The sequence below is a fragment of the Ruegeria sp. BE3 genome (assembly GCF_056538865.1).
Window position 1 is genome coordinate 1 of the sequence record NZ_JBQFTW010000013.1, and the last position, 57,671, is coordinate 57,671.

General features: G+C 58.5%; 50 protein-coding genes and 1 tRNA gene (1 of these 51 running past the window's edge). 33 read left to right on the forward strand and 18 right to left on the reverse strand.

Translation table 11 applies throughout. From position 1 onward, the window contains the following. The coding region (locus ACR0AZ_RS19565; protein ID WP_480668096.1) for a hypothetical protein at positions 1-201 on the forward strand (201 nt) is incomplete at its 5' end. Between the two features lie 84 nt (positions 202-285). Here ACR0AZ_RS19565 and msrQ read toward each other — a convergent pair. Then, a complete protein-coding gene (gene msrQ / locus ACR0AZ_RS19570) occupies positions 286-900 on the reverse strand; it encodes a protein-methionine-sulfoxide reductase heme-binding subunit MsrQ (RefSeq protein WP_480668116.1) in 615 nt (204 codons plus the stop codon). Positions 901-904: 4 nt separating this feature from the next. Next, positions 905-1,807: a protein-methionine-sulfoxide reductase catalytic subunit MsrP gene (msrP, locus tag ACR0AZ_RS19575; RefSeq protein WP_480660580.1), complete on the reverse strand. Its 903-nt coding sequence runs from the start codon at positions 1,805-1,807 to the stop codon at positions 905-907. A 337-nt stretch (positions 1,808-2,144) separates the two neighbouring features. Here msrP and ACR0AZ_RS19580 point away from each other — a divergent pair, with 337 nt between their 5' ends. Both ACR0AZ_RS19580 and ACR0AZ_RS19585 read left to right on the forward strand, forming a co-directional pair. Then, positions 2,145-2,669: a DUF4142 domain-containing protein gene (locus ACR0AZ_RS19580; protein ID WP_480668097.1), complete on the forward strand. Its 525-nt coding sequence runs from the start codon at positions 2,145-2,147 to the stop codon at positions 2,667-2,669. A 14-nt stretch (positions 2,670-2,683) separates the two neighbouring features. Then, complete coding sequence (locus ACR0AZ_RS19585; RefSeq protein WP_480668098.1) at positions 2,684-3,010, forward strand: cupredoxin domain-containing protein; 327 nt, start codon at positions 2,684-2,686, stop codon at positions 3,008-3,010. A 52-nt stretch (positions 3,011-3,062) separates the two neighbouring features. On the opposite strand, the gene clpB is transcribed toward ACR0AZ_RS19585, so the two are convergent. After that, complete coding sequence (clpB, locus tag ACR0AZ_RS19590) at positions 3,063-5,681, reverse strand: ATP-dependent chaperone ClpB (protein WP_480668099.1); 2,619 nt, start codon at positions 5,679-5,681, stop codon at positions 3,063-3,065. A 205-nt stretch (positions 5,682-5,886) separates the two neighbouring features. On the opposite strand from clpB, the gene ACR0AZ_RS19595 reads away from it, so the two are divergent. Beyond that, positions 5,887-6,462 (forward strand): isopropylmalate isomerase, encoded by a 576-nt coding sequence (locus tag ACR0AZ_RS19595; protein WP_480668100.1) that lies wholly within the window; start codon positions 5,887-5,889, stop codon positions 6,460-6,462. Here the strand turns inward: ACR0AZ_RS19595 and ACR0AZ_RS19600 are convergent. After that, complete coding sequence (locus ACR0AZ_RS19600) at positions 6,441-6,761, reverse strand: hypothetical protein (protein ID WP_480470598.1); 321 nt, start codon at positions 6,759-6,761, stop codon at positions 6,441-6,443. The two genes, ACR0AZ_RS19595 and ACR0AZ_RS19600, sit on opposite strands and share 22 nt — an antisense overlap. Before the next feature lie 141 nt (positions 6,762-6,902). On the opposite strand from ACR0AZ_RS19600, the gene pyrF reads away from it, so the two are divergent. After that, entirely contained in the window at positions 6,903-7,607 is a 705-nt protein-coding gene (gene pyrF, locus ACR0AZ_RS19605) for an orotidine-5'-phosphate decarboxylase (protein ID WP_480470599.1), read from the forward strand. 358 nt (positions 7,608-7,965) lie between these two features. Beyond that, on the forward strand, positions 7,966-9,219 hold the full coding sequence (locus tag ACR0AZ_RS19610) for a DNA polymerase IV (RefSeq protein ID WP_480470600.1): 1,254 nt from the start codon (positions 7,966-7,968) through the stop codon (positions 9,217-9,219). Between the two features lies 1 nt (position 9,220). Here ACR0AZ_RS19610 and ACR0AZ_RS19615 read toward each other — a convergent pair whose 3' ends face one another. Continuing rightward, positions 9,221-10,093: an N-formylglutamate amidohydrolase gene (locus ACR0AZ_RS19615; RefSeq protein ID WP_480470601.1), complete on the reverse strand. Its 873-nt coding sequence runs from the start codon at positions 10,091-10,093 to the stop codon at positions 9,221-9,223. A gap of 149 nt (positions 10,094-10,242) precedes the next feature. Here ACR0AZ_RS19615 and ACR0AZ_RS19620 point away from each other — a divergent pair. The 5 genes from ACR0AZ_RS19620 (at position 10,243) to ACR0AZ_RS19640 (ending at position 13,037) form a co-directional block, all read left to right on the forward strand. Further along, positions 10,243-10,317: transfer RNA gene (locus ACR0AZ_RS19620), tRNA-Val, on the forward strand. A gap of 90 nt (positions 10,318-10,407) precedes the next feature. Continuing rightward, positions 10,408-10,533, forward strand: a complete 126-nt coding sequence (ykgO, locus tag ACR0AZ_RS19625; RefSeq protein ID WP_005648635.1) for a type B 50S ribosomal protein L36 — start codon at positions 10,408-10,410, stop codon at positions 10,531-10,533. Between the two features lie 298 nt (positions 10,534-10,831). After that, positions 10,832-11,848 (forward strand): Fe(3+) ABC transporter substrate-binding protein, encoded by a 1,017-nt coding sequence (locus ACR0AZ_RS19630; protein WP_480668101.1) that lies wholly within the window; start codon positions 10,832-10,834, stop codon positions 11,846-11,848. Positions 11,849-11,967: 119 nt separating this feature from the next. Further along, a complete protein-coding gene (locus ACR0AZ_RS19635) occupies positions 11,968-12,522 on the forward strand; it encodes a helix-turn-helix domain-containing protein (protein ID WP_480470603.1) in 555 nt (184 codons plus the stop codon). Then, complete coding sequence (locus tag ACR0AZ_RS19640) at positions 12,519-13,037, forward strand: N-acetyltransferase family protein (RefSeq protein ID WP_480470604.1); 519 nt, start codon at positions 12,519-12,521, stop codon at positions 13,035-13,037. The genes ACR0AZ_RS19635 and ACR0AZ_RS19640 overlap by 4 nt, the downstream gene beginning before the upstream one ends. 192 nt (positions 13,038-13,229) lie before the next feature. Here the strand turns inward: ACR0AZ_RS19640 and ACR0AZ_RS19645 are convergent, their stop codons facing one another. Continuing rightward, positions 13,230-13,484 carry a BolA family protein gene (locus ACR0AZ_RS19645; RefSeq protein WP_480470605.1) on the reverse strand — a complete coding sequence of 85 codons (255 nt, stop codon included), beginning with the start codon at positions 13,482-13,484 and terminating at the stop codon, positions 13,230-13,232. Positions 13,485-13,591: 107 nt separating this feature from the next. Between ACR0AZ_RS19645 and ACR0AZ_RS19650 the strand changes: the two genes are divergently transcribed. Beyond that, entirely contained in the window at positions 13,592-14,215 is a 624-nt protein-coding gene (locus ACR0AZ_RS19650) for a DnaJ domain-containing protein (RefSeq protein ID WP_170716335.1), read from the forward strand. Between the two features lie 115 nt (positions 14,216-14,330). Here ACR0AZ_RS19650 and ACR0AZ_RS19655 read toward each other — a convergent pair whose 3' ends face one another. Then, entirely contained in the window at positions 14,331-15,188 is an 858-nt protein-coding gene (locus tag ACR0AZ_RS19655) for an NAD(P)-dependent oxidoreductase (protein ID WP_480470606.1), read from the reverse strand. Between the two features lie 288 nt (positions 15,189-15,476). Here ACR0AZ_RS19655 and cobS point away from each other — a divergent pair, with 288 nt between their 5' ends. The 6 genes from cobS to ACR0AZ_RS19685 all read left to right on the forward strand — a co-directional run bounded on the left by cobS (position 15,477) and on the right by ACR0AZ_RS19685 (position 22,449). Further along, positions 15,477-16,463, forward strand: coding sequence for a cobaltochelatase subunit CobS (gene cobS / locus ACR0AZ_RS19660; protein WP_480668102.1), 987 nt, complete (start codon positions 15,477-15,479; stop codon positions 16,461-16,463). A gap of 121 nt (positions 16,464-16,584) precedes the next feature. After that, the gene (cobT, locus tag ACR0AZ_RS19665) at positions 16,585-18,462 is read left to right on the forward strand and encodes a cobaltochelatase subunit CobT (protein ID WP_480470608.1); all 1,878 of its coding nucleotides are present in this window, start codon (positions 16,585-16,587) and stop codon (positions 18,460-18,462) included. Between the two features lie 129 nt (positions 18,463-18,591). Beyond that, the gene (locus tag ACR0AZ_RS19670; RefSeq protein WP_480470609.1) at positions 18,592-20,382 is read left to right on the forward strand and encodes an aminopeptidase P family protein; all 1,791 of its coding nucleotides are present in this window, start codon (positions 18,592-18,594) and stop codon (positions 20,380-20,382) included. Between the two features lie 63 nt (positions 20,383-20,445). Further along, positions 20,446-20,790, forward strand: a complete 345-nt coding sequence (locus ACR0AZ_RS19675; RefSeq protein WP_480470610.1) for a DUF427 domain-containing protein — start codon at positions 20,446-20,448, stop codon at positions 20,788-20,790. A 91-nt stretch (positions 20,791-20,881) separates the two neighbouring features. Then, on the forward strand, positions 20,882-22,060 hold the full coding sequence (locus ACR0AZ_RS19680; RefSeq protein WP_480470611.1) for a DUF2235 domain-containing protein: 1,179 nt from the start codon (positions 20,882-20,884) through the stop codon (positions 22,058-22,060). After that, positions 22,057-22,449, forward strand: a complete 393-nt coding sequence (locus ACR0AZ_RS19685; RefSeq protein WP_480668103.1) for a DUF333 domain-containing protein — start codon at positions 22,057-22,059, stop codon at positions 22,447-22,449. The genes ACR0AZ_RS19680 and ACR0AZ_RS19685 overlap by 4 nt, the downstream gene beginning before the upstream one ends. Before the next feature lie 19 nt (positions 22,450-22,468). Here ACR0AZ_RS19685 and ACR0AZ_RS19690 read toward each other — a convergent pair whose 3' ends face one another. Continuing rightward, positions 22,469-23,242, reverse strand: coding sequence for a FadR/GntR family transcriptional regulator (locus ACR0AZ_RS19690; RefSeq protein WP_480470613.1), 774 nt, complete (start codon positions 23,240-23,242; stop codon positions 22,469-22,471). A 336-nt stretch (positions 23,243-23,578) separates the two neighbouring features. Between ACR0AZ_RS19690 and ACR0AZ_RS19695 the strand changes: the two genes are divergently transcribed. The 5 genes from ACR0AZ_RS19695 (at position 23,579) to ACR0AZ_RS19715 (ending at position 33,458) form a co-directional block, all read left to right on the forward strand. Continuing rightward, entirely contained in the window at positions 23,579-24,631 is a 1,053-nt protein-coding gene (locus ACR0AZ_RS19695) for a TRAP transporter substrate-binding protein (protein ID WP_480470614.1), read from the forward strand. Positions 24,632-24,758: 127 nt separating this feature from the next. Further along, positions 24,759-26,825: a TRAP transporter large permease subunit gene (locus ACR0AZ_RS19700; RefSeq protein WP_480470615.1), complete on the forward strand. Its 2,067-nt coding sequence runs from the start codon at positions 24,759-24,761 to the stop codon at positions 26,823-26,825. A 13-nt stretch (positions 26,826-26,838) separates the two neighbouring features. Beyond that, complete coding sequence (gene dld, locus ACR0AZ_RS19705; RefSeq protein WP_480470616.1) at positions 26,839-28,521, forward strand: D-lactate dehydrogenase; 1,683 nt, start codon at positions 26,839-26,841, stop codon at positions 28,519-28,521. A gap of 81 nt (positions 28,522-28,602) precedes the next feature. Next, positions 28,603-30,078 (forward strand): Y-family DNA polymerase, encoded by a 1,476-nt coding sequence (locus ACR0AZ_RS19710; RefSeq protein WP_480470617.1) that lies wholly within the window; start codon positions 28,603-28,605, stop codon positions 30,076-30,078. Then, a complete protein-coding gene (locus ACR0AZ_RS19715) occupies positions 30,075-33,458 on the forward strand; it encodes an error-prone DNA polymerase (protein ID WP_480470618.1) in 3,384 nt (1,127 codons plus the stop codon). Before ACR0AZ_RS19710 ends, ACR0AZ_RS19715 begins: the two co-directional genes overlap by 4 nt. Before the next feature lie 5 nt (positions 33,459-33,463). Here ACR0AZ_RS19715 and ACR0AZ_RS19720 read toward each other — a convergent pair whose 3' ends face one another. Genes ACR0AZ_RS19720 through ACR0AZ_RS19730 form a run of 3 tightly spaced genes read right to left on the reverse strand, consistent with a single transcriptional unit; the run spans position 33,464 to position 35,826 of the window. After that, the gene (locus tag ACR0AZ_RS19720) at positions 33,464-33,841 is read right to left on the reverse strand and encodes a carboxymuconolactone decarboxylase family protein (RefSeq protein WP_480470619.1); all 378 of its coding nucleotides are present in this window, start codon (positions 33,839-33,841) and stop codon (positions 33,464-33,466) included. Between the two features lie 12 nt (positions 33,842-33,853). After that, positions 33,854-34,942: an aromatic ring-hydroxylating oxygenase subunit alpha gene (locus ACR0AZ_RS19725; protein WP_480470620.1), complete on the reverse strand. Its 1,089-nt coding sequence runs from the start codon at positions 34,940-34,942 to the stop codon at positions 33,854-33,856. Further along, entirely contained in the window at positions 34,939-35,826 is an 888-nt protein-coding gene (locus tag ACR0AZ_RS19730; protein WP_480660536.1) for a MurR/RpiR family transcriptional regulator, read from the reverse strand. The genes ACR0AZ_RS19725 and ACR0AZ_RS19730 overlap by 4 nt, the downstream gene beginning before the upstream one ends. 65 nt (positions 35,827-35,891) lie before the next feature. Here ACR0AZ_RS19730 and ACR0AZ_RS19735 point away from each other — a divergent pair, with 65 nt between their 5' ends. The 8 genes from ACR0AZ_RS19735 (at position 35,892) to ACR0AZ_RS19770 (ending at position 45,898) form a co-directional block, all read left to right on the forward strand. Next, on the forward strand, positions 35,892-38,345 hold the full coding sequence (locus ACR0AZ_RS19735; RefSeq protein ID WP_480471917.1) for an FAD-dependent oxidoreductase: 2,454 nt from the start codon (positions 35,892-35,894) through the stop codon (positions 38,343-38,345). Then, a complete protein-coding gene (locus tag ACR0AZ_RS19740; RefSeq protein ID WP_480470622.1) occupies positions 38,342-39,424 on the forward strand; it encodes an alcohol dehydrogenase family protein in 1,083 nt (360 codons plus the stop codon). The genes ACR0AZ_RS19735 and ACR0AZ_RS19740 overlap by 4 nt, the downstream gene beginning before the upstream one ends. After that, on the forward strand, positions 39,421-39,999 hold the full coding sequence (locus ACR0AZ_RS19745) for a dimethylsulfonioproprionate lyase family protein (protein WP_480668104.1): 579 nt from the start codon (positions 39,421-39,423) through the stop codon (positions 39,997-39,999). Before ACR0AZ_RS19740 ends, ACR0AZ_RS19745 begins: the two co-directional genes overlap by 4 nt. Continuing rightward, a complete protein-coding gene (locus ACR0AZ_RS19750; protein WP_480668105.1) occupies positions 39,996-41,102 on the forward strand; it encodes a mandelate racemase/muconate lactonizing enzyme family protein in 1,107 nt (368 codons plus the stop codon). Before ACR0AZ_RS19745 ends, ACR0AZ_RS19750 begins: the two co-directional genes overlap by 4 nt. Next, positions 41,099-42,214, forward strand: a complete 1,116-nt coding sequence (locus ACR0AZ_RS19755; RefSeq protein ID WP_480668106.1) for a mandelate racemase/muconate lactonizing enzyme family protein — start codon at positions 41,099-41,101, stop codon at positions 42,212-42,214. The genes ACR0AZ_RS19750 and ACR0AZ_RS19755 overlap by 4 nt, the downstream gene beginning before the upstream one ends. A gap of 109 nt (positions 42,215-42,323) precedes the next feature. After that, the gene (locus ACR0AZ_RS19760; protein WP_480470626.1) at positions 42,324-43,427 is read left to right on the forward strand and encodes a mandelate racemase/muconate lactonizing enzyme family protein; all 1,104 of its coding nucleotides are present in this window, start codon (positions 42,324-42,326) and stop codon (positions 43,425-43,427) included. Between the two features lie 3 nt (positions 43,428-43,430). Then, positions 43,431-44,708 carry an aspartate aminotransferase family protein gene (locus ACR0AZ_RS19765; protein WP_480668107.1) on the forward strand — a complete coding sequence of 426 codons (1,278 nt, stop codon included), beginning with the start codon at positions 43,431-43,433 and terminating at the stop codon, positions 44,706-44,708. A 68-nt stretch (positions 44,709-44,776) separates the two neighbouring features. After that, positions 44,777-45,898, forward strand: coding sequence for an aminotransferase (locus tag ACR0AZ_RS19770; RefSeq protein WP_480470628.1), 1,122 nt, complete (start codon positions 44,777-44,779; stop codon positions 45,896-45,898). Here the strand turns inward: ACR0AZ_RS19770 and ACR0AZ_RS19775 are convergent. From ACR0AZ_RS19775 to ACR0AZ_RS19795, 5 genes are all read right to left on the reverse strand, one after another. Continuing rightward, a complete protein-coding gene (locus ACR0AZ_RS19775) occupies positions 45,895-46,977 on the reverse strand; it encodes an ABC transporter ATP-binding protein (RefSeq protein WP_480470629.1) in 1,083 nt (360 codons plus the stop codon). The two genes, ACR0AZ_RS19770 and ACR0AZ_RS19775, sit on opposite strands and share 4 nt — an antisense overlap. Before the next feature lie 3 nt (positions 46,978-46,980). Continuing rightward, positions 46,981-48,636, reverse strand: a complete 1,656-nt coding sequence (locus ACR0AZ_RS19780) for an alpha-glucosidase (protein ID WP_480470630.1) — start codon at positions 48,634-48,636, stop codon at positions 46,981-46,983. Between the two features lie 9 nt (positions 48,637-48,645). Continuing rightward, positions 48,646-49,794: a carbohydrate ABC transporter permease gene (locus ACR0AZ_RS19785; protein ID WP_480470631.1), complete on the reverse strand. Its 1,149-nt coding sequence runs from the start codon at positions 49,792-49,794 to the stop codon at positions 48,646-48,648. 9 nt (positions 49,795-49,803) lie between these two features. Beyond that, positions 49,804-50,811, reverse strand: coding sequence for a carbohydrate ABC transporter permease (locus tag ACR0AZ_RS19790; RefSeq protein WP_480470632.1), 1,008 nt, complete (start codon positions 50,809-50,811; stop codon positions 49,804-49,806). A gap of 67 nt (positions 50,812-50,878) precedes the next feature. Continuing rightward, positions 50,879-52,147, reverse strand: coding sequence for an ABC transporter substrate-binding protein (locus tag ACR0AZ_RS19795; protein ID WP_480470633.1), 1,269 nt, complete (start codon positions 52,145-52,147; stop codon positions 50,879-50,881). A gap of 215 nt (positions 52,148-52,362) precedes the next feature. Here ACR0AZ_RS19795 and ACR0AZ_RS19800 point away from each other — a divergent pair, with 215 nt between their 5' ends. Both ACR0AZ_RS19800 and ACR0AZ_RS19805 read left to right on the forward strand, forming a co-directional pair. Further along, positions 52,363-53,394, forward strand: coding sequence for a LacI family DNA-binding transcriptional regulator (locus tag ACR0AZ_RS19800; protein ID WP_480470634.1), 1,032 nt, complete (start codon positions 52,363-52,365; stop codon positions 53,392-53,394). A 1-nt stretch (position 53,395) separates the two neighbouring features. Then, positions 53,396-54,706 carry a GH1 family beta-glucosidase gene (locus tag ACR0AZ_RS19805; RefSeq protein WP_480660509.1) on the forward strand — a complete coding sequence of 437 codons (1,311 nt, stop codon included), beginning with the start codon at positions 53,396-53,398 and terminating at the stop codon, positions 54,704-54,706. Positions 54,707-54,741: 35 nt separating this feature from the next. On the opposite strand, the gene ACR0AZ_RS19810 is transcribed toward ACR0AZ_RS19805, so the two are convergent. Together ACR0AZ_RS19810 and ACR0AZ_RS19815 are read right to left on the reverse strand one after the other, a co-directional pair. Next, positions 54,742-56,112 (reverse strand): HlyD family type I secretion periplasmic adaptor subunit, encoded by a 1,371-nt coding sequence (locus tag ACR0AZ_RS19810; RefSeq protein ID WP_480660507.1) that lies wholly within the window; start codon positions 56,110-56,112, stop codon positions 54,742-54,744. After that, positions 56,109-57,671: the 3' portion of a type I secretion system permease/ATPase gene (locus ACR0AZ_RS19815; RefSeq protein ID WP_480668108.1), read on the reverse strand. 186 nt of this gene lie beyond the right edge of the window; the window shows 1,563 of its 1,749 coding nt (coding positions 187-1,749); its start codon lies beyond the right edge, outside the window — the gene reads right to left on this strand; the stop codon is at positions 56,109-56,111. The genes ACR0AZ_RS19810 and ACR0AZ_RS19815 overlap by 4 nt, the downstream gene beginning before the upstream one ends.

Below are 57,671 nucleotides of genomic sequence, written 5' to 3' on the forward strand. Positions count from 1 at the left end.
TCTCCCGAGCGTCCAACCGTCTCTCCGGCCCGTCTCCGCCGTTCCCAGCGTCCCAACAACCACCTCAGCAGCGCCGGTGAAGGGCGTTCTAAGTATATCACCGAGAAGCCGCAAGTAGAAAAATCGAAAATCGGCAAAAAATCTTCGAATTTCTATTTTTACATTAAAAAGCATATAGTTAATTCCCGCCCCTCCAGATGAGTTGCGCGATCAATGGCGTCATCCGTAAACAAATCGCGCGGCAGATCACTTATTCACGCAGTTACCCACAGACTCGCCTTCGAGTCAGGTGGAATCGACCTGCCGCAACCGAACAAGAAAAGCGGAAACAGGCAGACGCAGGCTCAGCAGACCCAAAACGATCACGAGATAGACCAGCGGTTCGATCTGGAAGCCCTTCGCCAACATCACGTAATGCAACGCGCCCAGAATCGCGGCCGGATAAACCAGACGATGCAACTTGCGCCATCGCGGGCCAAGACGGCGGACCGACCAGTTGTTGGACGTGAGCGCAAGCGGCAGCAACAGGACAAAAGCAGCCATCCCAACCGTGATATACGGACGCTTAACGATGTCCGCCCAGATCTGACTGGGGATCTGAACATCCAGAACCAGCCAGACCAAGAGGTGCAGCGAGACATATGAGAATGTCAGAACGCCAATAGCACGACGGAACTTCATCAGATTTATTCGGGCGAGTCGTCGCAATGGCGAAATCGCGAGGCCTAGAATCAAGAGCTGTAACGCAAGTTCCCCGAAGCGATGCTCCAACGCCTCAATTGGTTCTATACCAAGACCCCCTGTCATGCCTTGATAAAACAACCATGGCGCAGGAAGCGCGCCCACCAGGTACACTACCCAAACAGGGATACGACGCAGAATATCGTTGAGGCGTTGCATGATCTCAGTAGTATTTCGCCAAATCCATACCTTCGTAAAGGCTGGCAACGTCTTCTTCATACCCATTGAACATCAGGGTCGGGATACGTTTGGCGAATAAACCACCGCCGATTTGTCGTTCCGAGGCCTGAGACCAACGCGGGTGATCCACGTTTGGGTTCACGTTGCTGTAGAATCCATACTCGCGCGGGCCAGCCATGTTCCAGCTGGTCAGAGGCTGGGTATCCGTCAGAGTGATACGTACTATGGATTTGATCGACTTGAAGCCATATTTCCACGGCACAACCAGACGAAGGGGCGCGCCATTCTGGTTCGGGATCGGTTTGTCGTAGATTCCCGTGGCCATGATGGTCAGCGGATGCATCGCTTCGTCCAGTCGCAGTCCTTCGCGATAAGGCCACTCCAGCACCGGATATGCGACACCAGGCATTTCGTCCGGACGATAGGCGGTCTCGAACGCGACATATTTCGCGCCCTCCTGAACACCCGCCATATTCAGCAGATCAGCCAGTTCGAAACCATTCCACGGAATGACCATCGACCACGCCTCGACACAACGGAATCGATAGATACGCTCCTCAACCGTCATTTCGGACATGATGTCGTTGAAGTCATATTCGCCGGGGCGGTCGACCAAGCCATCAATCTGCACGCTCCAGGGCTCGGTTACCAGCGTGTGGGCATATTTTGCCGGGTCATCCTTGCGGGTGCCGAACTCATAATAATTGTTGTACGAGGTGACCTCTTCCCAAGTGTTCGGCTCAAGCGTTTCAGCCGCTGCCGCCGGTCGCGCCAGACCTGCCAGCCCCACACCCGCCAGTCCGGCCATCACTTGCCGCCGGTTCAGAAACGCCGCCCGGGGGGTGACGTCGGCATGTGTCAAAGTATTGGTCCAGCGGTGCGCCATGTAAGTCTCCGTTAACAGTCTGCCTCAGGAACGAGGTAGTCTGCTCATAGCACAGTGCCAAGGAAACAAGCGTAACGATTGAGAGACGAGATTGTAACGTAGAGAACGGGCAATTGAGCGCACATGCCCCCGCTGGCGTGAGTTCGGTGGATTTGCGCCCCTTGAAACCGCCTGAACTCTTTTGGATAGCAACGAGCCCTGAAAGAGATCCGCTGACTGCTTCTTCGTTCTGCTTTCCGGACGATCTGAGTCCTGTTGTGAACGCTCCGGTCTGTGACAGCACAGAGGATCGGAAAATACTGGGCGGGCAAAAAATATCTCTCGAGGAGTTTCTCAAATGCACAAACTAGTTTCCGTTCTCGCCGTTGCAATTGCCATGACAGGCGCGCAGGCTTCGGCACAGGAAATCGCGGATATGAACGATCTGGAATATGCCCATATCGCCTATACCGCCGACAATATCGATATCCGTTATGCGCATCTGGCGCTCGCCCTGTCGGAAAATCCCGATATCCATGAATTCGCAAATACCATGATCCGCGACCACACCGCTGTGAATGCCGCCGCACTCGGATTACTTGATAAGCTGGGGGCTACCGCACAGGATAACGCATTCAGCCAGACACTGAATGCCAATGCCGAGAAGATCATCGACAATCTTTCGCAACTGCGCGGGGCCGAGTTCGATGCGGCATATGCCGCCAATGAGCTGGCCTATCATCAGGCAGTGAACGAGCTGGTTGAAGGCACCATGATCCCCAATATCGACAACGCCGAGGTCAAGGCGCTGTTCGAACAAGGGCTTGAGATATTCAAGGCCCATGAAGGTCATGCCGAAGTGATGGTCGAGTCGCTGAATTAATGCCACGCACCATCATGCGGCGCACGTTTCTTGGAGGGGCGGTGGCTTCAGCAACCGCCCTGACATTCTCGGCGCGCGCGGAGCAAGCCGCCAAGGTGCATGAAGTGACGATCAAGCGTTTCACCTATGAGCCAGAGCAAATCGAGGTTCGAGTCGGAGACATCATCCGCTGGACCAATCTTGACATCGCTCCTCACACTGCTTCGGCCGACGACCTGAGTTGGGAGACCGCGGAACTGAAGCGGAATGAAAGCGCCGAGATCACCGTCGAAGACGGGATGGTGTTGACCTATTTCTGCGTGTTCCACCCGCATATGAAGGGAACGGTCAGAGTTGTTTGATCTGACTTTAAAAAAGGCCCGCCATATCGGCGGGCCTTTCAGGTTCTGTCAGTTAATGCACCACGGCATCATCCGGGCGTGGACGATCAGACGTTCCCAACCGATCGCCGATGATCAGGCCGTCAGAACCAGCTGACACAGGAACAGTCTCTCCGTCCTTGATCTCACCGGCCAGCAATGCTTCGGCCAATGGGTTCTGCAACGCACGCTGGATCACACGTTTCAGCGGGCGCGCACCGAAGACCGGATCATAGCCTTCGTTCGCCAGCCATTCCTTGGCACCATCATCCAATGCCAGCTCGATCTTGCGGGCGGCAAGACGTTTCTGCAGACGCGCCATCTGGATATCGACGATGCCATCCATATCGGCGCGCTTGAGCCGGTCGAATATAATAGTCTCGTCCAGACGGTTCAGGAATTCGGGCCGGAAATGCGCCCGGACCGCGTCCATCACGTCGCGCCGCGCCTGCGCGCTGTCTGCCCCTTCGGGCAACTGGCTGAGCGCCTGTGAGCCGAGGTTCGACGTCAAGATGATCAGCGTCTGCTTGAAATCCACGGTGCGGCCCTGACCATCGGTCAGCACGCCGTCATCGAGAACCTGCAACAGCACATTGAACACATCCGGGTGCGCCTTTTCGACCTCATCGAACAGCACAACCTGATAGGGCCGGCGCCGCACGGCTTCGGTCAGCACGCCACCTTCGTCATAACCGACATAGCCCGGAGGGGCACCGATCAGACGGGCGACCGCGTGTTTCTCCATGAACTCGGACATATCGATGCGCACCATCGCGTTGTCGTCGTCGAACAGGAAGTTCGCCACGGCTTTGGTCAGTTCAGTTTTACCCACGCCGGTTGGCCCGAGGAACAGGAACGAACCCAACGGGCGGCCTTCGTCATTCAGACCCGCACGCGCGCGGCGCACAGCGTTGGCCACGGCAGTCACCGCCGCATCCTGACCGATCACGCGTGAATGCAGATCGTCTTCCATCCTCAGCAGTTTCTCGCGCTCACCTTCCAACATTTTCGAGGTCGGGATACCGGTCCAACGCTCCACGACGGAAGCGATCTGTTCCGGGCGCACGGTCTCCTCGGCCATCATGGCGTTGCTTTCGGCGTTCTCGGCCTCGGTCAGCTTTTTCTCAAGCTCGGGGATGACGCCATAAGACAGCTCACCCGCTTTCGCCAGATTGCCTTCGCGCTTGGCGATCTCCAGATCAGCCCGCGCTTTGTCGAGCTGTTCTTTCAGGTCGCGCGCGCCCGCAAGCTTGTCACGTTCGGCCTGCCACTGGGCGGTCATCTCGGCGGATTTCTCCTGCAGATCAGCCAGATCCTTTTGCAAGGTTTCCAGACGATCCTTCGAGGCCGCGTCGTCCTCAAGCTTCAGCGCCTCTTCCTCGATCTGCATCTGCAGGATCTGACGATCCAGCTGATCCAGCTCTTCGGGCTTGGAATCCACCTCCATCCGCAGACGCGACGCCGCCTCATCGACCAAATCGATGGCTTTGTCGGGCAGGAACCGGTCGGTGATATAGCGATGCGACAGAGTCGCCGCCGATACCAGCGCCGAGTCCGAAATGCGCACGCCGTGGTGCAACTCGTACTTTTCCTTGATGCCGCGCAGGATGCTGATCGTGTCCTCTACCGTCGGTTCGGTGACCATCACAGGCTGGAACCGACGCGCAAGGGCCGCGTCTTTTTCGACGTATTTGCGGTACTCATCCAGCGTGGTCGCACCGATACAATGCAACTCACCCCGGGCAAGCGCAGGCTTGATCAGGTTTGCGGCATCCATCGCGCCGTCAGACTTCCCCGCCCCGACCAGAGTGTGCATCTCGTCGATGAACAGAATGATCTCGCCAGCGGCCTCAGTGACCTCGGTCAGAACGGCCTTGAGGCGTTCTTCGAACTCACCGCGATATTTCGCACCGGCGATGAGCGCACCCATATCGAGCGCCAGCAGCTTTTTGTCCTTCAGCGATTCCGGCACGTCGCCGTTGACGATGCGTAGGGCCATACCCTCGGCAATCGCGGTTTTACCGACGCCGGGCTCCCCGATTAGAACCGGGTTGTTTTTGGTGCGGCGCGACAGCACCTGCATCGAGCGGCGGATTTCCTCATCCCGCCCGATGATCGGGTCAATTTTGCCCTCAGCCGCAGCCTCGGTCAGATCGCGCGCGTATTTCTTGAGCGCATCATAGCCCTCTTCCGCCGACGCGGTGTCAGCGGTGCGACCTTTACGGATGTCATTGATCGCCTCGTTCAGCTTCTGGGCGGATACGGCACCGGCCTCTAAGGCCTCTTTGGCTTTGGATTTCACCATACATAGCGCCATCAACACGCGTTCGACCGGAACAAAGCTATCACCCGCCTTGGTGGCGATCTTAGTGGCCTCGTCCAAAACCTTGGCGGTCTGACCATCCATATAAATCTGGCTTGCGTCACCGCTGACCTTCGGGATCTTGCCCATCGCAGCATCCAGAGCCTCAACCACACGGTTCGGCGCGCCGCCTGCGCGGGTGATCAGATTGCTCGCCAGCCCCTGATCGTCATCCATCAGTGCTTTAAGAATATGTGTGGGTTCCAGCCTCTGGTGCCCCTCGCGCAGCGCAATGGTCTGCGCCGCCTGCACGAAACCCCGTGCCCGCTCGGTGAACTTGTTCAAGTCCATGTTATTCTCCTTTTTATAAGCGCCCGAAAGTGTTGCGCCCGCTTGGCGGCACGCGTCGGTCTGGGCCTCAGATTCAATTTGGGAAATATTGGCGTGTATTCAAGACCGTTTCCCTACAATAACACAGTCAACTTTCTGCGCTTGCAAAACCATGGGGATTTGCCACAAACCAATGATACCGAACCGGTTTTGGGAACACCTCGCGATGATTTCACTCAACGACCTCGGCAACTGCATTGCAGAACATTGGTCAACCGTTATCGGCGACCCGAGCCCGGTCGGATGGCTGACAGTTGCGGTTTATGGCGTCACCGCTCTTTTATGCCTGCGCGCGGCATGCAGCCCCAGCGTTCGATGGTTCTGGCTGCTTCTGTCTTTGCTGTTGTTCGCCCTGATGATCAACAAGCAGCTTGACCTGCAATCCGCTCTGACCGCCAGCGCCCGCTGCCTCTCACACATGCAGGGCTGGTATCAGGATCGCCGCTCGGTCCAGGTCGGCTTTATACTGGCGGTGATCTTCTGCGGTTTCTGGGGCGCGCTGGTCAGCCTTTGGTTTCTCCGCAAGCATCTGCGCCAGGTCGGCGTGGCCCTGATAGGGTTCATTGCCCTGATCTGTTTCGTGTTGATCCGCGCAGCAGGGTTTCACAAATTCGACTCCCTGCTGAACGCAGACTTCCTGTTCATCCGTGTCAATTGGCTGTTGGAGCTGTCAGGTATCGGCCTGATCGCCCTCAATGCCTATTGGGTGGCAAGACGCCGTCAACCCCGCGGGATTGAATAGACGGAGTAACCGCCCGTTTCCGCCATCTTCTGGGCATTATACATCTCAAGCAGCGATTGCTCGGCACTACTGCCTGTGGGGCATGAAACCAGATCCGCGGTGTGATCCAGAAACTCGCCGGTAAAGGGGCTTTCTCCTGTGAGCTGGCACCAGTCATCCTCGGACCGATAGCCGCCCACCAGGGGAAGGTTGTCATTGGTCGGAGCCGGGGCCACGCCGGTATCTGAAGGATCGTTTTGCGGGGTGTCATCACAGGCGGCCAGCATCAGCGCTGCGCCAATCGCTACTATCTTCTGCATCATTCTGTCCCTTGCTTTGAATTGCCGCAACATAGCACAGCAAGGAAATTTATGCGTGAACTGCGTCACCCAACCTTCCTGCATGGACAGAACGCCCCGAACCCGTTACGACGCAGAAGTTTGCCAAAAAGGAGCCCACCTATGTCCGATGACCGCCTGATCGTTGCCCTTGATGTTCCTAACGCTTTGCAGGGACTGGCCATGGCCGAACGGCTGGGGGACGCCGTGTCCTTCTACAAAATCGGGTTGGGTATGCTGACAGGTGGCGGGCTGGCGCTGGCCAATGAGCTGAAGCAGGATCACGGAAAGCGTATTTTCCTGGACATGAAACTGTTCGATATCGGCAATACGGTTGAGAACGCAGTACGCGGATTGGCACAGTTTGATCTGGATTTCCTGACCGTGCATGGCGATCCGCATGTGGTGCGGGCGGCCAAAGAAGGCGCCTCGGGCAAAGACCTGAAGATTTTGGCTGTGACCATTCTGACCTCATTGAACCGTGACGATCTGGATGCCAGCCTGCTGAAGGCCGGTGATGTGCAAGAACTGGTCGTCGAGCGCGCCGCACGCGCGCTGGAGGCCGGGGCCGACGGCGTCATTGCCAGCCCGCAAGAGGCCGCCTTGATCCGCGCCCTGCCCCAGGCGGACGGCCGCTTGATCGTCACTCCAGGCGTTCGGCCTGCGGGCGCTGCTCTGGGCGATCAGAAACGTGTGGCGACCCCAGCGAGTGCAATCGGAGATGGTGCGGATCATATCGTCGTCGGAAGACCGATCTATCAGGCCGACGATCCCAAAGCGGCAGCAGAAGCTGTTCTGAACGAGTTAAATTCTTTGACGCGGCATTGAATTCCGCACGGAATCGCCCGGCATTTACGATAGCAACTGCAGGCAACCAGTTGACCTTAGGTCAATTTTTACCCTTTCTGCGCCAAATCGCCCCTGTGCCCGAAAACACACATCAAATATGCGAGTTTTTCGATCCGACGCTTACAGCTATCGAAAACAGCAGTTTTAAGCGATTCTAAATGCAAGACACTCCCCAACGGACTGTGACTTCCTGAGGTCCGTTACCTTCTCCCCCCGCTACCGCGGGGGGTTTTCTTGTCAGTAGACACTCCCCCACCCCGACCCAATCCTTTGAACCGGGACCTGAGCTGTTATAAGACTGGTCCTGACCTGAACCGCGTGAAAAACGGGAAACCGAATGCCCGGTCTTTGCCGAGATTGCCTGACCACACTGACCGACGAGCGGCGCTGTCCGTCCTGCGGCAGCCCGCGTGTGAAATCCCATCCCGAACTGTTTGACCTGACCATCGCGCATATGGATTGCGATGCATTTTATGCCTCGGTCGAGAAACGTGAAAATCCCGATCTGGCGGACAAGCCGGTGATCATCGGTGGCGGTAAGCGCGGCGTGGTCTCCACCGCCTGTTACGTGGCCCGCATTCGCGGCGTACGCTCGGCCATGCCGATGTTCAAGGCGCTGACGCTCTGCCCTGATGCGGTGGTGATTAAACCTCGCATGTCGCTTTATGCCAGCGTCTCACGCGAAATTCGGGCGATGATGGACGATCTGACGCCGGATGTGGAACCCCTATCGCTGGATGAAGCCTTTATGGATCTCTCCGGTACCGCGCGGCTGCATGGCGCGCCGCCTGCTGTGATGCTCGCCCGGCTCGTCAAGCGGATGAAGGACGAACAGGGACTGACCGGCTCGATCGGGCTGAGTCATAACAAATTTCTGGCCAAGGTGGCCTCGGACCTCGACAAGCCGCGCGGGTTTTCGGTGATCGGCAAGGCAGAGACTGCCGAGTTCCTGCATGACCGACCCGTGCGCCTGATCTGGGGCATTGGCCCGGCGGCGCAGGAGACGCTGGAACGGGCGGGTATTCGCACCTTCAGCGACCTGTTGCGCTGGGATCAGGAGGCGTTGACGGCGCGGTTTGGATCAATGGGATATCGTCTGTGGCATCTCGCCCGAGGGCAGGACAAACGTCGGGTCTCGGCACATACACCGATGAAGTCGATCAGCAACGAGACTACGTTTTTCGAGGATACCGCTAGCACGGACATTCTGGACGGGCATATCTGGCGCATGTCCGAGAAGGTAGCCGACCGGGCCAAGGCCAGAGGGCTGGCCGGGCGAGTGGTGACGCTCAAGCTGAAACAGGCCAATCACAAGATCATAACGCGGAGGGTCTCTCTGCGCGATGCGACCCAGATCGCAGACCGAATCTATCGTATTGCGCGCAACCTTTTTGATCAGGTGGGTGATCAGGGGCCCTATCGCCTGTTGGGATGTGGCCTGTCCGATCTGTGCCCAGAGGATCAGGCGGATATCTCGGGTGATTTGCTGGACCCCGGTGCGGCACAACGCTCGCAGGCCGAACGGGCCACCGATGAAATCCGGCGACGGTTCGGAACGGATGCGATCGTGAAGGGGCGCGCGCTGCGTTAGCCTATTCGGCCGCCAGCTGTTGTGTTTCAGATCCGATGGCAGCAATATCCGCCGTCACCTGCCGCAACAGGTCGCGGAAGGCCTGGAAATTACCATTGGGCTGGATCGTGCCTTCATTCATATAGAGCGACCGGTCGATCTCGATCTGAATGGCGTGTTGATGACGCGCCGGGCGGCCATAGGTCTGGGTGACATAGGCCCCCGCGAAGGGCGTATTGCGCACCACATTCAGCCCGACCGAGGCAAAGGCCGCTTCGATCTGATCCACGATCACGCCCGAGGCAGAGGCTCCGAACCGATCCCCCAACACAATCTCGGGCCGCGAACTGCGTCCGCTGTTGGCCATGGCGACCGCCTCATGTGGCATCGAGTGGCAATCGATCAGGATCGCCTGCCCGAAGGTCGCATGCGATTCGGCCAGAAGTGACTTGAGGCGCTGGTGGTAAGGCCGCCAATAGGTATCGATGCGCAGCCGCGCCTCGTCCATCGTCAGCTTGCCATTGTAGATCGCGCGCCCGTTCGCCACGACGCGCGGAATCACGCCCAGCCCCGAAGCGACGCGAGGGTTATGCCCATGGCGGCGGGCGCCTTGGATCAAGGCAGGGTCCAGCTCATCCGCGCTGCGGTTCAAGTCGAGATATGCGCGCGGCATAGCTGCAGCCAGCAAAGGCGCACCAAAGGTGGCGGCAGAATCGAACAGTTGATCGACATAAGCATCTTCGGACGACCGAATCGCATGCCGGTTCAGCACCGACCGCTTCAAAAGCGAGCCCGGATAGGTCCTGCCGCTATGCGGAGAGGCAAATACCACGCAAGACGTGCGCTTGGCGGGCATATCCAGTAGGTAGGCGGCATTGGACGAAGGTTTGGTCATGGGCTCTCCGTTATTCGCATTGAACATAGACCGGAAAATAGTTCTTCCAAACCCCTTGATCCCCCCAACGACTCCTTTTATAGACCCCGCTACCGGCGCGGGGTTCCGCGCCCCATTTCGTTATGGGGTAGGTCACGCGACGGTTTCATGGGCGGTTAGCTCAGCGGTAGAGCACTTCGTTGACATCGAAGGGGTCACAAGTTCGATCCTTGTACCGCCCACCATGATTCACTGTTCCGGGCTTCCGGGGCACCCGACTAACCCAGGCGCTGGCCACGTCTTTGATGAAGGCGCCGCAGATTGGAGACAGACCCATGAAGGTCAAGAACTCGCTCCGCTCGCTCAAGAACCGGCACCGTGACTGCCGGGTTGTGCGTCGCAAAGGCCGCGTCTACGTGATCAACAAGACGCAGCGCAAGTTCAAAGCTCGCCAGGGCTAAGAACTGCACATTCCGAATAGAAAAAGCCGCGCCTTCGGGCGCGGTTTTTTTTTGTGCCTGTACCAGCGATGCGAAATGGCAGACCACGCGAATGCCATCAATCCATTCGGCTCTGGCCAGCAAGGTAATAGGTGGCCCAATGCCCAAGCACCTGACCTCAGCCCCGAAACATAAAAATATGGCGTGACCATTTGACCGACCAATTTTGTCGGAATTCCTTGCATCCCGCTCAGAATCGTTTAATTGACCAAATCAGTCGGGTTATAACCCGCAGCGTATTCTAATGTTGGGACACATCATGCTGAAATCTTCCACCTGTATCGCCACCGCCCTAACGGCACTGATTGCGACATCTGCTGTCGCCGAAGGCGAACTGAACCTCTATTCGTCGCGTCACTATGATACGGATGAGAGGCTGTATTCCGATTTCGAAGAAGCAACCGGCATCACCATCAACCGCATCGAAGGCAAGGCCGATGAGTTGATCGCGCGCATGGAGGCTGAAGGCGCAAACTCGCCCGCCGACATCCTGCTGACCGTCGATACCTCGCGTCTGGCGCGCGCCAAGAATGCCGACCTACTGCAGACGATCGACAGCGCCATTCTGGAAGAGCGTATTCCGGCCAACCTGCAGGACGAAGATAACCAATGGTATGGCTTCTCGCAGCGCGCCCGGATCATCTTCTTTGACAAGAATGAGGTCGCCAATCCACCCGCAAGCTATCTGGATCTGGCCAAGCCTGAATACAAAGGCCTGGTCTGCATCCGCTCTTCCAGCAACACCTATAACCAGACCCTGCTGGCTGCGATCATCACCAACCACGGTGCTGAGGCCGCAAAAACCTGGGCTGAAGGCATCGTCGCCAACATGGCGCGTGAACCTCAGGGCGGTGATACTGACCAACTGCGCGGCATCGTATCCGGTGAATGCGAGATTGCCGTTTCGAATTCCTACTACTTTGCGCGCGCTATCCGCAGGGACGTCAAAGGTCTGAGCGCTGATATGGACATGATTGGCGTGCAATTTCCGGCACAGGATGCCGAGGGTGCACACATGAACTTGTCGGGCGCAGGGGTTGCGGCGAACGCTCCGAACAAGGAAAACGCGATCAAGTTCCTTGAGTATCTGGCCAGCGACCAGGCTCAGGTCTACTTCTCGAACGGCAACGACGAATTCCCGGCGGTTAAAGGCGTGGCCCTGGCCGAGAACGTGGCCTCGTTGGGCGATTTCAAGGCGGATGAAGTAAACCTGTCTGAAGTGGCCAAGAACATCCCTGAGGCGCAGAAAATTTTCAATGAAGTTGGCTGGAAGTAAGCCTTCGGTTCACCCGAGAAATTGAAAGAGCGTAGCGCCTTCTGCGCTCTTTTTTATTGTGTTCATGATATCTGTTAGCCAATAATCCCAAATATGAACATGATTCTCGTATTTGAACAATGCTAGATGAACTCTCCTTCCGGCTCGCTACAAGGCTGAAAGAGCTGCGCCAGGGACGCGGCTGGTCGCTTGACCAGCTTGCCGAACATAGCGGCATAAGCCGCGCGACGCTGTCTCGGATGGAAAAGGGGGATGTCAGCCCGACGGCGGAAACGCTGGGCCGATTGTGTGCCGCCTATGGCTTGCCCATGTCGCGCCTGCTGATGATGGTCGAAGACAGTTTCGACCCTCGCATCCCCCTTGAGCGCCAACCCGAATGGCGCGATCCCGAGACCGGTTTCACTCGCCGGTCCGTCTCACCACCCGCTGCCGGGTTGAGCGGCGAAGTCATGGAAGGTCAGCTGCCCCCAAACACTGTAATCAGCTATGACACCCCCCCAAAGCCCGGGCAGGAGCATCACCTGATCATGCGGGACGGGGAACTGACGCTCACGGTCGATGGCGTCGATCACATGCTCAATGACGGGGATTGTCTACGCTATCATTTATCCGGAGCAACACGGTTCCAAACCGGGCCTGCACGCGGCGCGCGTTATCTGTTGGTACTGATATGATCACACGATTAACTGCTGCCTATTTTGACGAAGCGCTCGAGGATCTGACGGATATCCTTCATAGCTGCGTCCACACTGGCGCCAGCATAGGCTTTATCCTGCCATTCTCAAAGGAGGATGCCCGCAGCTACTGGCTGGGTCGGGTAAGGCCGGATTTGCAGATCGAAGCGTTAGATTTATTCGTCGCTCATGATGGGGGTGGCATACTTGGAACAGTGCAGCTGATCCCCGCCTCCATGCCAAACCAGCCGCATCGCGCTGATGTCGCCAAGCTATTGGTCCACCCTCAGGCCCGCCGACGCGGATTAGGTCGGGCACTGATGGAAGCATTAGAGGACCGGGCGCGCGATTTAGGGCGAACGACGCTGGTGCTGGATACCCGCAGCAGCGACCCTTCGCGTCTGCTCTACCAATCGCAGGGCTTTCATATTGCCGGAGAGATTCCGAACTATTGCCGCAACCCCTTCGAGGATCGGTTGGAGCCGACCACCTATATGTATAAGCAACTGACATAACTGCCGGTTTTGCGTGTATTGGCGGCAAAGCAATATCCAATCCCCTACACGGCCTTGATGAATGTTGGGGCCGAAGGAGCAGGTTCAATCTTTTTCGCAACCGCGCAACGTACACGTCGATCATCCGGCCACTTACGATTATATCTCCCACGCGCCTTATCCAGTAAACTGATCGCGCAGATCGAAAGCAACTTAGCCGTCGATATCAAGCGCCAGCGCATGAATGCGTGGCACGATATCGCCCAGCGCTTTGTGCACCGCGCGATGGCGCGCAACACGGGATTGCCCCTGAAAAGCTTCCGCCCGGATACGGACGTTGAAATGGCTTTCTCCGCCCTCTTGGTACCCTGCGTGACCGCGATGGCTTTCGCTGTCGTCTACAACGTCCAGCTCACGCGGATCAAATGCTGCCTGCAGGCGGTCACGGATTTCGTCGGTCACGCTCATTTTTATGCTCATCGGCAAATTAATTGCCGTCCCCCTCTTCTACTTTCGGCTGCTTAGATTAAACTGCTGCCTCCGAGTCGAAAAGATGCGTTCGTGAGGTTGAGCAGATGGTGAAGTCAGATCCCTTCGGATTCGATATGTCCGTGTCCAGCGCGAAGAAAAAGAAGCCGCGCGGGCGTCGGGGCATGTCGGGCGCGTCCGAGACCTCGACGCGTATTTGCGATCATGAGGGCTGTGAGGAGGCAGGCAAGTTCCGCGCGCCCAAAGCGCCGGATGTGCTGGACGACTTCTTCTGGTTCTGCCAGCAGCACGTGCGCGAATATAACCAGAAATGGAATTTCTTCGACGGCACCACCGAGGCCGAGCTGAACGCGCAGCGTTCCAAGGACAAGGTCTGGGAGCGTGAGACCAAACCCATGGGCGACCCAGAGGCCCGCGCCTGGGCACGCCTGGGCATCGAAGACCCGCATCAAGTACTGGGTGAGAACGCCACGAAGAACCCCGGTCGCGCCAATTCCGGCGGTCGCCGCTTGCCCCCGACCGAGCGCCGGGCGATTGAAATTCTGGAGGCGCAGGACAGCTGGTCGAAGGCCGAGATCCGCAAAGCCTACAAGAAGCTGATCAAGGTGCTGCACCCGGACATGAACGGCGGCGACCGGTCGCAGGAAGAACAGCTGCAAGAGGTCGTCTGGGCCTGGGATCAGATCAAGGACAGCCGCAGCTTCAAGTAGGGTCGGCCTTTTGGCGGCCCTTTATTAGCGGTAGAGTAGTGAGCTGGTGTTTTCATGAAAACTGTGTGCCGCAAGGTGCATTGGGCGGTTTTGAGCCCTGAGAGGCTCGTTCTGATCACCTGTCTTTCTGCAAGGCTTTGAAAAGCGCCATAACATGCTCTTCCCCATAGCCGGCTTCGATTGCTTTCTCGAATAACCTGCCGAAGTAGTCCGGAAACTCCGAGTTCATACCAGCGTCAAGTGATTGCCGCCTCAGCAATTCAAGTGAGCCCTGCCAAACTGAAAGCATGGCGGTTCGTTGGTCATATGTACCATCGCGTATTGTTCCGACATGATGCTGAATTCTTGGGTTATCTGGGAACATCGAGATAAATTTCTGAAGTTCGATCCCCTCTGCACGGCAAACGTTTGCAGCGTGAAGCATTCCGGCAAACTCACCGAAACGGGTTGATAACCAGGCCAGATCAAGTGTGGACGCCGCTGCTATGTCGTCCCCAAGGAAGTCTATTCTTTCGCCCAGGCAGTCAAAGAGTGATGCAACTTGTTCAAATGTGGTCGACGAGCCAGAGATAAGTATCCTGCCATCTTTGGTTCCTATGTTTTGGGGGCCGCAGTGAATTTCTCCATCCAAATAGTCCGCGTTTTTTTCTGCCAACCAATCTCTGGCCTCTCTGGCCTGTTTCGGCAGACACGTGCTGAGCTGGACTATCGTCCGATTATCGAGCAGCGGTTGCACACGGCTGTCTCCAAAAAGAGAAAAAATAGACGTGGGATCATCCACGCATATGATCGTTGTGGGGCTTGCGGCTACGGCGTTAGAGATAGATTGAGCGACGGCGACGTTTTCACCTTCAAGCGCCGTGGCTTTTTCGATTGAACGGTTCCAAACAGTGAGGGAAATACCTGACTTCCGATAGGTCTTGGCTATCGCCGAACCCATCATCCCTAACCCAATAACCCTAACTTTGCTCATGACAAAACCTCTAGGAAAATGGCGTTATGGACAGGTTGATAGTATTGGCAACGGGCACGTCGGCCAAGGTCAGCCCCGTCGCGCCTACGGGCGTCAGCGATACCAAACGCTCAGAGTGCGCTAAGCGCCGCCTGCGTTGACGCTCCATCAACTCCGATAAGGCCAGTTTCAAAGAAAAATCCCCTCAGCTTTTGACAGGCGCGGCTTTCCCTTGCCCTTGCTTGCAATATGTTGCACCACACACGGGTTCAAACCCGGTGAGCGGGCCATAGGATAAGGACAAGGCGCATGGCTGACGGATCGATCGACATCAACGCAAAACCTACCGAGGATATCTCGGTCCGTGAGGTGTTCGGCATTGACAGCGATATGGCAGTCAAGGGCTTTGCCGAGCGCAGTGACCGGGTACCGGTGATCGACCATACCTATAAGTTCGACCCAGAGACCACACTCGCGATTTTGGCGGGCTTTGTTCACAATCGTCGGGTGATGATCCAGGGCTATCACGGCACCGGGAAGTCGACCCATATCGAACAGGTTGCGGCGCGTCTGAACTGGCCCGCCGTTCGCGTGAACCTGGACAGCCACATCAGCCGGATCGACCTGATCGGCAAGGACGCGATCAAACTGCGTGACGGCAAACAGGTCACCGAATTCCATGAAGGCATCTTGCCCTGGGCGCTGCGCAACCCGGTTGCCATCGTGTTCGACGAATATGATGCGGGTCGGGCGGATGTGATGTTTGTCATCCAGCGCGTGCTGGAGCATGACGGCAAGCTGACCCTGCTTGACCAGAACGAGATTATTACGCCGAACCCCAACTTCCGCCTGTTTGCGACCGCCAACACCGTGGGTCTGGGTGATACCACTGGCCTCTATCACGGTACACAGCAGATCAACCAGGCGCAGATGGACCGCTGGTCGCTGGTCTCGACGCTGAACTATCTCAGCCATGATGCCGAGACGATGATCGTGCTATCCAAGGCTCCTCACTACAACACCGAGAAAGGCCGCAAGACCGTCAGCCAGATGGTGACGGTCGCTGACCTAACCCGGACAGCTTTCATGAACGGTGATCTGTCGACTGTGATGAGCCCGCGGACCGTGATCAACTGGGCCCAGAATGCCGAAATCTTCCGCGATGTAGGCTACGCCTTCCGTCTGTCTTTCCTGAACAAATGCGATGAGCTTGAGCGCCAGACAGTGGCCGAGTTCTATCAGCGCTGTTTTGACGAGGAGTTGCCTGAAAGCGCCGCCTCTGCGAGCTTGGGCTAAGGACCTGAATTGTGCCCTTGCCGGGCGCAATGCCTCCGGCGGGGATATTTTTGGCCAGATGAAGGGGGATCCGGTTTCGCTTTGAGATACCGGATCGCTGCAGCACAAAGGGCGTTTGATCATGGTGCAGAAGAACGACAATCCTGCTGATCCGTTCAAGAAGGCTCTGGCCGAAGCCACTAAGGTTATGGCCGACGACCCCGAATTGTCGGTGACCTATACGGTTGATCCATCGGGCATGACGGGCGAGTCGATGCGACTGCCACAGGTGTCGCGGCGGATGACACGGGAAGAGGTATTGCTGGCCCGTGGCACGGCGGATGCATTGGCGTTGCAGCGTAAGTATCATGACGACGCAACCCATGCGCGTTATGCGCCCCCGGGCGATATGGCCCGCGATTTGTACGAGGCCATGGAAGTCGCGCGCTGCGAGGCGATGGGCGCGCGGGATATGCCCGGGACGGCGTCCAATATCGACGTCAAGATCGGGCATGAGGCGATCCGGCGTGGTTATGATCAATGCAAGCAGCCTGCGGATGCGCCTTTGGCCGTCGCGGCGGGTTATCTGATCCGGCATCTGGCAACGGGACGCGACATGCCTCCGGCGGCGGAAAATGTCATGAACCTGTGGCGCGGGTTTATTGAGGAACAGGCTGGCGGCGTTTTAGAGAACCTTGATGAGGTGCTTTCGGATCAGGCCGAATTTGCCAGGTTCGCGCGCCAGATGATCAAAGATCTGGGCTATGGCGACCAGTTGGGGGACGACCCCGATGAGCTGGATGACGAGCAGGAAGATCAGGCCGAGGAAGACGCCGAGGAACAGCCCGATCCCGACAGCACCGGACAAGACGATCAGGAAGAACAGGACGCCGACGCCAACCCGGAACAGTCGCAGGAAGAGCAGCAGGACCAATCTCAGGCTCAGGTCTCGATGGATGAGATGGCCGAGGATGAGATGGGCGATGAGGCCGAGATGCCCGAAGGCGAGGCCCCGCTGGAGCCACCTGCACCGCCGCCCGCGTCCGAAGCAGATCCGGACTACAAGGTCTATCTGAACAGCTATGATGAAGAGATTGCGGCCGAAGATCTTGCGGAACCGGCAGAGCTGGAACGTCTGCGGGCTTATCTTGACCAACAGCTTGAACCCCTGAAAGGCGCGGTGAGCCGCCTGGCCAACAAGCTGCAGCGTCGCTTGCAGGCGCAGCAGAACCGGTCTTGGGAGTTCGACCGCGAGGAAGGCATTCTGGATGCTGGGCGTCTGGCACGTGTCGTCGCGAACCCCACGACTCCGCTGAGTTTCAAGGTCGAAAAAGATACGGAATTCCGCGATACCGTGGTGACGCTGCTGCTGGACAATTCGGGTTCGATGCGCGGGCGTCCTATCTCCATCGCAGCAATCTGCGCCGATGTTCTGGCGCGGACGCTGGAGCGCTGCAATGTGAAGGTCGAGATTCTGGGCTTTACCACTCGCGCTTGGAAAGGTGGACAGGCACGCGAAGCTTGGCTCAACGATGGCCGACCGCAGCAGCCCGGGCGTCTGAACGATCTGCGCCACATCATCTATAAGGGTGCGGATGCGCCATGGCGTCGGGCGCGGCCCAATCTGGGCCTGATGATGAAAGAGGGCCTGCTGAAGGAAAACATCGACGGTGAGGCGCTGGAATGGGCACATCGCCGGATGCTCGCGCGGCGTGAGGCGCGCAAGATCCTGATGGTGATTTCAGATGGCGCACCGGTCGATGATTCAACGCTCAGCGTCAATCCAGCCAACTATCTTGAAAAACATCTGCGTGACGTGATCGCCATGGTGGAAAAGCGCAAGATGGTGGAATTGTTGGCCATCGGGATCGGGCATGACGTGACGCGGTACTATGACCGCGCGGTGACGATCACCGATGTCGAGCAGCTGGCCGGTGCCATGACCGAACAGTTGGCCGCCCTGTTCGACAGTGATCCACGCGCTCGGGCGCGAGTTATGGGGATGAAACGGGCCGGTTAGCGGAGCGCGGGTCTACGCTACCTTCCTGAATGCGCTGCGGAACTTCCTGAACCGAGCAGAGCAAGCGGCTGGACATTTTCCGCCGCAGGCCGCAGGTTTGCGCCGATCAAACCGACGAATGAGGCCCCGATGTTCCAGAGTTTCGAAGTGACCGCGCGCCCCGAACAGGGTCCTCCTCGACTGGCCGCGTTGCGGGCCGAAATGGCAAAAGACGGGCTGGACGGTTTCCTCATCCCGCGCTCGGATGCACATCAGGGTGAATATGTGGCACCCCATGACGAGAGGCTGGCTTGGCTGACCGGGTTCACAGGTTCTGCCGGTTTCTGCGTTGCATTGACTAGCGTGGCAGGCGTATTCATCGACGGGCGCTATCGCACGCAGGTGAAGGCACAGGTGGCCGAGGAGTACACTCCGGTGCCGTGGCCGGATGTCAGCCTTAGCACTTGGCTGAAGGAACAACTGCCAGATGGCGGTAAAGTCGGGTTCGATCCGTGGCTCCATGCGGCTGGTCAGATCGCCGGCGCTCAAAAGGAACTGAAAGGCAGCGGCGTCGAATTGGTGCGCTGTGACAATCTGGTGGATCGGGTCTGGGATGACCAGCCTGAGCCACCGATGAACTCGGTCAAAGCGCATCCGATTGAGTTCGCCGGGGAAACTGCGGAAAGCAAGATCAAGCGCCTCGCCGAAGAGTTGCGGAGGTCCGGGCGCACGGCGGCAGTGATTACGCTTCCAGATTCGATCATGTGGCTGCTGAACATTCGCGGTTCGGACATTGCCTATAACCCAGTGGCGCACGGGTTTGCCATACTGCACAGTGATGGGCGTGTTGATCTGTTCATGGCCGCTGCGAAGCTGACGGAGGTGATGGATCATTTGGGCGCTCAGGTCACTGTGAATGAGCCGGAAAACTTCCTTACCACCATCGGGGCCCTTGAGGGGGCGGTGCAAGTCGACCCGAACACCGTACCGCAGATCGTGGCGGATGCGCTCGGGGATCGGATGGTCGAGGGTGGTGATCCCTGTGCATTGCCAAAGGCCTGTAAAAACCCTGCCGAGATCGCAGGCAGCGCCGAGGCGCATCTGCGTGACGCTGCGGCAGTGGTGGAATTGCTCTGTTGGTTGGACGCACAGGCCCCGGACAGCCTATCCGAAACACAAGTGGTGACCAGACTGGAAGAATGCCGCCGCCGAGACAATGCGTTGCAGGATATCTCATTTGACACCATCGCAGGCACCGGTCCGAACGGGGCCATTATGCATTATCGGGTGACCGAGGAAACGGACAGCCGGTTAGAGAATGGTCATCTGCTGGTGCTCGATAGTGGCGGGCAGTATCTGGATGGCACCACCGATATCACCCGGACCATCGCAATCGGTGACGTAGGGGATGAGGAAAAGCTATGCTTCACCCGCGTGCTAAAGGGCATGATCGCCATGTCGATGCTGCGCTGGCCGGTTGGGTTGGCAGGACGTGATATCGAATGCGTCGCACGCCTGCCGTTGTGGCTCGCGGGGCAGGATTTCAACCACGGGGTTGGACATGGCGTGGGCACCTACCTGAGCGTGCATGAAGGCCCTCAGCGTCTGTCACGGGTCAGCCATGTGCCGCTGGAGCCCGGCATGATCCTGTCCAACGAGCCGGGATATTACCGCGAAGGCGCGTTTGGCATCCGGTTGGAGAATCTTGTGGTGGTGGAAGAGGCCCCCGCCCTGCCCGGCGGCGATGACGAACGGGCTATGTTGCAATGGCGTACATTGACCTATGTGCCCATCGACCGGCGACTGATTGTCGTCGACATGATGACACGCGAAGAACGTGCCTGGTTGAACGCATATCACCGCGATGTTGCAGAAAAGATCCGACCAAGGCTGGGCGAGGACGCTCAACTGTGGTTGGATGCCGCAACTGCACCGGTCTGACACCGGATTGTTACATAGAATAGGCAATGGGGAAGCCCGTACACGACGAGGGAAGGAGTAAACATGACCAATCAGATCACGATCCGCAAAGCACCGGGTAAATGGAGCGTCCGTTCAGGCGGTGCCATTCTGGGTGAAACCAACAACGCTTTGGAGTTGTTGGAAAGCAATAAGGATCCGGTGATCTACTTCCCGCGCGCTGACATCGCCATGGCCTTTCTGGACCGGACCGACAAGGTGACCCACTGCCCGGGCAAAGGGGACGCCACGCATTTCTCGATCGTGAACAAGTCCTCGGTCACTGAAAACGCCGCCTGGAGCTACGAGAGCCCGATCGAGACCGTGGCCGAGATCAAGGATCATCTGGCGTTCTACCCCGAAGACTCCATCAAAGTAGAGCAGCTCTGACACGCAAGCTTCGCTTTAGACCGGTTAACAGCTTTGAGAAGTTCCGATAAGCTGCAGGCATTGCTTTGAATGTATTGCCTGAGGTCCTGCTGTGAAGAAAATCGTTATCTGCTGTGATGGCACCGGCAACGAGATCAAGGAAAATCAATCCAACGTTCTCAAGTTCTATCGCGTCCTGAAAGAGAGCAAAGATCAGATCGGGTTTTACGATCCGGGGGTCGGGACGATCTCGAACAGCGGTGCCTGGGATCGATTCAAGCATCAGATGAAGGGTGTCTTCGGGCTGGCGACCGGCTATGGGCTGGATGCCAATGTGCTGGATGCCTACAGGTTCCTGCTGCGCCATTATGAAGATGGGGATGAGATCTATCTGTTCGGCTTCTCGCGCGGGGCGCACACGGTGCGCGTCCTGGCCGGATTTATTAACATGGTCGGCCTGCTGCACGCGCATCAGGATCATCTGTGTTCTTACGCATTGACCGCCTATAAGCAATCCGGCGCTCAGGACAGGTTTGATTTGGCCTGGCGTGTGCAAGAGGTGCTGGATACTCGGCGCGTGACAATCCGCTTCATGGGATGCTGGGATACCGTCGCCTCGGTCATCGTACCGCGCCCGGACAGAATGTATCTGCCTTCGCTCGAGTCCCTGCCCTATACCCATACTAATCCTTGCGTGCGCGTCTTTCGCCAGTCCTGCGCCATTGATGAGCGTCGCCGCATGTTCCGACTGTCGCGCTGGACCGAGCCGCAGCTGTTCAAAACCCACCCTTTCGTCAATGATGAAGATGCCGAAAATCAGGATATTCAGCAGGTCTGGTTCGCTGGCGTGCATGGCGACAATGGCAGCGGCTACCCCGAACAGGACAGTGGAGCAGCGAAATATCCGTTGGGCTGGATGGTCGATGAGGCAAGGGCACATGGCTTGGAGTTCCGCGAGACCATGGTCAAACGTCTGGTGCAGGGAGAGACACCAAAGAATATCGCGCCCGGAAGCAAACGCGACTATGCCGCGCCCAGTGCAGATGCCAAATTGCATGATTCAATGACGTTCTGGTGGAAAATTCTTGAATATCTGCCCAAACGTAAAAAATGGCATGATGATCCTGAGATACGCAAAGAAGGTGGCTTTTATTTTCCGATGAAAGAGCCACGCTTTATCCCCGAAGGTGCATTGATCCATACTTCGGTACAGGAAAGAATGGAACTGAATCCGGGCTATGCCCCGGAGAATCTTCCTAAGAGCGAACCAACCCCGGCGAGGAGCGAATGATAAAGCTGAACCCGATGATCATGGCACTTGCACTGCTGAGCCCTGCAGGCGCGCTGGCCAATACTGGTCTGGCCAATCCGGCGGCAACCTATTGCATCGCTCAGGGCGGGCTCTACGGCATACAAGACGGAACTGATGGCCAAACCGGAATATGCCAGCTACCGGACGGCACCAAGGTCGACGCTTGGACCTATTTTCGCGAAAATAATGCAGATCACAAAAGTGACAGCTTTACCCGGCTTGCAAACCCGGCGGCAACGTATTGCATCGAAATCGGCGGCAGCTATCGGATTGAGGACACCGACCGAGGTCAGGTCGGAATTTGCACAAAACCCGATGGCACATCGCTGGACGCTTGGGATCTGTTTCGGGCCGATCATCCAGAATAGCCCTGCAGAGTCGCAGATTTCAGACCGAATATAACCGTCGTTTCGAGGCGCGTATTTCACGCGCCTGTTGCTCTTGCCCTTTTCGGAATGAGCTCTCGACGAAATCCATGTGATCGCGGGCCGCAGTTTCGGCCCGCTCTGGATCCCCCTCCAGAATGGACTGCGCGATTTCCTTGTGTTGCGCCAGCAACAACTCGCCCGAGCCGTCCATCGTTCTCAGAAATCGGCGGTTATAAAAGACACCCTGACGCGTCAGATCATAAACCGAAGCCATCATGTGGATCAGCGTCGTGTTCTGACTGGCATCCACCACCGCCGAATGCAGACGAAAATCCGCTTCCTCACTGGCATCCGCATCATCATCTTCCCACGCCTTTTGCATCTCGCCTATGATCTCAGAGATGCGCTCCTTGTCGGATTGCGTCGCCCGCTGTGCAGCCAGACGGCTGGCAAAGATCTCCTGCTCACGTCGATATTCCAGATAATCATAGAACGCCCCGCCATGCCGGGCGTAAAGCGACAGGAGTGCCGGCGACATTGCCCGGCCGGTCAGCGCGGCGATGAACGTCCCCTCACCATGACGCACTGAAACCAGGCCGCGCTGTTCGAGAATCTGCAACGCCTCGCGCAGCTTGGGGCGCGAGACAGACATGGCCTCGGCCAGATCCCGTTCCGAGGGCAATCTGCGGCCTTCTTTCAGGATGCCATCGACGATCATCGTCTCGATCTGCTCGACCACCGCATCAGCAATTGATTCGTGGCCGACAGGCTCAAATGGGCTGTTGTTGCTCATGTCTGCTCCGCGGCCTACCAGAAATCACAAAATATAAGTTGTTCACAAAATTTACCAATTGACTGAATTTATGCAAGTAAAAATACCCAAAAATACGGATATACCCGACAGATATATCTATCTGGTGATTAACGATAAATCCGTAATATCACTCCATTTGGCTAAAATTTCTCCTTGTTCGACACAGTCGCGAAACGCCACTGATCGAATCAGAAGTGGTAAATAAAATTGTTGACTAACCTTCATGGTAAAAAATATTTACCTCTTCATATCACCGCCACGGCGGGAATTCCGTCAGCCGATCCCACAGCTGGCACATACCCTGGAGGAGAACCCATGAAGACCACCCTGACATCGCTTGCCGTTGCTGCCTCGCTGTTGGCCGCTCCGGTTGCCCACGCGGCGGACAAGATGCTGCTGAAAACACCGATCGCGTTTTCGACCGCTTTGCCCGGTCTCGGCTCGCCGATCCCGCGCGTGGCTGAACAGCTGGACCTGATGTCCGGCGGCACGCTGAAGATGAAGGTTTATGAGCCCGGCAAGCTGGTCCCGCCGTTTGAAATTCTGGATGCGGTGTCTTCGGGCAAGATCAACTCGGGCTACACCACTGCCGGATACTGGGCGGGTAAGATTCCGGCTGCACCGTTGTTCTCGGCCGTTCCGTTTGGCCCCGAGGCGGGCGAATACATGGCGTGGCTGTACTATGGCAACGGCATGAATCTGTATCAGGAGATGTATGATCAGGCGGGCTTCAACGTCCATGTCATCCCCTGCGCGATCATTGCCCCCGAAACCTCGGGCTGGTTCGCGAATGAGATCAACAGTCCCGAAGATCTGAACGGCCTGAAAATGCGCTTTTTCGGTTTGGGCGGTGAAGTGATGCAGAAACTGGGCGTGGCGACCTCTCTGCTGCCCGGTGGCGAAATCTTCCCGGCACTGGAAAAAGGCGCGATTGACGCGACCGAATTCTCGATGCCTGCCATCGACGCGCGGCTCGGTTTCCACAAGCTGGTCAAGTACAACTATTTCCCCGGCTGGCACCAGCAGGCGACTGTGTTTGAGTTGATGATCAACAAAGACGTCTGGAACGAAGCCAGCGATCAGCACAAGGCGATCATCGAAAACGCCTGTAAGGCATCGATGGCCGACAGTTTTGCCGAAGGTGAAGCGATCCAGCACGCGGCCCTGTTGGACAACGTCGAAAACAACGGCGTCCAGATCAAGCAGTGGAATGATGAAATGCTGTCGACCTTCCGCGCGACCTGGGATGAGGTTGCTGCCGAACAGGCCGCGAACGATGAGTTCTTTGCCAAGGTTTTGGCCGACATGACCGAGTTCCGCGACGGCTACGCCGTCTGGAAAGAGAACGCGTTCCTCCCCCGCAAGTAAAATAATCGCTTGCGATCGTCTGAGGGCGGCCTCTCCCGCCGCCCTTGGACAATGCTGATTTTCTTTATTTTCCCAAGCATCCCGGGCGCATTCACGTCCCCATCGCCGAAATCTCGAGGAGGAGACCATGGCCGAGACACAGCGTCAGCACGACGATCCGATTGAAGTCTATGAAAGCATCCTTGAGCATGGTGAACCCGACCGTCAGAGGTTGGCGGTGGCAATCGACAACGGCGTCAAGGCGGTAGGCCATGTGGTCATGTGGGCCAACCTGCTGCTGGTTGCGGCCATCGTCTCGCAAGTGGCGCTGCGCTATTTGCTCAATCAGAATTATCCCAAGCTGGACGAGATCCAGTGGCATTTCTACGGGTTGGTGACGATGGTCGGCATCTCGTATGCCTTGGTCACCGACAGTCATGTGCGGGTCGACCTGCTGCATATGCAGCTCAGCCAGCGCGCGCGCCGGATCATTGAGATCATCGGAATCTTCACCCTGCTTGTGCCGTTCATCTATCTGATGATCGATCAGGGGTATGACTATTTTTACGAAAGCTGGCGCGTCAATGAATCCTCGGACAGCCCTACCGGTCTGCCCGCTCGTTGGGCTTTGAAAGGTATCATCCCAGCCAGTTTCATTTTGTTGGCTCTGGCAGCAGGGGCGCGACTGATCCATGACATCCATGCTCTGTTCATGAACCTGGATGAAGAGCGTCAGGGCAAGGGCCTGCGCCTGATCATCTGGGCCCTTCTGGGCTTTGCTGTTGTGGCGACTGCGCTAACCTTCCTGGTTGAGACAACCGAAGAAAAACTGGTCATCGCCATGTTCCTGACCTTCATCGCGTTGCTGTTCACTGGCTTCCCGGTGGCGTGGACACTTGCGGGAGTCGGTGTTGCCTATTGCGGTCTGGCCTATCTGTTCGACAACGGCTTGATGAACTGGACCGGGCTTGAGGAAACGCTGACCGGGCTGGATTATCTGACGCTGGGTGCGGTGGTGAACCGGGTTTATGCCACCATGTCAAACGCCGTTTTGGTCGCCTTGCCGATGTTCATTTTCATGGGCCTGATGTTGGATGAATCCGGTGTGGCCGAGCGTCTGATGTCTTCGATGCAGCGTCTGTTTGGTACGGTGCGCGGCGGGCTGGCGATCACGGTGACGATGATCGGGATCATTCTGGCTGCTTCGACCGGCATCATCGGAGCCTCGGTCGTTCTGCTGGGCGTGTTGTCTCTGCCCTCGATGATGGAGCAGAAATACAGTCCTTCGCTGGCCGCCGGTGTGGTCAGTGCGTCAGGCACACTGGGCATCCTGATCCCGCCGTCGATCATGTTGGTAATCATGGCGGATCAGATGGCACTGTCGGTTGGTGATCTGTTCATGGCTGCGGTCTTCCCTGGCGTGATCATCGGCGCGCTGTATCTGACCTATATCTTCGTCATCGCCCTGATCAAACGCGACGTGGCCCCGGTGCCCGAGGGTGCTAAGCGGCCCGACTGGGCTGCCGTCAAAGATGTGCTGATCGCCGTGCTGCCGACGCTGGCGCTGATCCTTGCTGTGCTTGGCTCAATCTTTGCGGGCCTGACAACGCCGACCGAAGCCTCAGGCGTAGGCGCGCTGGGTGCCACACTGCTGGCGCTTGGCTATCGCAAACTGACGCTGGCGAAACTGGTGAATGTGCTGAAGGCCACGTTTAACACCACCGCCTACATCTTTGCGATCTTCCTTGGCGCAACCGTTTTCTCATACGTCCTGCGCGAACTGGGCGGCGATGCGCTGATCGAGGACATGATCCATGGTACTGGGCTTGGTCCCAACGGCACCGTCTTCATGATCCTCTTCATCGTCTTCTTGTTGGGCTTCGTGCTGGACTGGATCGAAATCACACTCATCGTGCTGCCCTTGATGCGCCCCATCGTAAATGGACTAGGTCTGGATATCGACGGCTTTGGCGTCATTGATGAGCCCGCGCTGGTGTGGTTCGTGATCCTCGTCGCGGTGACCCTGCAAACCTCATTCCTGACACCGCCTGTTGGTTTTGCGCTATTCTACCTAAAAGGGGTCTGCCCGCCCGAGATCAAGCTGACCGATATCTACAAAGGCATCATCCCGTTCGTGATCCTGCAGTTGACCGGTCTGTTCTTCGTTTTCCTTTGGCCTCAACTGGCCACGTGGCTGCCCTCGGTCGCGTATTAAGGAGGGCTGTGGGATGACCGAAGCCGATCTGATCAAGCGTCTTCAGGCCATTTGCGGGCGGCGGCATGTGTTGACCTCGGCCCGCAGCACCCGTCGCTTTCGCCGAGGGTTCAGGTCGGGTGAAGGTGATGCGCTGGCGGTGGCTCAGCCCGCTACGCTGCTGGAGCAATGGCAGGTGCTGCAGGCCTGTGTCGCAGCCGACAAGATCGTCATCATGCAAGCGGCCAATACTGGCTTGACCGAAGGCTCTACCCCCAAAGGCAGCTATGATCGCGATGTGGTTTTGATCAACACGCGGCGGATTGACGACCTGCATCTGATCAATGATGGCAAGCAGGTTATCAGCTTTCCGGGCAGCACCTTGTTTGCACTGGAGAAGCTGCTGGACCCGATCGGGCGGCAGCCGCATTCAGTGATCGGATCGTCTTGCATCGGTGCTTCGGTCGTGGGCGGGGTGTGTAACAACTCGGGTGGTTCGCTGGTCGAACGCGGCCCCTCCTATACCGAGCTGTCTCTGCACGCCCGCATCACGCGGGATGGTGAGCTGGAGTTGGTCAACCATCTGGGTATGAACTTAGGTGACACGCCCGAAGAAATCCTGACCCGACTGCAAAACGGCTATTTCAGCACAACAGATATCGAGACTGACAATCGCAAGGCTTCCGACACCGACTATGCCCGCCGGGTGCGCAACGTGGATGCGGACACGCCGGCCCGGTTCAATGCCGACAAATCCCGTCTGTATGAGGCCGCTGGATGCGCCGGAAAACTGGCTGTTTTTGCTGTCCGGCTGGACACATACCCCAAGAATGACAGCGAACGCACCTTCTATATCGGCGCCGAGGACACCAGCTCCCTGACCGAACTACGCCGTCGCATCTTGTCAGGCTTCAAGACCCTGCCGGTCAGCGCCGAGTATATGCATGAAGAGGTCTTCGACATCTCGGATCGCTACGGCAAGGACACCATGGTGATGATCGACAAGCTAGGTACCGACCGTTTGCCCACTTTCTTTGCGCTGAAAGGTGCGGTGGATGCCCGGTTAGAGGGTATTCCGGGCCTGTCGAACTTCACCGACCGTTTCATGCAGTTCGCCATGCGGTTCTGGCCCGATATTCTACCTCAGCGGATGCGCGCGTATCACGAACGCTATCCCCATCATTTGATCCTGAAAATGCGCGACGGCGGCATTGATGAAGCCCGCGCATTACTGCGCGATATGGTGGACGACAACCAACTGGATTTCTTCGAATGCGACCCGCGCGAGGCTAAGATTGCTGGCCTGCACCGCTTTGCTGCCGCCGGGGCCGCGATCCGCTATATGAAAGTGCACGCACATGAGGTCGAAGACATCATCGCGCTGGACATCGCCCTGCGCCGCAATGATGTGGACTGGTTCGAGGAGTTGCCCCCCGAGTTAGCGGATCAACTGGTCAGCAAGCTCTATTACGGGCACTTCATGTGCCACGTTCTGCATCAGGATTACATCGTGAAGAAGGGGGCCAACCCCAAGGCGCTAAAATCTGCGATGCTAGAGATACTGGATCAGCGCGGGGCCGAATACCCGGCCGAACACAATGTCGGGCACCTTTATACGGCCAAGCCGGATCTGGCGGCATTCTACAAATCGGTCGACCCGACCAACAGCATGAACCCCGGTATCGGGAAAATGTCGCGGAACAAGCACTATAGCTGACGGGCTTTTTGACCACGAAAGACTCGACTCTGCATCCAAGGAAACCTAAAAAGAACAAATATAGAACATTTGGTTTCCGGCATGCTCGATGGCACTCGACGGCGTATCGTATCACTGTGGTTTCCCCGGCTGGCAAGTGACCGGGCTCTGCGCCTGCGCCCAGTCGACGGGCCGTTTGTTCTGACGCTGAAACAGAACAATGCAAACCGGGTGTATTGCCTGAATGTGCAGGCCCAGCGGCAAGGGCTGGATCGCGGCATGCCCTATTCCGATGCCCGCGCCTTTTGCCCCGATCTGCAAAGCCACCCGGCCGACCCGCAGGGGGATCAGCGGTTTCTGCACGCCCTGCGCCGCTGGGCCACGCGCTATTGCCCCTGGGTCGGGCTCGAGGGTGAGGATGGGCTGGTTCTGGACATCACCGGATCGGCGCACCTTGCGGGCGGGGAAGAGATGATGCTGACCGATATGCGCAGGCGTCTGGCCCGCGCCGGGTTGGCGGTACAGATCGGCCTTGCCCCAACGCGCGGCGCGGCCTGGGCCTTGGCACATTATGGCGAAGGGATCGCGGGTGAGGACACGCTGAAAGCGATCCGCGCTCTGCCGGTGGCAGCGCTGCGGCTGGATGAGGATACCTCGATCGCGCTGCAACGGCTGGGCCTGCGCCGGATTGGCGAGCTGGCGCAAACCCCGCGCGCGCCATTAACGCGCCGATTTGGCCCCGCGGTTTTGATGCGGCTGGATCAGGCGCTGGGGGATCAACCCGAACAGATCACGCCGCTGGCCGATCCGCCCCATTATGGCGTGCGCATGACCCTGCCCGAACCCATTGGCTTGCTGTCCGATATGATGGCCGGGGCCGAACGGCTACTGGAACGGCTCTGCGACAAGCTGAAAACGCAGGAGATGGGCGCGCGCAAGCTGTGCATGACCCTGCGTCGGGTGGATCAGGATCACCAGCAGGTCGAGCTGCGCCTTGCCCGCCCCCTGCGTGACCCGCATCGCATCCTGCCCCTGTTCGAACGCGGGCTGGCCGAGGTGGATGCGGGCTTCGGGATCGATCAGTTCCGGCTGCAGGCCACGCAGGTGGAACCCCTGCCGGTGCGTCAGGTCAGCCGCGCCGTAAGCCGGGACAAGGATCAGCTGGACGACCTGATCACCCGCATCGGCACCCGGATCGGGCTGGAACAAATCCACCGCCTGCTGCCTGTGCAAAGCCATATCCCCGAGCGCAGCTTCATCATCTCGCCCGCCGCTTATTCCGATCCCGCAGGCGGTTGGTGCGCTCTGCGCCCCCGCCCCCTGCAGCTGTTCCCCCCGGAACCCATCGCAGGGTCAGGGGCCCACCCGCCGCGCCGCTTTCGCTGGCGGCACATGTCGCTGACCACAGGCCGTTCAACCGGCCCCGAGCGCATCTGTCCCGAATGGTGGCTGGAGGATGAGAACTGGCGCAGCGGTCTGCGCGACTACTGGCAGGTCGAGACGCAGCAGGGGCGGCGGTTATGGCTGTTTCACACCCCTCAAAATCCGGGATGGTTCGTGCATGGAGAATTCGCATGATCGAGGTGAACCGTACTCATCGTCCCGTTGAAGCGTTTCGCCGAGACCTGCTGGGGTCTCACATTAATGGCCCCGGCTATGCCGAGTTGGGCGTGACCACCAATTTCACCTTCCTGACCGGGGCCTCGCATCCCGAAGAACTGGTGACCCGCGCGGCTGAGCTGGGCCTGAAGGCCATCGCGATCACCGACCGGAATTCTCTGGCCGGGGTTGTTCGGGCCTGGACCGCATTGAAAGAGCTGCGGCGTGAAGCCGAGAAAGAGGTGCAGATACGGTCTCAGCACCGGGTCGATTCCTGTTCGCGGCAGGAAATTGGCCACCCACAGCCGATTGCCAAACCCGATGCGCCCGGGCTGCCGCAACTGATCGTCGGCTGCCGTCTGGTATTGCGCGACAGCTCCGTGCACTGGCTGGCCCTGCCCCGCGACCGTGCCGCCTATCAGCGGCTGACCCGCCTGCTGACCCTCGGCAAGCGGCGGGCTGAGAAAGGGGAGTGCCATCTGGATATGAAGGACATGCTGAGGGCCTGTCAGGGGATGATCCTGATCGCGTTGCCGCAGGCGGGGGTGCGGCAGGCCATCCCGGATATCCAAAGGATCAGAAGGCAGTTTCCCAACGCTGTCTTTCTGGGGGCCGCGCCGCGCTATGACGGTAGCGACCGGACCTATCTGGCGGCTTGCGCGCGGGCCTCGCAAAAGGCCTCGGCCCCTATGGTTGCGGTGGGGGATGTGCTGATGCACCGCGCCAGCCGCCGCCAGCTGGCCGACGTGCTGACCTGCATGCGCGAGCACGTCACGATTGACCAGATCGGCACACGCGCCCTGCCCAACGCCGAACGGCGATTAAAAGGCTATGCCGACATGGCCCGGCTGTTTCAGGACCACCCCGGCGCGCTGCGCCGCACGCTGGAAATCGCCGACCGCTGTAGTTTTGATCTGAGCGAGCTGTCGTATGAATATCCCGACGAGATCGCCAGCAGCGAGACCCCGCAAGCGCGGCTGGAGCGTCTGGCACGAGAAGGGTTGAAGCGGCGTTATCCCGATGGCCCCTCTGAAAAAGCCATCAGCCTGATGAAAAAGGAACTGGCACTGATCGCGGAACTGGATTTCCCGGCCTATTTCTTGACCGTGCATGACATTGTGCAATTCGCCCGCTCGCAAGGCATTCTGTGTCAGGGGCGCGGATCAGCCGCCAATTCGATCCTGTGCTATCTGCTGGGCATCACCGATGTCAGCCCCGACATGATCGCCATGGTGTTCGAGCGTTTTGTGTCAAAACACCGGGGCGAGCCGCCGGATATCGACGTGGATTTTGAACACGAGCGGCGCGAAGAGGTGATCCAGTGGATTTACGAGCAGTATGGCCGACACCGCGCGGGCCTCTGTGCCACGGTCATCCATTTCCGATCCCGCGCGGCAATCCGCGAGGTGGGCAAGGTGATGGGCCTGTCTCAGGACGTCACCGCGGGCCTGTCCGGCCAGATCTGGGGAATGAGCAATGGCGGCGTTGATGCCGAGAGGTTGCAGGAACTGGGCCTCGACCTCAAAGACCGGCGCCTGATGCAGACGGTTCGACTGATTGGCGAGATCATCGGCTTCCCCCGCCATCTGTCGCAGCATGTAGGCGGGTTTGTCATCACCAAAGGGCGGCTGGATGAGCTGTGCCCGATTGAAAACGCCGCGATGGAAGATCGCACCGTGATCGAGTGGGACAAGGACGACATCGATGCGCTTGGCATTCTGAAGGTGGATATATTGGGGCTGGGGATGCTCAGCTGCATCCGCAAGGCGTTTGACCTGATGCAGCAACACAACAGCGAAACCCTCAGCATCGCCACCGTCCCGCAAGAGGATACGGCGACCTATGACATGCTGTGTGCCGCTGATGCGGTGGGCGTGTTTCAGGTCGAAAGCCGGGCACAGATGAATTTCCTGCCCCGGATGCGGCCGCGCGAGTTCTATGATCTGGTGATCGAGGTCGCCATCGTCCGCCCCGGCCCCATTCAGGGCGATATGGTGCAGCCCTATATCCGGCGGCGCAACGGGCTGGAAAAGTCCGAACCCTTCGGCCCCGCCTTGGAAGAGGTGACACGACGCACGCTGGGCGTGCCGCTGTTTCAGGAACAGGCCCTGCAAATCGCGGTGGTAGGCGCTGGGTTTTCGGCGGAAGAGGCTGATCACCTGCGCCGCTCGCTGGCCTCGTTCCGGCGCATGGGGACGATTGGCACCTATCGCGACAAGTTCATCGCAGGGATGCTGAACAATGGCTATACACCCGAGGTCGCCGACCGCTGCTTTGGCCAGATCGAAGGGTTTGCCGATTACGGCTTTCCCGAAAGCCATGCCGCAGCTTTTGCCATGCTGGCCTATGTCTCGGCCTGGATGAAATGCCACCACCCGGCAATCTTTGCCTGCGCGCTGCTGAATTCGCAGCCCATGGGGTTTTACGCGCCTGCCCAAATCGTGCGCGACGCGCGCGAGCATGGGGTCGAGATTCGTCCGGTCTGCGTCAATGCCTCGACCTGGGATAACCTGCTGGAACGCCGCGCCGACGGGGCGCTGGCCCTGCGGCTGGGTTTTCGCCAGATCAAAGGGTTCAAGCAGGAGGATGCGGATTGGATCGTGGCTGCGCGGGGCAATGGGTATCCGGACCCCGAAACGCTGTGGCTGCGGGCCGGATTGCGCCCGGATGTGCTGACCCGTCTGGCCGAGGCGGATGCGTTTTCCGGCATGGACCTGACCCGGCGCGACGCCCTGTGGCATGTCAAAGCCATCCGCAGCCGGACCGCCCTGCCGCTGTTCAATGACCCCATCGATGGTGAGAGCATCAATGAGCCGCAGGTCAACCTGCCGGTGATGCATCTGGGCGAGGAGGTGGTCGAGGATTATGTCTCGACCCGCCTGACCCTGCGTTCACACCCGATGGAGCTGTTGCGCCCCTCCATCCCCAGCCTTGTGCCGCATGCCACGCTGCAGGACATCCCGCTGGGCCGCTACAGCGTGTGTGGGCTGGTGATCACACGCCAACGGCCGGGAACCGCCTCGGGCGTGATCTTTCTGACGCTCGAGGATGAAACCGGTGTCAGCAATGTGGTTGTCTGGCCCAAGGTCTATGAACGATTTCGCCGCATCGTGATGGGCGGGCGGCTGCTGCAGGTCCGTGGATATCTGCAACGCGAGGGAATCGTCGTGCATCTGATCGCGCAGGAAATCACCGATATGTCGCACAAACTGTCCGAGCTTGGACATCCGCTGGACGAAGCTATCGGCATCACCCAACCCCAAGCGGATGACACCCCGCGCCCCCGCCAGAACGGACCAAGCGCCCGCCATCCGCGTGAGCAGGCCAAACGGCTGTTTCCAAGCCGGGATTTTCACTAAGGCGCTTAGCCCTCAATCACCTTGCGGGCCACGCGGAAGCATTCCAGCGCCTGCGGCACGCCGCAATAGATGCCTATGACATGGATGATGGCGCGGATTTCCTCGGTCGTGACGCCGTTGTTGATCGCACCCCGGCAATGGATTTCCCATTCATGCATTTTGCCCAGCGCACCGATCATCGACAGGTTCATCATGGACCGTGTCTTGGCGTCGATCACATCGTCACCCCAGCCGAAGCCCCAGCACCAAGCGGTCATCGCTTCCTGAAACGGGCGGGTAAAATCATCGGCAGCGGCCAGATTCTTTTCCACATACTCCGCGCCCAGCGTCGCCTTGCGCTGTTCCAGACCTTTCAGGAACAGGTCTTCGTCAAATGTGCTCATCACTCGGTCCTTTTATTGAGGCTGCCCGTCAACCGCTTCGCGCATCCATTTTTGTAGATGCATGACGGGATGTTCCGAATTTACCCCACCTTTGGGATCGACGACCAGAGGGCCCGGACGATATCCGCGCGAATGCAGGCCACGCTGTACGGATTCGACCAGCCGGATATCCTCTTCCACCGTTGTTGCCCGATCCTGTGCAGCAAGTTGCCTTATCTTCTGGTCGTCCATGCCACCCACCGAATACCAACCGCGCCAAACCACCACGTGGTCGGCATCCACAGCACGCCAGTGATAGGTGTTCAGCACGTTCCCCGGATAGACCTGAAACGAGAACATCGGCCAGAGGAACCAACTGGAATACTCATCGAAATGCTCAAAGCCTGACTTAATGTCATAAGTCATGTTCTCGAGGCTTTGGCATTCCGTCGTGTGGCGCAGGCACATGCCCTGAGGCTGAATGTCATAGGTTTCCGGCCTGACCACGCCATTGGCAAAAGTCGGATGGTTGAGCGAGCAATGGTAGCACTCCGAGTAATTCTCGACTGAGACCTTCCAGTTGCACAGTTCCGGTATCTCGACCCATTCCAACGGCTTCAGATCGGCCCAGTTGGGCACCCATTCCTCAAGCTCGGCGCGGGCGTTCGGAAACCACTCATCCATGGGCGCAGCGTTGGGATCGAGATTGACGAAGACAAAGCCCAGGAACTCTTCGGTGCGCACTTCGTTCAGACACACGGAGGATTTGTCGAACCCTTCAACCGCCTTGAGGTTCGGCCCGGCCCGCAACTCTCCGGTCAACTCATAGGTCCAGGCGTGATAGGGGCAGACCACAACGCGCGTGGTGCCTGTGCCCTCGACCAGTTGATGGGCGCGGTGCTGACATACATTGTAGAACACGCGGATCTTCGAGTCGCGCCCGCGAATGGCAAACAGGTCCTGCCCGGCAACCTCGAAGGCCACATAAGCGCCCGGCTCAGCCAGTTCAGATGCATGGCAACCAAACTGCCAGGTACGCGCGAGCAACCCTTCCGTTTCCAACCGAAATATGGCGGGATCAGTATAATACCGGGCTGCAAGAGATTGGATGGGTGCTGTCACGTGTCCTCCGAGTGATAAAGGCCAAGCTGATGGCGACGTTTATGAAAAGTTTCGACCCGCTCGACGATCTCGTCGCTGGCAACGGCGATCACAAAGGACAGCAGCGTTTCCAGCAAGGCAACCGTACTGACCGAGGACGGGAAGAATTGCGGTGTGTCCGCCGAGATGACAAAACCATGGTCGGCGCTGCGTAGAATTGGGCTGGCGGGACTGTCGGACAGGCCCACGACCTTCAGGCCCTGTTCCTTTGCGACATGAACCGCCTCGACCACCTCGTTGCGATAAGGCTTGCAGGTCATGGCGATCAGAACGTCGCGTTCATCGGCCCACGCCAGATCGTCGATCGGATTCGATCCGGGGCGCGGGATTGCGTGGAACTGCACCATCCCGGTCGACGCCAGATAGACGAAGTTCCGCGCATTCGAGTTGTTTACGCCCACGCCCAGCACGAACACATTGCGCGAATTCCAGATGTCTTCGGCGGCGGCTTTCAACTGTTCGGACGAGATATTGGCAAAGGTCTCCTCGACATTGCGCAGGGCGTCCTGAACCATATCCGCATATAACCCGCCCATATTGCCGGACTTGCGAATATCCTGCAGCCAGCGGGCGCGATCCGGGAAATCAGCCTGCCCGCGCCGGATCGCCTCGCGGAAGGGCACGCGGAAATCCTCGTAGCCATCGAACCCGACCTGCCGCGCCATGCGGACGATGGTGTTGGGCTTCACATTCGCGGCCTCGGCGATTTCCCGCACCGTCGAAACCCCCACATCGCGCGGGTTTTCCAGCACATAAGTGGCGGCCTTGCGCGCTTCTGGTGTCAGCTCGGACAGTTCGTCCGCCAACCGCTCAAGAATCGTATTTGATACATTTGTCCCATTCATGATTGACGATGGTACTTTTGTTTGCTTACGATGTCGAGACAAAATCGACTCAGAGGATTGATCCGATGGCATCTGATTTCCCGACCCACGCACGCGTGGTTATCGTGGGTGGCGGAGTGATGGGGGTGGGCCTTGCCTACCATCTTGGGCACGAGGGCTGGGGCACAGACACTGTGCTGCTGGAAAAGGCCGAACTGACCAGCGGCAGCACCTGGCATGCGGCGGGGCAGATCACCCATTCGACCTCTAGCTTCGGCTTAGGCAAATGCGTCGATTACAATATCGGGCTGTACTCCGGGGCCTTGGAGGCCGAGACCGGTCAGGCCGTGACATGGCATGGATGTGGCTCGTTCCGGCTGGCCTATACCGAAGACGAGATGGACTGGCTGCGCCATACTCTGTCTGTGGGTCGTTCCCTGGGTTTCAACATCGAACTGGTTGGCCCGGATCGGATTGCCGAGCTACATCCGTTCTACAATTTGGATGGTGTGTTGGGCGCGCTGCACACGCCCGATGACGGCCATGTGGACCCGACCAACGTGACCATGGCGATGGCCGCAGGTGCGCGTCAGAAGGGCGTTCGGATCATCCGGCACTGTCAGGCGACCAACATCACTCAGGCCGAGAACGGTGAATGGGTGGTCGAGACGCCCAAGGGCACGATCACCTGCGAACACGTGGTCAACGCGGGCGGCACTTATGCGCGGCAGATGGGCGAATGGTCGGGGCTGCAGCTGCCGATGACGTCGATGACGCACCATTACTTCGTGACCGAACCAGTGCCCGAGTTTGAAGCTCTGGACAAAGAACTGCCAGTGATCCGCGATGACAAGAAGGTCTCGGGCTATATCCGGATGGAGCAAAAGCGCGGGCTGATCGGGATCTACGAGAAAGAGAACCCAAACTCGGTCTGGCATGATCACTGCCCGTGGGACTACGAGAACTGGCTGTTCGATGCCGATTACGACCGGGTAATGCCATGGCTTGAGGAAAGCCTGAACCGGATGCCGATCTTTGCCGAACTGGGCATTCAGCGCGAGGTGCATGGTGCGATCAGCCATCCGCCCGATGGCAACCCGCTGATCGGGCCTGCGCCGGGCGTGCGGAATTACTGGTGCTGCTGCGGCACTCAGATCGGGATCGGCTGGGGGCCGGGCCTAACGCGCGAGCTGGCACGCTGGATGGTGCACGGAGCCGCCGACATCTCGATGCGCGAGTATGATCCCCGCCGCTTTGGCAGCTACGCCACGAAAGACTGGCAGGTGATCAAGGCTGAGGAAGACTATTGCCTGCGCCACGAAATCCCCTTCCCGCATTTCAATCGCCTGGCAGGCCGTCCGATCAAACCGTCACCCCTTCATGAGCTGCTGAAATCAAAGGGTGCGGTGCATGAAGAGGTCTATGGCTTTGAGCGCCCGCGCTGGTTTGCACGGGATGGGGTCGCGCAACAGGATCACTATTCCTTCCGCCGGACTGCTGCGGACGACATGGTCGCGCAAGAAGTCAAAGCCGTGCGCGAACGGGTCGGCATCATGGACGTCACCGCCTTCACCAAGGTCGAGGTTTCAGGCCCTGATGCCTACGCCCTGCTGGATCGGCTGACCGCGAACCGGATGCCGCAGAAAGATGGCTCGATCACCCTGACCCACATGCTGAACCACCGGGGACGGATCGAATTGGAGACGACCATCGTGCGCATGGCGCAGGATCGCTATTACCTCGTATGTGCCGCGTTTTTCGAACAACGCCTGCTGGATCATCTGGCACAGCAGCGCGATGCAGAAGACGTCGTGATCGCCGCACTGTCAGTAGATTGGTCGGCTCTGTCTTTGAACGGGCCAAAGTCGCGTGACGTCCTGAGCGCCTGCACTGATGCCGACCTCAGCAATGCCGGGTTCCGCTGGCTATCTGCCCAGCAAATCAGGATCGCGGGTCATGATGTCTGGGCTTTCCGGATGTCCTATGCAGGTGAACTTGGCTGGGAACTGCACATGCCCAACACCGCCTGTCTGGACGTCTACAACGCGCTCTGGGCCGCTGGCGAAGCGCATGGAATCGCCGACTACGGCAGCTTTGCGATGAATGTGATGCGGATGGAGAAAGGCTTCAAAGGGGCCGGAGAACTGACCAACGAAGTCACTTTGGCCGAAGCCGATGTGCTGCGCTTTGCGAAAACCGACAAAGACTATCTCGGCAAGGATAAGACCCTGAACACAGATTTGCCGTGGATCTGTACCTATCTTGAGATCGAACCGGATGGTGAGATCGACGGACATGGTGGTGAGGCCGTGTTGCTGGACGGGCGTGTTGTTGGCTCGACCGCGTCCGTAGCGTATGGCCACACAGTCGGCAAAATCCTGGCCTTCGCTTATATCAAGCCCGAAGCCGCCGCTGCAGGCACCCAGCTTGAGGTCATCATCCATGGCACACCCCGCGCCGCGCTGGTTTTGTCTGAGCCCGCTTATGACCCGCAAAGCCTGCTCCCCCGCACGGACGCCGCGCTCGAGGCCGCCCAATGACGCATCCCACCACAATGCAGGCCATGGTCACCATGGGCCACGGCGATCTGGATCAGATGGCCTGGCACGAAGACTGGCCCTGCCCGATCCCTGCCTCGGGCGAAGTATTGATCCGGGTCGGAGCCTGCGGGCTGAACAATACCGACGTGAATACGCGCTCTGGCTGGTATTCAAAAACGGTAAGCGACGCCACGACAGGCGGTGCATTTGAAGAAGTCGGCGAGGAAGACCCGACCTGGGGTGGCGCGCCTTTGGTTTTTCCGCGCATTCAAGGCGCAGATGTGTGCGGCCAGATCGTCGCCGTTGGCGAAGGTGTGGACCCGCTCAGGATCGGCGAGCGAGTGATCACCGATTGCTGGCTGCGCGATCCGGCAGAGCCAACGAACAAAGACAAGACCGGCTATTTTGGTTCCGAACGGGATGGCGGGTTTGCGCAATACTCGACAATCCCCGCGCGGAATGCCATTGCGATCCAATCCCCTCTGTCAGATGCGGAACTGGCAACATTCTCGTGCTCATATTCCACCGCCGAAGGGATGCTGACCCGCGCAAATGTCTCGGAGAACGACACGGTTCTGGTGCCTGGCGCATCGGGCGGCGTCGGAGGTGCATTGGTCCAGTTGGCAAAGCGACGCGGCGCGCGGGTGATCGCCCTGGCGTCAGAAGCCAAACATGCCGAGGTCGCGCAGCTTGGACCTGACCGCATCCTGCCGCGCGCACCGGAAAACCTGCGTGCCGCGCTTGGGCAGGAAAAGATCACCGTCGTTGCCGATGTGGTCGGTGGGCCGTTCTGGCCAAAGCTGATCGACGTTTTGGAGCGCGGCGGGCGGTATACCTGCTCGGGCGCGATCGCTGGCCCGATGGTCGAGTTCGATCTGCGTACTTTCTATTTGCGCGATCTGACCTTTACCGGCTCGACCGTGATTGACCCGGAGGTAATGCAAAACCTCGTTCGATACATTGAGGCTGGCGAAGTGAAACCTTCGCTCGCCGCGACTTATCCGCTGAGCGAATTGCACGCGGCTCAGGCTGCCTTTATCGCCAAGAAACACACCGGAAATATCGTGGTGATCCCATGACGATGCATGATGTTCTGGAAGCAGCCCGGCTGTTACATCAATCGCACCCTGATCTGGCAGGGTTTGCCGATTGGCCCACAGATCTGGCATCAACGGAAACGGCACCCTCGCCGATCCCGGCAACTCAGCTTGTTCGCAGCTTTGACCTTGCTGGGTCCGAAGCAACACACTGTATGGTCGAAGCCATTGCAGCGACAGCTGAACTGGCAAACTGGAAAGTGACCTATACCGAGGAGGAGGTCGGTGCGGACTTCCTCGCGCGCTATGGGTATTATGAGTTGTTCGGGCCGACCGGGCATTTCCACTCGACCCAATTGCGGGGCTATGTCGCATATTGGGGCGCAGGCCTGAACTATGACTGGCACAGCCATCAGGCCGAGGAACTATACGTGACCCTCGCCGGCGGCGCGCAATTCCGGGTCGAAGGTGACGAGGCTTTTGTCGGCCCCGGCCAGACTCGCCTGCACCAAAGCTGGCAAAGCCATGCGATGACCACCGGCGATCAGCCCATCCTGACCTTCGTGCTGTGGCGCGGCGCGGGTCTGAATGCCCTGCCGCAAATGGATGCATCATGAAGATCACGCGCATCCGCATCTATCAGACCGGGCTGCCTTATGTAGGCGGCGCGTACGTTTGGGGCGCGGGAAATGCGATTGAAACGGCCATAGCCTCGGTCGTGGTCATCGACACCGATGCGGGACTGCAAGGCTGTGGTGAGTTCACGCCTTGCGGTGAGAACTATATGATTGCCCACTCCGAAGGTGTGCCGGCGCTGGCCAAGCTGGTCGCGCCCAAGCTGCTGGGCGAGGATCCACGACAGGTCGGACGGATCGAGCAATTGATGGATCATCTTATCCAAGGTCACGGCTATGCCAAGGCCCCGTTCGATGCGGCCTGCTGGGATATCCTCGGACAGGCTTGCGATCAGCCGATCTGGATGCTGTTGGGCGGCAACCTAACGGACGGTGCACCGATGTATCGGGTCGCACCACAGAAAGCGGCGGATGAAACCATCGCCGAGATGAACGCCTATCGCGATCAGGGTTATCGCCAGTTCCAGATCAAGGTCGGCGGCGATTGGGCAACTGATATCGACCGGATACGCGCGACAGTGCCGTTGTTAAACGCCGGAGAAAAGGCGATGGCGGATGCCAATCAAGGGTGGCGGGTCGACAATGCGATCCGCGTGGCGCGGGCGACCAGTGATCTGGATTTCATCCTTGAACAGCCTTGCCGGACCTACGAGGAATGCCAGCAGGTGCGCCGCGTCGCCGAACAGCCGATGAAGCTGGATGAATGTCTGACGGGTATGCATATGGCCCAGCGGGTCGTTGCGGATCGCGGGGCTGAAATCTGCTGCCTGAAAATCTCGAATCTCGGCGGGCTCAGCAAGGCGCGGCGCGTGCGCGATTACCTGATCGAAAACCGCATCCCCGTGGTCAGCGAAGACACCTGGGGCGGTGAGATCGCAACCGCCGCCGTGGCGCATTTCGCGGCTTCGACTCCGCCTGAGTATCTGCAGAACACCACGGATCTGATGAACTATAACACGCGCTCGACCGGGATCGGTGGCGCGGTGGCACGGAATGGGAAACTGTTTGCGCCCGATACGCCCGGCATGGGTGTCGTTCCTGACTTAGAAAGCCTCGGCGCGCAAGTAGCAGAGTACGGCTTATGAAGATTACATCCATTTCCGTGTATCAGGTCGATCTTCCGTTGGAGCATCCCTATTGGTTGTCCGCTGGGCGGCTGAAGTTCGAAACACTCGATGCAACGCTGGTGAAAATCGAAACCGATGCCGGGCTGATCGGATGGGGTGAAGGCACACCCTGGGGGCACACTTATATTCCGGCCCACGGCCCTGGCATTCGTGCCGGTATCGAAACTATGTCTCGGTTCATTCTGGGCCTTGATCCGCGCCGGGTACTGGATGTCGAACGCGCGATGGATCTGGCGCTACCCGGGCATCTCTATGCCAAAAGCCCGATTGATATGGCATGCTGGGACATTGCTGGTCAGGCTGCTGGTTTGCCGATTGCCGATCTGCTGGGCGGAGGCTCTCGCACCCCTCGCCCCGTCGCCTCGTCGGTGGGGGCCAAAACAATTGAAGAAACCCGCGCTGTGATCGATCGCTATCGCCAACGCGGTTATATCGCCCATTCGGTCAAGATCGGCGGCGATGTGGCCCGTGACATCGCCCGTATCCGCGACGTCGAAAACCTGCGCAATCCCGAGGACATCATCCTGTATGACGTCAACCGCGGCTGGACCCGGCAGCAAGCCTTGCGGGTGATGAGCGCGGTCGAAGACCTCAACGTGATGATCGAACAACCCTGCGAAACGCTGGACGATATCGCGGCGATTTCCGGCAAACACGCCTCGCCGGTTTCAGTGGATGAAAGCCTTGTCACCTTGCAGGACGCAACCCGCATCGCGCGCGATGGCATCGCAGAGATCTTCGGCATCAAGCTCAACCGCGTCGGGGGGCTGACCAAAGCCACCCGGATGCGAGACGTCGCGCTGGCACACGGGATCGATATGTTCGTCATGGCTACGGGCGGCACAGTGTTGGCCGATGCCGAAGCCCTGCATCTGGCCGCGACCATACCTGACGCGAACTGCCACGCAGTCTGGGCCTGTCAGGACATGATTACCGTCGACATCGCAGGCGGTCGCGGGCCGCGCAATATCAACGGCCACCTTCACTTGCCCGAGGTCCCCGGTCTCGGCGTACACCCGGACGAAGACGCCCTCGGCCCTCCAATCGCAACCTACGAGGCCCCGCGATGATCCGCCCCTTCATCTGGCCCAAAATATCCCGGGGTGTGAATTGGCCACAGGCCAAGAGAGGGGCTGGCCCCTCTGACCACGCCACACTCAAGCCCAAAGGATGGGTTGAATGAAGATCACCAAGATATCCCTCTGGTCCATCGACCTGACCAGCCACGAAACCTACTACATGGCCGACGGCAAAACCTGCGCTACCGTCGAAACCCATGTACTGTGTCTTGAAACAGATACCGGCCTGAAAGGCTGGGGCGAGGTCTGTCCGATACCGCATTACCTGCCTGCCTTTGCCAAAGGTGTGCCCAGTGCAGTGGCCGAGATGGGGCCTGAAATCCTCGGCATGTCTCCCTTTGGCCCGGATGCCCCTATGCGGAAACTGGATGGCTTCCTGCTGGGTCATGCCCACGCCAAATCGATCGTCGACATCGCCTTGTGGGATTTGTTTGGGAAAGCCACGGGGCAACCTGTCTATGCGCTTCTGGGCGGGCGGACGCGCAAGGACATGCCCCTGTATCATTCAATCACCTGCGTCGCGTCGGATGAGATGGTCCGGATCGCCCAAACTGCTTATCAGACCGGAATTCGACAGTTTCAGGTCAAGCTGGGAGTCGAGGGCGACTGGCAGGCCGACGCCGAACGGCTAATCAAGGTACGAGAGGCCGTGGGTCCCGGCCCGCTGGTCTATGGCGACTGGAACTGCGGAGCCTCGCGCCTGCAAGCCACCCGTACCGGGCGCGCCGTGGCGCATCTGGATATCATGCTGGAACAGCCCTGCATAACGCTTGAGGACTGCGCCGCCGTCCGTCAGGCCACCGGCCTGCCGATGAAAATAGACGAAAACGCGTACGATCTGGCCTCACTGCTGCGGGCGTCGGAACTGGGCTGCATGGACGCGGTTGCGCTTAAACTGTCGAAATTCGGCGGCCTGTCGTCGATGCGCCGCGCGCGCGACTTGACCATTCATCTGGGGGCCGAGATCTGCGCCGAATGCACGTGGGGTTCCGATATCGTTACCGCCGCTTCGTTGCATTTTGCTGCCTCCACACCACATGGTTCGTTGATGAATACCTGCGATCTATCCTCTTATGTTTCGCCGCGCCTCTGCCCTGATGCGCCAGAACGTGCGGATGGTCGGATCGCGCCGCCTGACGGCCCGGGGCTGGGTGTGACGCCCGATCCGGAACTCCTTGGAACTCCGATTTTGGAAATGGCCTGACACATGTTGAAAACGCATACACAATCCGAATGGATCGCCCGCGCCGAACAGGTTCTGCCTGCCGGAGGGTTTGGCAATTTCGACCCCGGCATCATCATCGCACGCGGCGAAGGCAGCCGGGTCTGGGATGAGGACGGCAGGGAATATGTCGACTATCTGATCGGCTCCGGCCCGATGCTGCTGGGGCACGGCCATCCCGAGGTGATGGAGGCCGTACTGGAACAGCTACCCAAGGGCATGACCTTCTTTGGCAACAACAGCAAAGGCGTAGAGCTGGCCGAGGCCATCGTGAACGCGGTGCCGTGTTGTGAACAGGTCCGCTTTGTCGCTTCGGGGGGTGAGGCGGATATGTACGCGATCCGGCTCGCGCGCGCCTATACAGGCAAGGACAAGATCCTGAAATTCGAAGGCGGATATCACGGCATGAGCGCCGAAGCGCAGATGAGCCTCGCGCCAGCGAAACGGGTCAACTTCCCCCAAGCCGTGCCAGATAGCGCCGGTATTCCGCAAGGCGTTGCTGACCAGATGCTGATTGCGCCTTACAATGACCTCGAGGCCGTGGCCGCTCTGCTGGCGGAACACGGTGACGTGGCCGCGATCATGGTCGAGCCATTGCAGCGGATCATCCCGCCCGAGCCGGGCTATCTGCAGGGGCTGCGCGATCTGTGCGACACGCACGGTGTCTTGCTGATCTTTGACGAGATCGTCACCGGATTCCGCCTCGCCTATGGCGGCGCACAGGAGCATTATGGCGTGACGCCCGATATCTGCACGCTGGGCAAGATCATCGGCGGCGGCTTCCCTTTGGCCGCCCTGGGGGCCAGCGCCGAGATCATGCAGCATTTCGACAAGGACAAGGTCGGCGCCGATAAATGGCTGATGCAGCTGGGCACGCTTTCAGGCAACCCGGTCGCCGCAGCAGCGGGGCTGAAAACGATGGAAATTCTGGCACGTGAGGGTGCTTATGACCACTTGCGCGACATCGGACGCAAGCTGCAGGCGATGCAATCCGACGCTTTGACCAAAGCCGGAATCCCGCATCGGATTTGTGGCGACGAGACGCTGTTCGACATCTACTTCACCGAACAAACCTGTCGCGACTACCGCAGCGCTGCCCATGACGATCCCGGACGGAATGCGCGTTACAATGCGGTCCTGCGTGAGAAAGGTGTGTTTAAGTCACCGGGGAAACTATACCCCTCGCTCGCTGTGACGCAGGCTGATCTGGACCTGACAGAAGCAGCCGTGCAGGCGGCGGTTGCGACGATCCAGTCAGACTAGGCTCTGGTTGACCTCGCGCCTTCGCCGTGGGAACGATGCGCTAAGGCTCAGTCAGGCAGGATAGTGCGATGAAGATCGAACCCTTTGGCGTCGAAATCTGGATGGACGAATGGGAAACCAGATGCGCCTATAATCTTGCGGAGACCTGTGTCGAAAGCCTGACCATCGCAGAGCTGTTGCAGCTTGCCGGCCGAAACTCGGATGATCTGTCCGAGCTGCTGGGGATGAAGATGACCTATGGCGCGATACGGGGTTCGGATCGGCTGCGCGATGCGATTTGTGGCCTGTATGAGCGACAGGCGCGCGAGAATATCATCGTCACCCACGGTACGATCGGGGCCAACATGTTGGTCCACAAAACCCTGGTCGAACGTGGCGACAAGGTGGTGGCCGTTGTGCCGACCTATCAACAGCATTACTCGATCCCGGCCAGCATCGGTGCGGAGGTGACGCAAATCCAACTGCGGGCCGAGAACGCCTATCTGCCCGATCTGGAAGAGCTGCGCGCCGCAGTGACGCAAGACACCAAACTGATCGCCATCAACAACCCCAACAATCCGACCGGCGCGGTGATGGATCGCGCTTTCCTGCTTGAGATTGTTGAGATCGCGCGCGCCGCCGGGGCCTGGTTGCTGTGTGACGAGGTTTATCGCGGCACCGGGCAAGAAGGCTCCGGCATGACCGACGCAGTTTCTGATCTCTATGAGAAAGGAATTTCGACTGCGGGCATGTCCAAGGCATTCTCACTGGCGGGGCTGCGGCTGGGCTGGATCGCCGCCGCACCAGAATTGATCGAGGCGGTATCGATCCATCGGGATTACGATACGATCTCGGTCGGTATGATCGACGACCATTTCGCGACACTCGCGCTGGAACACCACGACAAGGTTCTGGCGCGCAGTCAAGCCATCACGCGCGGCAACCTTGCCATGCTGGCGGAATGGGTTGCGAAAGAGCCCCGGATCAGCTGGATCAAACCCAAAGCCGGGACGACCGCGCTGTTGCACTATGATTTCGACATGCCCTCACGCGAATTCTGCGTGAAACTACTGCAGGGCACCGGTGTGATGTTCACGCCGGGCTCTGCGCTGGGATTAGAAGGCTGCGTTCGGATCGGTTACGCCAATACGCCCTCGATCCTTCGCGACGGATTGGAGAAGGTCTCCGGTTTCCTAGCAAAACTGGGTTAGCGCCGCATCGACTGACCATTGTGGAACAGATGCACTTTCTCGGGCGCAGCGGTGACCGAGACGCTTTGCCCACGCAGATTACGCTGAATGCCAGGAAGCTTGGCAATCACTGCATCCCGGTCTTCGGGTGCTGCGAAATAGAGCAACGTAACCTCGCCCAGCGCTTCGGTAAAGTCCACCACGCCGGAATAGATCGCGTCTTCCTCGGCCATCACCAAATCCTCAGGCCGGACGCCGATATTGACGGTTTTGCCTTCGTCCGAGGCATCGGTCGGTATCGAAGAGACCGCCACGCCACCATCATCCAGTGCCACAGTCGTCGTCTCTCCGGTCGCGGTGATGGTGCCCGGAAGCAGATTCATGGCGGGTGAGCCGATGAATTGCGCGACGAACTCATTGTCAGGCGTCTCATACAATTCGAGCGGTGTGCCAACCTGAGCGATTCCCTTGTTGGCCAAAACCACGATGCGGCTGGCCAGGGTCATCGCCTCGACCTGATCATGGGTGACGTAGATCATCGTGCTATCGGGCATCGCTTCTTTCAGACGCGCAATCTCGATCCGTGTGGCCACGCGCAACGCAGCGTCCAGGTTCGAGAGCGGCTCGTCAAACAAATACACCTTTGGGTCGCGCACGATGGCCCGTCCTATTGCAACACGCTGGCGCTGCCCGCCGGACAGTGCCTTGGGCAGACGATCCAGCAGCGGTTCAAGCTGCAGAATCTGCGCGGCGCGATCCACGGCCGCATCAACCTCAGCGCTTGGCATCTTGGCGATCTTGAGCGCGAAGGCCATGTTTTCCCGCACCGTCATATGCGGATAAAGCGCATAAGACTGGAACACCATCGCGATGCCCCGCTGCGCGGGCGGCACATCGTTCACCACCTGCCCTTCGATCTCAAGCGTGCCACCCGTGATCTTTTCAAGGCCCGCGATCATCCTCAGCAACGTGGATTTACCACAGCCCGAAGGGCCGACAAAAACGACCAGCTCACCCTGTTCGATATCGAGATCGATATGTTTCAAAACATCGACCGGGCCATAGGACTTGGCCACATCCGTAAGCTTGAGTTCCGACATGGTTTACCTCTTTTCCCGAGCCAGCAGACAGAATTGAGCGGCGTTCAGCACCACAGTGCCTTCCCCGTGAACACCGCCCAACTCCTCCCCGATCACATGCCATTCGCCGCCAGGCAGAGACACCTCAGTGGGTTCTGCTCCCATGTTAAAAGCGCAAAACACCTGCTGGGCGTCATCCTCGCGAATGAAGGTCAGAAGCGACCCGATCTGTGCCATTCCTGTTTGCGCTCCGGACATCAACGCTGAATGCGCATGACGCAAAGCAATCGCATGGCGGTAGTGGTACAGCATCGAAGTTGGGTCCTGCTCTAACCGGTCCACTGCTCGCTCGGCTTGTGTACGGCTGACCGGTAACCACGGTCGGCCTGTGCTGAACCCGGATTGTTCATCCTGCGAAGCCCAAACCATCGGCGTCCGACAACCGTCACGGCCTTTGAATTCTGGCCAAAATTCAATGCCATAGGGGTCCTGCAAATCCTCGAATGCTACATCTGCCTCGGGCAGACCCAGTTCTTCACCTTGGTACAGGCAGGCGGAACCCTTCAGGCACATCATCAGGACCGCATGCTGTCGGATGGCCGCATCATCCAGACCCCAGCGCGAGGCATGGCGCTGCACATCGTGGTTCGAGAAGGCCCAGCAGGGCCACGCATCGCCCGCCTTGTCCTCCAACTGATCAAAAACCTGCTTGGTGTAAGCTGCCGTCAGCGCACGCTTTTCAAGGAACTCGAAGGCATAACACATATGCATCCGTTTATCGCCGCTGGTGTACTCGCCCATAATCTCAAGCCCGCGCTGCGCGTCGCCGACCTCGCCCAGACAGGCGCGGCCCTGGTATTCGTCAGTCAGGGCGCGCAACCGTTCAAGGAACGCGATATTCTCGGGTTGGCTTTTGGAATAGAGGTGATCCTGATGGTTATACGGGTTCACCATCGGCGCAATTGATGAGTTCCTCTGATCCATCGGCAGGCCGGGATTGTCACGCAGCTGGGCGTCGTGGAAATAGAAATTGATCGTATCCAGACGGAACCCGTCGACCCCCATATCCAGCCAGAAGCGCGCCACATCCAGCAGCGCATCCTGAACATCCTTGCAATGGAAGTTCAAATCCGGCTGCGAGGTCAGGAAGTTGTGCAAATAATACTGTAACCGCCGCGCATCCCACTGCCACGCCGAACCGCCAAAGATCGACAGCCAATTATTCGGAGGTGTCCCGTCAGGCTTGGGATCGGCCCACACATACCAATCGGATTTCGAGTTCTCGCGACTGGCGCGGCTTTCGCTAAACCATGGGTGTTGGTCCGAGGTGTGGGATAGCACCAGATCGATCATCACCTTCAACCCATGCGCATGGGCTTGATCCAGCAGCTCTTTGAAGTCCGCCATGGTGCCGAACATCGGGTCGACATCGCGATAGTCGCTGACGTCATAACCAAAATCCTTCATCGGAGATTTGAAGAACGGCGAAATCCAGATCGCATCAACCCCCAGCGAGGCGATGTAGCCTAGCCGCTGGGTGATGCCCTTGAGGTCTCCGATCCCGTCGCCGTTGCTGTCCTGAAAGCTGCGTGGATAGATCTGATAGATCACACCGCCCCGCCACCACTCCGACGCCGCTTTGGTTGTTTCGAATGCTGTCGCGTTGTTTTGCACGTTCATCACACGCCCTTATTTTACAGACCCGGCCAGCAAACCGCGGACCAGATATTTTTGCATTGCGAAGAAGACCACCAGCGGTACCGCGATTGAGACGAACGCCGCTGTGGCTAGGATTTCCCAGTTGCCGCCTCGTGTACCCAAAAGCTCAACGATGCGGTTGGTCATCACCGTGGTCTGGCCGGTGGCATCGATCAGAAACACCTTGGCGACTAGCAGATCGTTCCATGTCCATAAGAACTGAAAGATCGCAAATGAGGCCAAGGCCGGGAAGCTGAGCGGCAAGATCAGTTTTGTGAAGATCTGAAACTCGGTCGCGCCATCGACCCGCGCATTTTCAATTAGATCGCGAGGCAGCCCGGCCATGTAATTCCGCAGCAGGTAAATCGCCAACGGCATCCCGAAACCGGTATGCGCGAGCCAGACGCCAAGATACCCTTTGGGAATCCCAATGCTCAGGTGAAGTTTCAGCAGCGGGATCAGTGCCAATTGCAAAGGTACGACCAGCAATCCGACCACAGCTGCGATCAGCAGGGCACGACCCGGGAAATCCATCCAAGCGAGCGCATAGGCCGCAAAGGCGGCGACTAGGATCGGAATGATCGTTGCCGGGATCGTTACCGTGAGTGTGTTGAAAAAGGCCTTGCCCATGCTGTCGGTGCTGTCTTCAGCCAGCAGCACCTTGTGATAGTTCTCTAGCGTGAATTCAGGCGGCAACTCGGCCGTTACAAAGACGCGCGCGCCGCGGCTGCCCGAGAACTCTTCGGTGTTCTTCATCCGGTAGTTGCCATCAGCGTCAACCGTAATATCTCCACCTCGACGAAGCTCAGCCGTTTCGCCCGGTTTGAACGCATCGATTGCGCGAGAGCTGACGCCCCACTGCGAAATCTTGGCCGTCACGCCTGCGTCAAACAGATTGCCTTCGATGACGTAAACCCCATTTTCAAGGGCCTGCGTATCGGGCGCTGCGCTGCGCAGTGTCAGGTTCTGCTCGGACGGAAACAGCGAGCGCCACCAGCCGCTGGTCGCAATCTGATCCGCCGTCCGAAAGGACGAGATCAGAAGACCCAGCGTCGGAAAGACCCATAGCACCACAAGTAATACGACTGAGGCATGGACCACCCATCTGAGGGCCGGTTTGGTTCCTGCAATATCGTTCATGCCAGCCCCCTACTTCATCTCTTGGCGCGCATTGCGCACGTTCCAGATCAGGATCGGTGTCACCAGCAGCATGATCACCATGGCCGAAGCCGATCCCACGCCCCAATCATTGGCGCGGAACAGCTTGTCGAACATGTAATTGGCCAGCACTTGAGTTTCCCACTGCCCGTTGGTCATGGCGAAAACGATGTCAAAGACCTTTAGAACGGTGATCGTGATCGTCGTCCACACCACGAGGATTGTGGTCTTGATCTGCGGTACCTTAATCTTGAAAAAGATCTGGAACGGGTTCGCACCGTCCAGAATGGCAGCCTCGATGGTCTCTTCTGGAATGCCCCGCAGTGCGGCAGATAGGATAACCATGGCAAACCCGGTCTGAATCCAGACCAGCACGATCATCAGGAAGAAACTGTTCCAAAATGGGATCGTCAGCCAAGTCTGCGGCTCGGTTCCGCCAAAGAAGATATAAAGCGCGTTCAGGATGCCGATCTGATCCTGTTCCGCTGGCCTTGTGTCATAGACCAGCTTCCAGATCACCGAGGCTCCGACAAACGAAATCGCCATCGGCATGAAGATCAGTGCCTTGGCCACATTGCCCCAGCGGATCCGGTCGGTCAGTTGTGCCACCAGCAGCCCAAACGCTGTCGACATCGCCGGAACCACAATCAGCCAGAGCATATTATTGCGCATGGCCTCCCAGAATTTCGGCTCGGCGGCCATCTGGCGATAATTTTCAAGGCCAACCCATTCGTAGCCGCCCCCGGGGATGCGATCTGTCAGCGACAGGCGCAGCGTCTCAACCACCGGGTAGGCCAGATACAGGCCCAGAGCGAGCAGCGCAGGAAACAGAAATAGCCAGGGCCGGATCATATTGGCACGGTTGATATTGCGACCTGCATTCGGTCCGCGTGCCGGGAACAGAACCTTGTCCAGAAACTGGTTCGACAGATAGAAATAGCCCACACAGCCCGACACGCCGATGGCGATGGTCAGCAGGCCCTGAAGTGCCGGATGCATGACACTCTCCGTTGCAAAAAAGGGATTGGGGCGGCCTATTGAGTAGACCGCCCGGTCTCAGAGGCGCTTAGTCCAGCGCATCCCAGGAGGATTGGATTTCATCGGCTACCTCTTGTGCAGGCTTGCCTCCGGTGTAATCGACCATTCCGGTCCAGAAGGTGCCCGCACCCACCCCGCCCGGCATAAGGTCGGAGCCATCAAATCGGAACGTGGTCGCGCCCAGAAGGATGTCGTTCATTTTCGCCAGCGTTGGGTCCGAGAACAATGAGGTATCAACGCCCTTGTGGGGGGTCAGAAAACCGGTCAACTGCATCCAGATCTCATGCGCTTCGGGCGTTTGCAGGTAAGCGATCAGATCGTGTGCAGCAGGGCTGTCATTGGTTATTGCCCAGAGCGTGCCTGCACCCAGAACTGGGCTGCCCAGATCCGTGCTTTCATACGCAGGGAAGTAGAAGAAATCCGCATCTTCACCCACGACGGTGCCTTCTGGAAAGAAAGCAGGGATGAATGACGCCTGACGATGCAGGTAACACTGTGGAGGAGAACTGAACATGCCCTTCGGACTATCACGGAAATCTGTTGTCGCGACCGCACCGGCACCACCTGCTACATAGTCGTCATTGCGTGCGAAGGCCCCAAATTCTTCGATCGCTGCGATGACTTTAGGGTCATTAAACTTCATCTCGTTCGCGACCCAGGCGTCGTAGTCATCGGGCGACTGCGTACGCAGCATCATGTCTTCGACCCAATCCGTCGCCGGCCATCCGGTTGCGCCACCGGATCCCAGCCCGATACACCACGGCGTCTCTCCGTCAGCTACGATCTGGTCGGTCAGCGCCTTTAATTCTTCCATCGTGGTTGGGACTTCATAGCCCGCATCCTCGAAATTCTCTGGCACGTACCAGACCAGCGACTTCACATCGACCTTATAGAAGAAGCCGTACAGATGCTCCTGTCCGTCCGCGCCCGGGTAAGTTCCCAGATCAACCCAGGACTGACCTGCGGCATAGTTGTCCCGTATCCAATCCGCTGTTCCATCACCCAGCGGGGTCAGAAATCCCGACTTGGCCATGTCCGCCGCAAGCCCAGGCTGAGGGAAGACAGCAACATTCGGCGCCGACCCGGCCTCGGCATCAATTCTGATCTGCTGCTCGAAACTGTCCGAACCAACATAGGCATACTCATGACCCGTCGCGGCGGCGAAGCCATCCAGAACCTTTTCGACATTCTCCTGATCCGGCCCCAGCCATGGCCCGAACACAGTCACCTTGTCAGCCTGCGCCGCGCCCGCCATCAGGGCGAACGTGGCCGCACCTGCATAAAGCGAGTGTTTCATGAATTCTCCTCCCAGTATGTTCCGCGCATCGAGATTCGTTTTTCAAAGCGCTTTGAATGCCTGAGTTTATCCGCTAACATTTAAGCTCTGTCAACATTTCGTTACTCCATCGCCATAATACCGGTTACTTTTGCTTATCTCGCGAAACAGGTTGACGGAAACTGGATTTCGAATCACAACAATGTAAATCAACTTTTGAAGGCGCTTTGAAAGCCATGAACTTAAAGCAGCTCTCGGAAATACTCGGCCTTTCACAGACAACGGTCAGCCGAGCGTTGAACGGGTACCCCGAAGTGAAAGAGGATACGCGCATCCGAGTTCAGGCCGCTGCCGACAGGCACGGCTACCGTCCAAATAGTCGTGCCAAAGGGCTGGCTACAGGGCGCTCGATGGTGATCGGCCATGTGATTCCCACCTCATCGCAGCATGAGATGGTAAATCCGATTTTTGGGGATTTTGTTGCCGGCGCGGCGCAGAAATACGCTGATAACAACTATGACATGATGTTCACCCATGCGCCTGATACATCGATCGAGGCCTCCTATCGCAGCCTTTTTAATCGCGGCGTGGTGGATGGCATTGTGCTGCAAGGCCCAAAGGTGAACGAACCGCGGATTTCGGTTCTGTCCCGGATGGGAGTGCCGTTTATCGTCCACGGTCGCTCGACCGGCGCAGAAGTTCCTTATGACTGGATCGACGTGAACAACCAGCGGTCCTTCGAGCGTGCGACGCGTTTTCTGATCGACCTCGGGCATCGTCGAATTGCACTCATCAACGGCTTGGAAGAGATGGATTTTGCCCAGCGCCGCCGAAACGGCTATATGGCGGCCTTGGCCGAAGCCGGGATCACCCCTGATCCGGAATTGCTGCGCAGCGCCGAAATGACCGAGATTTACGGGCACCAAACTGCTTGCGACATGCTGAAACTCCCGAACCCGCCCACGGCAATTCTGGCCTCGTCCATTATCTCTGCGGTGGGTATCCGGCGCGCACTGGAAGAGAACGGGTTGAAGATGGGCCGTGATATCTCAGTCATCGCCCATGATGATGAGTTGTCATACATGCGTAACGGGCAGGACGTACCGATTTTCACCGCGACGCGTTCATCCGTCCGACATGCCGGAGATCTGGCAGCAGAAATGTTGATCGAACGGATCAACGCACCCAATGACCCACCAAAAACGCGACTTCTAGAGGCTGAGCTGGTTGTTGGTAGCTCAACCGGGCCTGCGCTGCGAAGGGATTGATATGAAACATAAACGCATAGATTTTCCTCAGGATTTCCTATTTGGCGTGGCAACCTCGGCCTATCAGATCGAGGGGCATGTCCAAGGCGGTGCAGGCACAACTCACTGGGATAGTTTTGCCGCCACCCCAGGCAACGTTGCGCATGCGGAAAACGGGGACGTGGCCTGTGATCACTATAACCGGTTCGAAGAAGATTTCGACCTGATCCGGGACGCAGGTTTCGACTGCTATCGGTTCTCGACCAGCTGGGCGCGGGTCCTGCCCGAGGGGCGCGGCCAGGTGAATCAAGAAGGGTTGGATTTCTATGACAGGTTGGCAGATGCACTGCTGGAACGCGGCATCAAGCCATGCGCCACGCTTTATCATTGGGAGCTGCCTTCGCCGCTGGCCGATCTGGGCGGCTGGCGCAATCGCGATATTGCGGGCTGGTTTGCCGACTTTACGCAGGTCATCATGGGGCGCATCGGTGACCGGATGCACAGCGTCGCCCCGATCAATGAGCCATGGTGTGTGAGTTGGCTGAGCCATTTTGAAGGTCACCACGCCCCCGGCCTGCGCGATATCCGTGCCACCGCACGCGCGATGCATCACGTCCTATTGGCGCATGGTCATGCCATTCAAACCATGCGCGCCCTGGGCATGTCCAATCTGGGAGCGGTGTTCAATCTGGAATGGGCTGAACCCGCCGACGACAGCGCCGGGGCGCAAACGGCTGCCGCACTCTATGACGGCATCTACAATCGCTTCTTTCTGGGCGGTGTATTCAACAAAGCCTATCCCGAAAACGTTCTGGAGGGTCTCTCCCCTCATCTGCCCCAAGGCTGGCAGGACGATTTTGACACCATCGGCACGCCAGTCGACTGGTGCGGATTGAACTATTATACACGCAAACTGATTGCGCCTGCTGACACGCCATGGCCCTCTCTGCAAGAGGTGCCCGGCCCTCTACCCAAGACCCAGATGGGATGGGAGATCGATCCCGCCGCCCTCTCGCGCTTCCTGATCCGCACTGCAAAGGACCACACAGGCGACCTGCCGATCTATGTCACCGAAAACGGGATGGCGAGCCAGGATCGTCAGCAGGATCAGAACCGGATCGACTATCTGGATCGACACCTAGCCGAGGTTCGTAGGGCGCAGGAGCAAGGTGTCCCTGTCAAAGGGTATTTCGTATGGTCGCTGCTCGACAATTACGAATGGGCCCTGGGATATGAAAAGCGTTTCGGACTGGTCGATGTGGATTTCGAGACGCTGGAGCGGAGGCCCAAAGCCTCCTACCGCGCGCTGCAAAGCGCTCTATCCCGCAGTTAGGATAGCCGCCGACGCAGATGTCGGCGGCTATCAAATCACTCGATGAAAGTCCGTGCCAGACGGTCCCTGAGCGGTTGGGCCAGATAGCTGAGCGCCGTACGTTCACCAGTATTCACGAACAGATCCGCAGGCATCCCCGGCACCAGCTCCAGCGAGGCCACCTGTTCTGGTTGCGCCTCGTCCAGCTTGATCTGCGCCAGATAATAGGGCTGTCCTGTGCGGTCGTCCTCAAGACTGTCTGCCGAGATATCGGTGATCCTGCCGGTCGCTTCGGGCACCTCGCCCTGATCAAAGGCCGACAGACGCACGCGGGTCGACTGACCGACAAACAGCTTCTCGATATCAGCCGTATTCACACGGGCCTCAACGATCAGAGGCTGGTCGGCCGGGACAATGTCCAGAATGGACTCACCCGGACGCACAACACCCCCTGATGTAAACACCGTTAGGCCCACGACACGCCCGCTGACCGGGGCGGTGACCGCGACGCGTTTGCGACGCTCGGCAGCACCCACATATTGCGGCTCCAGCGTGGCCAACAACGCCTCAACTTGCGCCAGTTCGGTCGAGATTGCCTCGGCGCGCTGATTCTGCTGACCGATACTGCCCAATTGCAATTCGCTGATCCGGTTGCGTGCCTGAGCTTCTTGCGTGGTCAAGGAGGCCTCGACACCGATCAGGCGCTCGACCTCGACCCGACGGCTGTTGACGCGGTTCGCGGCGACCAACCCTTTGTCCTGTAATGTCTCGAGATTGCCAAGCTCTTCACGCGTGATGTCCATCTGGCGCGCATTGGCCTGACGCTGGGCCTGAAGCCCTGCGATCTGGTCCCGCAGGTTGGCGATCTGCTGATCCAGCAGATTCTTCTCGGCTGTCCGCGTACGAATTTCGGCATCGAACAGCAATTTCTGCGTCAGGAACGCATCTTGCCAGTCGCGACTGTTCATCTCGACCCGCATCATCTGATCGACATCTGCCCGTTCGAATCGGCCTTCGTCGCGGATTTGCGCAACCAAACGGGCGCGGCGCACCGTCAACTCGCCCAACTGGCTTTTGATAACGTCCAGGTTGACGTCCAGATCGGTGCTATCGAGTTCAACCAATGTCTGCCCGGCCTCAACCAGATCCCCATCGGCGACCAAAATCGTGCGCACGATACCGCCGTCCAGATGCTCGACCGTCTTGCGGTTACCTTCGACCACGAAAGACGCCGGAGCCACAACCGCTCCATCCAGTTTTGAGGCGGCGGCCCAGTAAACCGAACCTCCGACAAACCCGGCCACGATCAGCAGTCCCAGGATCACAAATCCCTTTATACCTGCACCGGGAAGCTTTTGCTCGGCCCGATTATAATCTTCCAGACGTAGAAGGCCCTGTTCGGGTGCGTTGTAAACTGTAGGGGTCATTGGATTGGTCCTTTCCGTACAGACGACTGCGTGTCACGAGTCGTAATCTGAGGACGTTCTTGTCGCGGCAGGTCGGTTTGCTGACGCGGGCGCAGAATCTCATCCTTGTCGCCAAAGCCGGTCTGAGTGCCCTTGCTGAGCGTAAGGACCTTGTTCACGGCTTCCAGCGTGCTGGGACGGTGGGTCATCACGAAGGTGATGGCTCCGCGTGCACTGGCGCCACGAATGGCGTTACGCAGGGCAAGCTCACCTTGCGCGTCGAGGTCCGAGTTCGGCTCGTCCAGCACCAGAATGAATGGGTCACCATACAGCGCACGCGCCAGCGCGATACGCTGTCTCTGACCGCCCGACAGGTGGAAACCGTCACCCAGCAGCGTGTCATAGCCATCGGGCAGATTGCTGATCAGGCCATGAACATCGGCAGCGACGGCGGCTTCAAACACCTTGGCGTCATCGACCGAGGTTGAAAAACGCGCGATATTCTCGCGGATCGTACCATCGAACAATTGCACGTCTTGCGGCAGATACCCGATCAAGTGGCCCAGATCCTGCGGATCCCATTTCGCCATGGGCGTCCCATCCAACCGGATCGCCCCGCGCTGAGGGGTCCATATCCCCGCCAGCATCCGCGCCAATGTGCTCTTGCCCGAGCCGCTATGACCGATCACGGCCATCACGTCCCCCGCAGACAATGCAAACTCGATATCGCCGATGGTGGCATTGCGCGCCAGCGGTGGTCCGGCCTGAGAAATCACCGTGTTGATCGAGAACTGCGGATGCGGCAGAGCCAAACGCTTGGGCTGCGCGGGAAATGCCTCATCCAGAGCGCGCAGATTCTTGTAGGACCCGCGTGCCGCCAGAAAGCCGCGCCACTGGCCGATCAGCTGATCGATCGGGGCCAGCGCGCGGGCCAGAACGATGGTTGCAGCGATCATCACCCCAGCCGTGGCCTGCCCGGTGATGGCCAGCGCTGCGCCCAGTCCCAGCATGCCCGACTGAAGCGCCATGCGGATCGTCTTGGACAGAACCGAGAAACTGGCGATGCGGTCGGCCACGCGGGTTTTCAGCGCATGGGCATCCTGTTGCAGAGCTGTCCAGCGCCGGGCGAGATCACCATTCATCCCCATTGCTTGGACAAGCTCTGCATTTTGCTCACTTGCGGTGAACAAAGCGTCGGACCTGCTGCGCGCGCGGGATGCGTCCTGCATGACGCCGGCGGCGCGCGAATTGTTGATCAGGGCCAGAATTGTAAGGGTCAGCGCTCCAGAAAGGCCAAGCGCGCCCAGATAGGGGTGCAGCATGTAAAGCACCGCCAGATAGATCGGGATCCACGGCGCATCGAAAAACGCGATCAATGTGGGGCCCGAGATGAAATCACGTAGACCGGTGATATCTGCGGACGGATTGTCCGTGGCAGTGGATTTGCCCTGCAGACGGCGGCGGATCGAAGCCTGCAGCAGTGGTGCGCCGATCTTCAGCTCGAACCGCGCGCCCAGCCGGCTCAGGATGCGGACTCGCATCAGGTCCAGCAGGCCGGTGACGATGAACACGCCGCCTAA

What these genes read in the sequence shown, in the direction of transcription:
- msrQ (WP_480668116.1), bottom strand. Translation starts at nt 900, where the DNA reads ATGCAACGCCTCAACGATATTCTGCGTCGTATCCCTGTTTGGGTAGTG.
- msrP (WP_480660580.1), bottom strand. Translation starts at nt 1,807, where the DNA reads ATGGCGCACCGCTGGACCAATACTTTGACACATGCCGACGTCACCCCC.
- ACR0AZ_RS19580 (WP_480668097.1), top strand. Translation starts at nt 2,145, where the DNA reads ATGCACAAACTAGTTTCCGTTCTCGCCGTTGCAATTGCCATGACAGGC.
- ACR0AZ_RS19585 (WP_480668098.1), top strand. Translation starts at nt 2,684, where the DNA reads ATGCGGCGCACGTTTCTTGGAGGGGCGGTGGCTTCAGCAACCGCCCTG.
- clpB (WP_480668099.1), bottom strand. Translation starts at nt 5,681, where the DNA reads ATGGACTTGAACAAGTTCACCGAGCGGGCACGGGGTTTCGTGCAGGCG.
- ACR0AZ_RS19595 (WP_480668100.1), top strand. Translation starts at nt 5,887, where the DNA reads ATGATTTCACTCAACGACCTCGGCAACTGCATTGCAGAACATTGGTCA.
- ACR0AZ_RS19600 (WP_480470598.1), bottom strand. Translation starts at nt 6,761, where the DNA reads ATGCAGAAGATAGTAGCGATTGGCGCAGCGCTGATGCTGGCCGCCTGT.
- pyrF (WP_480470599.1), top strand. Translation starts at nt 6,903, where the DNA reads ATGTCCGATGACCGCCTGATCGTTGCCCTTGATGTTCCTAACGCTTTG.
- ACR0AZ_RS19610 (WP_480470600.1), top strand. Translation starts at nt 7,966, where the DNA reads ATGCCCGGTCTTTGCCGAGATTGCCTGACCACACTGACCGACGAGCGG.
- ACR0AZ_RS19615 (WP_480470601.1), bottom strand. Translation starts at nt 10,093, where the DNA reads ATGACCAAACCTTCGTCCAATGCCGCCTACCTACTGGATATGCCCGCC.
- ykgO (WP_005648635.1), top strand. Translation starts at nt 10,408, where the DNA reads ATGAAGGTCAAGAACTCGCTCCGCTCGCTCAAGAACCGGCACCGTGAC.
- ACR0AZ_RS19630 (WP_480668101.1), top strand. Translation starts at nt 10,832, where the DNA reads ATGCTGAAATCTTCCACCTGTATCGCCACCGCCCTAACGGCACTGATT.
- ACR0AZ_RS19635 (WP_480470603.1), top strand. Translation starts at nt 11,968, where the DNA reads ATGCTAGATGAACTCTCCTTCCGGCTCGCTACAAGGCTGAAAGAGCTG.
- ACR0AZ_RS19640 (WP_480470604.1), top strand. Translation starts at nt 12,519, where the DNA reads ATGATCACACGATTAACTGCTGCCTATTTTGACGAAGCGCTCGAGGAT.
- ACR0AZ_RS19645 (WP_480470605.1), bottom strand. Translation starts at nt 13,484, where the DNA reads ATGAGCGTGACCGACGAAATCCGTGACCGCCTGCAGGCAGCATTTGAT.
- ACR0AZ_RS19650 (WP_170716335.1), top strand. Translation starts at nt 13,592, where the DNA reads ATGGTGAAGTCAGATCCCTTCGGATTCGATATGTCCGTGTCCAGCGCG.
- ACR0AZ_RS19655 (WP_480470606.1), bottom strand. Translation starts at nt 15,188, where the DNA reads ATGAGCAAAGTTAGGGTTATTGGGTTAGGGATGATGGGTTCGGCGATA.
- cobS (WP_480668102.1), top strand. Translation starts at nt 15,477, where the DNA reads ATGGCTGACGGATCGATCGACATCAACGCAAAACCTACCGAGGATATC.
- cobT (WP_480470608.1), top strand. Translation starts at nt 16,585, where the DNA reads ATGGTGCAGAAGAACGACAATCCTGCTGATCCGTTCAAGAAGGCTCTG.
- ACR0AZ_RS19670 (WP_480470609.1), top strand. Translation starts at nt 18,592, where the DNA reads ATGTTCCAGAGTTTCGAAGTGACCGCGCGCCCCGAACAGGGTCCTCCT.
- ACR0AZ_RS19675 (WP_480470610.1), top strand. Translation starts at nt 20,446, where the DNA reads ATGACCAATCAGATCACGATCCGCAAAGCACCGGGTAAATGGAGCGTC.
- ACR0AZ_RS19685 (WP_480668103.1), top strand. Translation starts at nt 22,057, where the DNA reads ATGATAAAGCTGAACCCGATGATCATGGCACTTGCACTGCTGAGCCCT.
- ACR0AZ_RS19690 (WP_480470613.1), bottom strand. Translation starts at nt 23,242, where the DNA reads ATGAGCAACAACAGCCCATTTGAGCCTGTCGGCCACGAATCAATTGCT.
- ACR0AZ_RS19695 (WP_480470614.1), top strand. Translation starts at nt 23,579, where the DNA reads ATGAAGACCACCCTGACATCGCTTGCCGTTGCTGCCTCGCTGTTGGCC.
- ACR0AZ_RS19700 (WP_480470615.1), top strand. Translation starts at nt 24,759, where the DNA reads ATGGCCGAGACACAGCGTCAGCACGACGATCCGATTGAAGTCTATGAA.
- dld (WP_480470616.1), top strand. Translation starts at nt 26,839, where the DNA reads ATGACCGAAGCCGATCTGATCAAGCGTCTTCAGGCCATTTGCGGGCGG.
- ACR0AZ_RS19710 (WP_480470617.1), top strand. Translation starts at nt 28,603, where the DNA reads ATGCTCGATGGCACTCGACGGCGTATCGTATCACTGTGGTTTCCCCGG.
- ACR0AZ_RS19715 (WP_480470618.1), top strand. Translation starts at nt 30,075, where the DNA reads ATGATCGAGGTGAACCGTACTCATCGTCCCGTTGAAGCGTTTCGCCGA.
- ACR0AZ_RS19720 (WP_480470619.1), bottom strand. Translation starts at nt 33,841, where the DNA reads ATGAGCACATTTGACGAAGACCTGTTCCTGAAAGGTCTGGAACAGCGC.
- ACR0AZ_RS19730 (WP_480660536.1), bottom strand. Translation starts at nt 35,826, where the DNA reads ATGAATGGGACAAATGTATCAAATACGATTCTTGAGCGGTTGGCGGAC.
- ACR0AZ_RS19735 (WP_480471917.1), top strand. Translation starts at nt 35,892, where the DNA reads ATGGCATCTGATTTCCCGACCCACGCACGCGTGGTTATCGTGGGTGGC.
- ACR0AZ_RS19740 (WP_480470622.1), top strand. Translation starts at nt 38,342, where the DNA reads ATGACGCATCCCACCACAATGCAGGCCATGGTCACCATGGGCCACGGC.
- ACR0AZ_RS19745 (WP_480668104.1), top strand. Translation starts at nt 39,421, where the DNA reads ATGACGATGCATGATGTTCTGGAAGCAGCCCGGCTGTTACATCAATCG.
- ACR0AZ_RS19750 (WP_480668105.1), top strand. Translation starts at nt 39,996, where the DNA reads ATGAAGATCACGCGCATCCGCATCTATCAGACCGGGCTGCCTTATGTA.
- ACR0AZ_RS19755 (WP_480668106.1), top strand. Translation starts at nt 41,099, where the DNA reads ATGAAGATTACATCCATTTCCGTGTATCAGGTCGATCTTCCGTTGGAG.
- ACR0AZ_RS19760 (WP_480470626.1), top strand. Translation starts at nt 42,324, where the DNA reads ATGAAGATCACCAAGATATCCCTCTGGTCCATCGACCTGACCAGCCAC.
- ACR0AZ_RS19765 (WP_480668107.1), top strand. Translation starts at nt 43,431, where the DNA reads ATGTTGAAAACGCATACACAATCCGAATGGATCGCCCGCGCCGAACAG.
- ACR0AZ_RS19770 (WP_480470628.1), top strand. Translation starts at nt 44,777, where the DNA reads ATGAAGATCGAACCCTTTGGCGTCGAAATCTGGATGGACGAATGGGAA.
- ACR0AZ_RS19775 (WP_480470629.1), bottom strand. Translation starts at nt 46,977, where the DNA reads ATGTCGGAACTCAAGCTTACGGATGTGGCCAAGTCCTATGGCCCGGTC.
- ACR0AZ_RS19780 (WP_480470630.1), bottom strand. Translation starts at nt 48,636, where the DNA reads ATGAACGTGCAAAACAACGCGACAGCATTCGAAACAACCAAAGCGGCG.
- ACR0AZ_RS19785 (WP_480470631.1), bottom strand. Translation starts at nt 49,794, where the DNA reads ATGAACGATATTGCAGGAACCAAACCGGCCCTCAGATGGGTGGTCCAT.
- ACR0AZ_RS19790 (WP_480470632.1), bottom strand. Translation starts at nt 50,811, where the DNA reads ATGCATCCGGCACTTCAGGGCCTGCTGACCATCGCCATCGGCGTGTCG.
- ACR0AZ_RS19795 (WP_480470633.1), bottom strand. Translation starts at nt 52,147, where the DNA reads ATGAAACACTCGCTTTATGCAGGTGCGGCCACGTTCGCCCTGATGGCG.
- ACR0AZ_RS19800 (WP_480470634.1), top strand. Translation starts at nt 52,363, where the DNA reads ATGAACTTAAAGCAGCTCTCGGAAATACTCGGCCTTTCACAGACAACG.
- ACR0AZ_RS19805 (WP_480660509.1), top strand. Translation starts at nt 53,396, where the DNA reads ATGAAACATAAACGCATAGATTTTCCTCAGGATTTCCTATTTGGCGTG.
- ACR0AZ_RS19810 (WP_480660507.1), bottom strand. Translation starts at nt 56,112, where the DNA reads ATGACCCCTACAGTTTACAACGCACCCGAACAGGGCCTTCTACGTCTG.